At 63.4% G+C, this 46057-nt stretch carries 42 protein-coding genes and 4 pseudogenes; 21 read left to right on the top strand and 25 right to left on the bottom strand.

Annotated elements, in window-relative coordinates; genetic code table 11:
* The 10 genes and pseudogenes from APH30_RS28645 to APH30_RS07280 form a co-directional block, all read right to left on the bottom strand.
* Positions 1-155: pseudogene (locus APH30_RS28645) on the bottom strand (efflux transporter periplasmic adaptor subunit); the annotation flags it as partial.
* 315 nt (positions 156-470) lie between these two features.
* The gene (locus tag APH30_RS07320; protein WP_054912089.1) at positions 471-1568 is read right to left on the bottom strand and encodes a DUF1513 domain-containing protein; all 1098 of its coding nucleotides are present in this window, start codon (positions 1566-1568) and stop codon (positions 471-473) included.
* 2 nt (positions 1569-1570) lie between these two features.
* Positions 1571-2635, bottom strand: a complete 1065-nt coding sequence (locus tag APH30_RS07315) for an imelysin family protein (protein ID WP_009686819.1) — start codon at positions 2633-2635, stop codon at positions 1571-1573.
* An 18-nt stretch (positions 2636-2653) separates the two neighbouring features.
* The gene (locus APH30_RS07310; RefSeq protein ID WP_054912088.1) at positions 2654-4081 is read right to left on the bottom strand and encodes a di-heme oxidoredictase family protein; all 1428 of its coding nucleotides are present in this window, start codon (positions 4079-4081) and stop codon (positions 2654-2656) included.
* Positions 4082-4191: 110 nt separating this feature from the next.
* Complete coding sequence (locus tag APH30_RS07305) at positions 4192-4578, bottom strand: hypothetical protein (protein WP_054912087.1); 387 nt, start codon at positions 4576-4578, stop codon at positions 4192-4194.
* Between the two features lie 12 nt (positions 4579-4590).
* Positions 4591-5073, bottom strand: coding sequence for a hypothetical protein (locus APH30_RS07300; protein WP_054912086.1), 483 nt, complete (start codon positions 5071-5073; stop codon positions 4591-4593).
* A gap of 145 nt (positions 5074-5218) precedes the next feature.
* Positions 5219-6553 carry an imelysin family protein gene (locus tag APH30_RS07295; protein ID WP_009686823.1) on the bottom strand — a complete coding sequence of 445 codons (1335 nt, stop codon included), beginning with the start codon at positions 6551-6553 and terminating at the stop codon, positions 5219-5221.
* Between the two features lie 144 nt (positions 6554-6697).
* Positions 6698-8749, bottom strand: coding sequence for a bifunctional diguanylate cyclase/phosphodiesterase (locus APH30_RS07290; protein ID WP_029887117.1), 2052 nt, complete (start codon positions 8747-8749; stop codon positions 6698-6700).
* Positions 8750-9009: 260 nt separating this feature from the next.
* Entirely contained in the window at positions 9010-9606 is a 597-nt protein-coding gene (locus APH30_RS07285) for a superoxide dismutase (protein ID WP_009686825.1), read from the bottom strand.
* 219 nt (positions 9607-9825) lie between these two features.
* Entirely contained in the window at positions 9826-10425 is a 600-nt protein-coding gene (locus APH30_RS07280; RefSeq protein WP_054912090.1) for a LysE/ArgO family amino acid transporter, read from the bottom strand.
* Positions 10426-10525: 100 nt separating this feature from the next.
* Between APH30_RS07280 and APH30_RS07275 the strand changes: the two genes are divergently transcribed.
* The 3 genes from APH30_RS07275 (at position 10526) to APH30_RS07265 (ending at position 13373) form a co-directional block, all read left to right on the top strand.
* Complete coding sequence (locus tag APH30_RS07275; protein WP_054912085.1) at positions 10526-11416, top strand: LysR family transcriptional regulator ArgP; 891 nt, start codon at positions 10526-10528, stop codon at positions 11414-11416.
* A 49-nt stretch (positions 11417-11465) separates the two neighbouring features.
* Complete coding sequence (locus tag APH30_RS07270; RefSeq protein ID WP_054912084.1) at positions 11466-12461, top strand: NAD(P)-dependent oxidoreductase; 996 nt, start codon at positions 11466-11468, stop codon at positions 12459-12461.
* A gap of 87 nt (positions 12462-12548) precedes the next feature.
* The gene (locus tag APH30_RS07265; RefSeq protein ID WP_054912083.1) at positions 12549-13373 is read left to right on the top strand and encodes a hypothetical protein; all 825 of its coding nucleotides are present in this window, start codon (positions 12549-12551) and stop codon (positions 13371-13373) included.
* A gap of 52 nt (positions 13374-13425) precedes the next feature.
* On the opposite strand, the gene APH30_RS07260 is transcribed toward APH30_RS07265, so the two are convergent.
* Together APH30_RS07260 and APH30_RS07255 are read right to left on the bottom strand one after the other, a co-directional pair.
* On the bottom strand, positions 13426-14475 hold the full coding sequence (locus tag APH30_RS07260) for an alkene reductase (RefSeq protein ID WP_009686830.1): 1050 nt from the start codon (positions 14473-14475) through the stop codon (positions 13426-13428).
* Positions 14476-14491: 16 nt separating this feature from the next.
* Positions 14492-14794, bottom strand: coding sequence for a helix-turn-helix transcriptional regulator (locus APH30_RS07255; RefSeq protein WP_054906130.1), 303 nt, complete (start codon positions 14792-14794; stop codon positions 14492-14494).
* A gap of 150 nt (positions 14795-14944) precedes the next feature.
* Between APH30_RS07255 and APH30_RS07250 the strand changes: the two genes are divergently transcribed.
* Positions 14945-15529, top strand: coding sequence for an ACP phosphodiesterase (locus APH30_RS07250; protein ID WP_054912082.1), 585 nt, complete (start codon positions 14945-14947; stop codon positions 15527-15529).
* A gap of 241 nt (positions 15530-15770) precedes the next feature.
* Here APH30_RS07250 and APH30_RS07245 read toward each other — a convergent pair whose 3' ends face one another.
* The gene (locus APH30_RS07245; protein ID WP_054912081.1) at positions 15771-16559 is read right to left on the bottom strand and encodes a lysophospholipid acyltransferase family protein; all 789 of its coding nucleotides are present in this window, start codon (positions 16557-16559) and stop codon (positions 15771-15773) included.
* A complete protein-coding gene (gene olsB, locus APH30_RS07240; RefSeq protein WP_029887338.1) occupies positions 16559-17314 on the bottom strand; it encodes an L-ornithine N(alpha)-acyltransferase in 756 nt (251 codons plus the stop codon). Before olsB ends, APH30_RS07245 begins: the two co-directional genes overlap by 1 nt.
* A 125-nt stretch (positions 17315-17439) precedes the next feature.
* On the opposite strand from olsB, the pseudogene APH30_RS27615 reads away from it, so the two are divergent.
* From APH30_RS27615 to APH30_RS07225, 4 genes and pseudogenes are all read left to right on the top strand, one after another.
* A pseudogene (locus APH30_RS27615) lies at positions 17440-17610 on the top strand (acyl-CoA dehydrogenase); the annotation flags it as partial.
* Between the two features lie 84 nt (positions 17611-17694).
* Positions 17695-18276 (top strand): YceI family protein, encoded by a 582-nt coding sequence (locus tag APH30_RS07235; protein WP_009685647.1) that lies wholly within the window; start codon positions 17695-17697, stop codon positions 18274-18276.
* Between the two features lies 1 nt (position 18277).
* Entirely contained in the window at positions 18278-19435 is a 1158-nt protein-coding gene (locus tag APH30_RS07230; protein WP_054912080.1) for a phosphatidylserine/phosphatidylglycerophosphate/cardiolipin synthase family protein, read from the top strand.
* A gap of 51 nt (positions 19436-19486) precedes the next feature.
* Positions 19487-20065, top strand: a complete 579-nt coding sequence (locus APH30_RS07225) for a DJ-1/PfpI family protein (RefSeq protein WP_029887341.1) — start codon at positions 19487-19489, stop codon at positions 20063-20065.
* A 43-nt stretch (positions 20066-20108) separates the two neighbouring features.
* Here the strand turns inward: APH30_RS07225 and APH30_RS07220 are convergent, their stop codons facing one another.
* A complete protein-coding gene (locus APH30_RS07220; RefSeq protein ID WP_029887342.1) occupies positions 20109-20507 on the bottom strand; it encodes a nuclear transport factor 2 family protein in 399 nt (132 codons plus the stop codon).
* A gap of 115 nt (positions 20508-20622) precedes the next feature.
* Here APH30_RS07220 and APH30_RS07215 point away from each other — a divergent pair, with 115 nt between their 5' ends.
* Together APH30_RS07215 and APH30_RS07210 are read left to right on the top strand one after the other, a co-directional pair.
* A complete protein-coding gene (locus APH30_RS07215; RefSeq protein ID WP_054912079.1) occupies positions 20623-21213 on the top strand; it encodes a GNAT family N-acetyltransferase in 591 nt (196 codons plus the stop codon).
* A complete protein-coding gene (locus APH30_RS07210) occupies positions 21210-22082 on the top strand; it encodes a carbon-nitrogen hydrolase family protein (RefSeq protein ID WP_054912078.1) in 873 nt (290 codons plus the stop codon). The genes APH30_RS07215 and APH30_RS07210 overlap by 4 nt, the downstream gene beginning before the upstream one ends.
* 104 nt (positions 22083-22186) lie before the next feature.
* Here APH30_RS07210 and APH30_RS07205 read toward each other — a convergent pair whose 3' ends face one another.
* Entirely contained in the window at positions 22187-23710 is a 1524-nt protein-coding gene (locus tag APH30_RS07205) for a fumarate hydratase (protein WP_009685641.1), read from the bottom strand.
* 278 nt (positions 23711-23988) lie between these two features.
* Between APH30_RS07205 and APH30_RS07200 the strand changes: the two genes are divergently transcribed.
* Both APH30_RS07200 and APH30_RS07195 read left to right on the top strand, forming a co-directional pair.
* Entirely contained in the window at positions 23989-24909 is a 921-nt protein-coding gene (locus APH30_RS07200) for an iron-sulfur-binding ferredoxin reductase (RefSeq protein WP_054912077.1), read from the top strand.
* A 364-nt stretch (positions 24910-25273) separates the two neighbouring features.
* Positions 25274-25534: pseudogene (locus APH30_RS07195) on the top strand (iron-sulfur-binding ferredoxin reductase); the annotation flags it as partial.
* A gap of 140 nt (positions 25535-25674) precedes the next feature.
* Here APH30_RS07195 and pyk read toward each other — a convergent pair.
* Complete coding sequence (gene pyk, locus APH30_RS07190) at positions 25675-27129, bottom strand: pyruvate kinase (RefSeq protein WP_009685639.1); 1455 nt, start codon at positions 27127-27129, stop codon at positions 25675-25677.
* Between the two features lie 234 nt (positions 27130-27363).
* On the opposite strand from pyk, the gene APH30_RS07185 reads away from it, so the two are divergent.
* From APH30_RS07185 to sbcB, 3 genes are all read left to right on the top strand, one after another.
* Positions 27364-27750, top strand: coding sequence for a tol-pal system YbgF family protein (locus APH30_RS07185; protein WP_009685638.1), 387 nt, complete (start codon positions 27364-27366; stop codon positions 27748-27750).
* 123 nt (positions 27751-27873) lie between these two features.
* A complete protein-coding gene (locus tag APH30_RS07180; protein WP_009685637.1) occupies positions 27874-28233 on the top strand; it encodes a PilZ domain-containing protein in 360 nt (119 codons plus the stop codon).
* 59 nt (positions 28234-28292) lie between these two features.
* Positions 28293-29726 carry an exodeoxyribonuclease I gene (sbcB, locus tag APH30_RS07175; RefSeq protein ID WP_054912075.1) on the top strand — a complete coding sequence of 478 codons (1434 nt, stop codon included), beginning with the start codon at positions 28293-28295 and terminating at the stop codon, positions 29724-29726.
* A gap of 73 nt (positions 29727-29799) precedes the next feature.
* Here sbcB and mvaT read toward each other — a convergent pair whose 3' ends face one another.
* Positions 29800-30177 carry a histone-like nucleoid-structuring protein MvaT gene (gene mvaT, locus APH30_RS07170; protein ID WP_009685634.1) on the bottom strand — a complete coding sequence of 126 codons (378 nt, stop codon included), beginning with the start codon at positions 30175-30177 and terminating at the stop codon, positions 29800-29802.
* Positions 30178-30461: 284 nt separating this feature from the next.
* Here mvaT and purU point away from each other — a divergent pair, with 284 nt between their 5' ends.
* Complete coding sequence (gene purU / locus APH30_RS07165; protein WP_047149623.1) at positions 30462-31313, top strand: formyltetrahydrofolate deformylase; 852 nt, start codon at positions 30462-30464, stop codon at positions 31311-31313.
* Positions 31314-31522: 209 nt separating this feature from the next.
* On the opposite strand, the gene APH30_RS07160 is transcribed toward purU, so the two are convergent.
* From APH30_RS07160 to APH30_RS29855, 5 genes and pseudogenes are all read right to left on the bottom strand, one after another.
* Positions 31523-32515 carry a lysylphosphatidylglycerol synthase transmembrane domain-containing protein gene (locus APH30_RS07160; protein ID WP_054912074.1) on the bottom strand — a complete coding sequence of 331 codons (993 nt, stop codon included), beginning with the start codon at positions 32513-32515 and terminating at the stop codon, positions 31523-31525.
* Positions 32512-33276, bottom strand: coding sequence for a DUF2334 domain-containing protein (locus tag APH30_RS07155; protein ID WP_054912073.1), 765 nt, complete (start codon positions 33274-33276; stop codon positions 32512-32514). Before APH30_RS07155 ends, APH30_RS07160 begins: the two co-directional genes overlap by 4 nt.
* Positions 33269-34390, bottom strand: a complete 1122-nt coding sequence (locus APH30_RS07150) for a glycosyltransferase family 1 protein (RefSeq protein ID WP_029887350.1) — start codon at positions 34388-34390, stop codon at positions 33269-33271. Before APH30_RS07150 ends, APH30_RS07155 begins: the two co-directional genes overlap by 8 nt.
* 159 nt (positions 34391-34549) lie before the next feature.
* Complete coding sequence (locus APH30_RS29860; protein WP_371262796.1) at positions 34550-35314, bottom strand: methyl-accepting chemotaxis protein; 765 nt, start codon at positions 35312-35314, stop codon at positions 34550-34552.
* Positions 35315-35407: 93 nt separating this feature from the next.
* Positions 35408-36424, bottom strand: a pseudogene (locus tag APH30_RS29855) (cache domain-containing protein); the annotation flags it as partial.
* 169 nt (positions 36425-36593) lie between these two features.
* Between APH30_RS29855 and APH30_RS07140 the strand changes: the two are divergent.
* The gene (locus APH30_RS07140; RefSeq protein ID WP_054912071.1) at positions 36594-38069 is read left to right on the top strand and encodes a helicase HerA-like domain-containing protein; all 1476 of its coding nucleotides are present in this window, start codon (positions 36594-36596) and stop codon (positions 38067-38069) included.
* A 287-nt stretch (positions 38070-38356) separates the two neighbouring features.
* On the opposite strand, the gene APH30_RS07135 is transcribed toward APH30_RS07140, so the two are convergent.
* Positions 38357-39829: an inorganic phosphate transporter gene (locus APH30_RS07135; RefSeq protein WP_009685626.1), complete on the bottom strand. Its 1473-nt coding sequence runs from the start codon at positions 39827-39829 to the stop codon at positions 38357-38359.
* Positions 39830-40137: 308 nt separating this feature from the next.
* Positions 40138-40338 carry a hypothetical protein gene (locus APH30_RS07130; RefSeq protein ID WP_009685625.1) on the bottom strand — a complete coding sequence of 67 codons (201 nt, stop codon included), beginning with the start codon at positions 40336-40338 and terminating at the stop codon, positions 40138-40140.
* Positions 40339-40812: 474 nt separating this feature from the next.
* On the opposite strand from APH30_RS07130, the gene pcaR reads away from it, so the two are divergent.
* The 4 genes from pcaR to APH30_RS07110 form a co-directional block, all read left to right on the top strand.
* On the top strand, positions 40813-41688 hold the full coding sequence (gene pcaR / locus APH30_RS07125) for a pca regulon transcriptional regulator PcaR (RefSeq protein WP_009685624.1): 876 nt from the start codon (positions 40813-40815) through the stop codon (positions 41686-41688).
* 340 nt (positions 41689-42028) lie between these two features.
* Positions 42029-43375 carry an MFS transporter gene (locus APH30_RS07120; RefSeq protein ID WP_054912070.1) on the top strand — a complete coding sequence of 449 codons (1347 nt, stop codon included), beginning with the start codon at positions 42029-42031 and terminating at the stop codon, positions 43373-43375.
* A gap of 261 nt (positions 43376-43636) precedes the next feature.
* A complete protein-coding gene (pcaF, locus tag APH30_RS07115) occupies positions 43637-44842 on the top strand; it encodes a 3-oxoadipyl-CoA thiolase (protein WP_175442624.1) in 1206 nt (401 codons plus the stop codon).
* Positions 44843-45043: 201 nt separating this feature from the next.
* Positions 45044-46057, top strand: a 1014-nt coding sequence (locus APH30_RS07110) for an MFS family transporter (RefSeq protein WP_054912069.1), incomplete at its 3' end; no start/stop codon positions are given.

The following is a 46057-nucleotide window of genomic DNA, read 5'->3' as shown; positions in this document are numbered from 1 at the left end:
CGTTGTTCGGCCAAGGCTGCCGCCACGGTGATAGGCGGCTTGGGGGCAGTGAACATCTGGATCTGCTGGTAGATCGAGAAAGCCTTGTAGCCCCCCAGGGCCAGCACGATCAGCAGAACCACGGCCAACATGATGAGCATGCGGCGGCGCAGCATAGGTCCGGTTCCTTGGATACGGTTGTTATTCGTTCTGGCACGACAACGGGCGATCCTGCCCACGTGTGGATGGGGGAAGTATTGACTGTTTTTTGTCTGAAGGGGAGTAAATTGTCTGCACCGGCCCTATCGCCGGCAAGCCGGCGCCCACAGGGATCGCCGCAGCACCTTCAGCGCCTGTGAGATCGAGCGCCGCCCGCGCGGCGCTCGGTCTCACAGGCGCTGCATATCTTGTGACAAACACCTATCAGCCCTGATGCGACCCCTGTGGGAGCTGGCTTGCCGGCGATAGGGCCGGTGAAGGCCACGGATCAATCAGACCAGATGCAGGTGGTTGTCCCAGAACCCGGACGGCAGGCTCATCGGTTGCCCGACCAGTTGTGCCTTGGTGCAATCGTAGAAGCGGCAGCGGCCCTGCCCGGAGGTCACGACAAACCCGTCCTTGACTGCACCGACCCCGGCACAGTCGGGCATAGGGGCGTCGAGCCGCACAGCGCCGCTGTCCAGGTCCCAGACGAACAGGCGGTTGGCCCGTGGCGCGGTCAGCGCCACCAGCCGCAGCTCGCTGTGGATAGCCACACTGGCGGTGTACTGGGCCATGGCCTGCAGTTGCTGCTCGGGCACCGGAAAGGCCTTGAACGGCTCGCCCGGGCGCTTGATGGCCAGCAACTCGGCCGTTTCATCGGCGTCGCCCATGAACTGCTGGCAGGCGGCAATGGTGCCATCGCTGCCCACTGCCAGGTGGCGCACGCTGTTCATCTGCTGGGCGAGGGTTTCCTTGCTCAACAAGGTGCCGTCACGCTGCATCAGCACCAGGCTCGGCTCCATGGCATCGAGGTTCATCTCGACCCGGCTTTCGGCCTCGGTGCGGATCCCGCCGTTGGCCACCACCAGGGTTTCGCCGTCGGGTAGCCAGGCCACCTCGTGCGGGCCAATGCCGTGGGTGGGGAGCTCGCCGGTGTGTACCAGGCGCGCACCTTCGAAGCGGTACACGCCAAGCACGCCCCGCCCCGGGTCACGGGTGTCGTTCTCGGTGGCGTACAGCCATTCGCCGCTTTTGTGCACCACCGCATGGCCGTAGAAGTGCCGGTCCGCTTGCGAAACCACCGTTTGCAGCAAGCGCCCGTCGCGCAAGTCGACCAGGTAGCTTTCGGTACCGGGGCGGCGAGCGACGAACAGGGCGATCGGCTGTGCAGGGTGATGGATGATGGCATGGCAACGCTGGGCAACCTGGGTGCTGAACACCTGGGTGCCGTCCAGGCGGAACCCCACGGCATAGTGCTTGCCGTCGCCGTCGTCACGCGCCGAGAGCAGCAAGGGTTCGCTGCCTTTGTTGCGGAACAGGCTCCAGCCACCCAGGGTAAGGGCGCTGAGCAGTACGCTACCGAGTTTGATTGCCTGGCGTCGCAGCATGATCAGTCACCGTCGTTGGCATTGAAGCCCAGCTGGATGTTCAACGCCTTGGCCAGGTCGCCTTCGTGCAGGCGGTGGACCACGTTGAGGCTGTCATAGAGCTGGTTGAGGGTTTGTTGGCCGGCGTCGTCGGCCAGCAACTCGCCCAGGGTCTTCTGGTTGTCGGCCAGCAGTTTGAGCGAGGTAGCGTAGGCGGCGTCGATCTTGTCTGCCAGCGCTTTCTGATCGCTGGGCAGCAGGCCGCGCAAACCCTGGTTGTCGACCCCAACCCACACGGTCTGGGCAGCCTTGAGGGTGGCTTCCAGGCTTTTCAGTGAGCTGTGGCTGCGCCAGGCCTCGGCCTGCAGCGGCTGCGCGATGCCCTTGCTCTGGCGGCCCATGGGGGCGCCGAGTTTTTTCTTCAGCGTATCCAGTGCGGTCACCTGTGAGCGCAGCAGGTCGGCAATGGCCTCGTGGGAATCGGCGTAGCGCTGGTTGGGGAACTTGGTCATCTGCGAGAGCATGCCGTCGGTGCTGTTCCAGCTCTTGAGGATGTCCTCGGCCAACAGCTTCTGGTGCTCGCTGATGGCGACCAGCAGTGGGCAATAACGGGCCTTCTGCTCGGCTGTGGCGATGTCCGGCTTGCTGTCGAACAGAATGTATTCATAGGCCGACAGCCCACGCACCACCACGCTGGCCTTGCCCAGGGCGGCCACATCGACTGGCTTGTCGCCGTTGACCAATTGCTCTACCTGGCGGCCGACCAGGTTTTTCTTGTCGGGCCAGAACTGCACCTGCCAGGCGCGGTTGCCTTCGGCCAGAGGGCCCACCAGCAGCGGTTGCAGTTCAGCCCAGGCTTTTTGTGCGTTGAGGAAGTCGGCACGCGCCTTTTCCAGGTCTTCCTTGCCTTCGCAGTAGGCCAAGGCGCTGGCGGCCAGGGTACGGTCGGCTTCGACCCAGCGGCTGTAGGTGGGCAGGATCACCTGTTTGGCGATGGCGGCGGAGGTCACTGCTTGCGGGTCCTGCGGCGAGCAGGCGCCGAGGGCGAGTGCGGCGAGGCTGGTGAACAACAATTTGGGTCGGAACATGCCGGCTCCTTTGCGCGTTTAAAGGGAATTCAGGAACGCCAGCAGCGCGGCGCGCTGCTCGGCATTGAACGTGAGAACGAAATTGCGTGCTGCTTCGGCTTCGCCACCATGCCAAAGCACGGCTTCGAGCAGGTTGCGCGCACGGCCATCGTGCAGGAACTGGCTGTGGCCACTGACCGTTTCGCTCAGGCCGATGCCCCACAGCGGCGCGGTACGCCAGTCCTGGCCGTTGGCGGCGAATTCGGTACGCTCGTCGGCCAGGCCCGGCCCCATGTCGTGCAGCAGCAGGTCGCTGTAGGGGCGGATGACCTGGTTGGCCAGCTCTGGTTCGGTTGCATCGGCGGCGGTGGTGAACTGCGGTGTATGGCAACCCTGGCAGCCGGCCTGGTAGAACAGGTTCTTGCCCGCCAGCACCTGTGGCGCGCCCACGTCGCGGCGTGCCGGCACGGCCAGGTTGCGGGTATAGAAGGTGACCAGGCGCAGAATGTTGTCGCTGACTTCCTTCTCGCCATCGGCGCCATCGCCATTGGGCGCAGCCAGGCACGCGGCTTGTGCCGCCGTGCAGTCGTCCTTGGGTTGCAGGGTACTGGTCAGGCCCATGTCGCCGGCGAAGGCATGCACGTTCTGCTGGTTGACGTTGGGTTGGCCGGCCTTCCAGCCGAAGCGCCCGACCACGGTCTTGCCCTGGGCGTCATCCCATACCCGGTTGGCCCGCCCGCGAATGCCGTCGTGGTTACGGTCGTCGGGGTCTTCGTTGGCCAGCAGGGCGGCTTCGGGGATGGCTTCGAGCAGGCCCAGGCCGATCATCGGCGGGGCCACCCGTGCGGAAAACCGGGTGTCGGGGTGCATCACGCCGTAGCCCAACTGAGTGATTTGCAGGCTTGGCTTGCGCAGTTGCACCTGATGGCCATCCTCGAACGTCACCGTGTGCTGGGCATAGCTCACCCGCACCTTGCCTTCCGGGGCCACGCCGGGGATGGCCATGTCTTGCAACTGGGTGCCATAGACCGGTTCCGGCACCACGCCGACGCGCTCGATCACCTTGGCCAGGTAGGGTTGGTCGGGGATAGACAGGCGCACCAGCATGCCGACGGCGTTGCTGTCATTGGCGGCTGGGGGGTGACCACGGCCGTCGCGCACATGGCAGTTCTGGCAGGCATTGGTGTTGAACAGCGGGCCCAGGCCATCGCGTGCAGTCGTGGTGGAGGGGGCGATCACCCAGGGGCTGCGGAAGAAGCTGTTGCCTACGGCGAAGTCCAGCCGCCGTTCCGGCGAAAGGTTGGCTGAGGGCTGGGCGTAGGCGTTGCGGTCACTGCGCTGTACGGTGGCCAGGCCAGCCGACAAGGCTTCGCCGGGCTCGGCCTGGGTGAAGCGCGGGGCGTCGTCACAGGCAGCGAGGGCAAAGGCCAGCAGCAAGGGGCTGAGTCGAAACAGCGACAAGGACATCGAGAATCCTGGGCTTGAGCAAAAAACCGGCGTGCAAGCTTAGCAGGCCCAGGATCATTGAATAAGAGCAATTTGCGTTTGCTCGATGAAATCGTCGTTGCTTGTGGCCCTCAGGCGACATGCAGCTTGAACTGGCGGTTCACCAGGCTGACGATCAGGTTCTTGTGGCCACCATTGCGATTGTTGCCGGCCACTTCGATGACCTCGTCGCTGTCATAGTCCATGGTGTGGGCAGCGAGCTGTTTGATGGCATTCTCGTGGGCCGGTTTCCAGTAATCCTGGAAGACCCAGATGCTGGCTTCGGCAGCGGGGCCGAGAATGAGGCGCAAGGCTTTGTGGTTTTCATTGGTATTGCCGATCCACGGTACGGCCAGTTCGCCGTTCCAGGCGTGCTGGGCGCCGACTGCAACGCTTTTGCTGCGGTTCTCACCGTCGACCACGGTCAGGGTGTAGGGGGTGTTGTTGGCGATGGAGCACAGGTAGGTGACGCTGGCCATGTGAAGGTCCTTTTACGGTCGGGTTTCAGGGCGGGGTAGCGGGCTGCTCGGGCTGCGGTAGACGTACACGCCAAGCAAGGTGATCTCGTTGAAAGGCGGGTCCAGTTCGGCGGGGTCAAAGCGCCCCAGCAGTTGCAGGCCCTGGGCAAAGGCGACAGCCTCGAACATCTTGCGGTCGGGTTCGTTGGGGTCGTACAGGTAGATCTTGCCGGAGTGGGCAAGCACCCTGCACATCTCCAGGGCCACGTGGTAAGTGATGGGGGCGCCCATCAGGGTTACGTGGGGTATGGCGCGGGTGTCCAGCGGGAAACGGGGCGCATCGTATTCATCGACCTGATACAGGTGGGGGATGCGCTCGCCTGTGCGCGGCCCGTTGGAAATGCGCTGGCCGACTTTATTCAGGTTATAGGCGTGGGTGAAGCCGGTAATGATGTCCTTGCCCCCCACGCGCTGAACGATTCGGCCTTCCCCCCAAACATCAAGAATCTGTAGCACTGCGCCCTCCGGCCTGGTGATCCCGTGAATGGGGCCAGCATGAAGGGCGAAAGGTAGGACAGGCATCTGGAACCACAGCACCTGCAGCACAAACGCAAACGCCCGGCACAAGGCCGGGCGTTCGGGGTGAGGCGCCGTTACCGAATCAGAACTCGTGGTCCGCGGTATCCGGGTTCAGGTTGGCAATACCGAGCTTGCCCGCAGCCTGTTCGATCGCACCGGTCTGCTTGACCAGGGCGGCGATGGCATCGCGAACGATCTGGTTGCCGGCAGCGTTGTCGGGGGCGATCAACTGGTCGTAGTGCTCGCCTTTCTGCGCATGGTCGACCATGACCTGGATCTTGGCCTCGGTGGCCTCCAGGTCGGCCTTGAGGGTGGCGTCGGCCGCCGGGTCAACCTTGGCTACCAGCGACGACAGGCTCGGGCCGCTGACCTTGGTGCCGTCCGGGCGGGTGTACTCGCCCAGGTAGACATTGCGGATACCCTTGGCATCGTAGAAGTGCGAGTAGTGGGTGTTGTCGCTGAAGCAGTCCTGCTCGTCTTCCGGCGAGTTGGCTTCCAGGGAAACCTTCATGCGTTCACCGGCCAGTTCGCCCAGCGACAGGCTGCCCATGCCGAACAGCATCTTGCGCAGGCCATCGTTGACCGGCTCGGCTTCGAGCTTGGCGCGGTAGTTGTCGGCGACGTTCGGAGCCCAGTTGCCGACCATCTCTTCAAGGTCGGTGACCAGCAACTGGGTCACGGCTTTGAGGTAGGCGCGGCGGCGCTCGTTGTGGCCGCCGGTAGCACCCTGGCCTTCCAGGTAGTCCGACGCCGGGCGGGCGCCGGCGCCTGGGCCGGTACCGTTGAGGTCCTGGCCCCACAGCAGGAATTCGATGGCGTGGTAGCCCGTGGCGACGTTGGCTTCGGACCCTGCCAGTTCGTTCAGGCTGGCCAGCTTCTCGGGGGTGATGTCCTTGACGTCGATCTTTTCTTCGCCGACCTGGATCTCGGTGTTGGCGATGATGTTGGCGCTGGCGGCGGGGTTGCCCAGGGCATGCTCGTAGCTCTTGTCGACATAGTCGATCAGGCCTTCGTCCAACGGCCACGCGTTCACCTGGCCTTCCCAGTCGTCGATGATGGTGTTGCCGAAGCGGAAGGCTTCGCTCTGCAGGTAAGGCACGCGTGCAGCAACCCAGGCTTGCTTGGCAGCCTTCAGGGTTTCATCGTCTGGCTTGGCAAGGAAGGCGTCGACAGCGGTCTGCAGGGTTTTTGCGGTGCTCAGCGAGTCGCTGTACACGGCATAGACCATTTCTGCGTAATGCTTGACCACGGCTTTGCCAGCGGCTTCGTCGACAGCCCCTGGCGCTGCAGCGGTGGTGCTGGCGGCAGCGGGTGCCTGCGCTTGCGCAGCGGCAGCCTTGTCGTCTTTTTCGCCGCAACCGGCGAGGGCGATGGCCATGGCCAGCAGACTGGCGGAGGCCAGAGGCATTCGAATCATTATGGGTTTCCTGCGTCGTGTGGTTGGACAGTGCGCCTAGGCATGCGAAACGGCAACATCATGCGAAAGATTTGCATTTGCTGTAAAGGGGCGGGGGCGTATTTCATGCAAATCCAGGTCGCTGGCTTGGCCGGCCGAGCAGGTTCAGAGCATCGAGACCTGATTGCGTTGGGCTTGCTTGAGGAAGTGGGTCAGTTCACGCGCCGACAACGGCTTGCTGTAGTGATAGCCCTGGCCCTCGTGGCAGCCCTGGGCAATGATGTAGGTTTCCTGCTCGGCGGTTTCCACGCCTTCGGCGATGACCTGCATGCCCAGGCTCTTGCCCAGCTGGATGATGGCGCGAACGATGGTAGCGTCGTCATCGTCGTCAAGCAGGTCCTGGACGAAGCTCTTGTCGATCTTGATCTTGTCCAGCGGCAATGACTTCAGGTAGCTCAGCGACGAGTAACCGGTGCCGAAGTCGTCGATCGCAATCAGCGCCCCTGAACGGCGCAGGCTCAGCAGGTGCTGGGCGGCGGTGCTGATGTCTTCCATCAGGCCGGTTTCGGTGACCTCCAGCTCCAGGCTGCGCGGTGGCAGGCGGTAGGCCTGCAACAGGTTGTTGACCACCCGCGGCAGCTCGCTGTGGTGCAACTGCACGGTAGACAGGTTGACCGCCATGCGCAGGTCGCTGAAGCCCAGGTCGTGCCATTCGCGCAATTGCCGGCAGGCCTGGTCGAGTACCCACTCGCCGATGCTGATGATGCTGCCGTTCTGTTCGGCCAGCGGGATGAACTGGTCGGGCGGCACCATGCCCAGTTCCGGGTGCTGCCAGCGCAGCAGGGCCTCCACGCCGACCACGCGGTGGTCGCGGTAGCTGATCTGTGGCTGGTACACCAGGTACAGCTGGTTACGCGGCAGGGCTTCGCGCAGGTCCTTCTCCAACTCGCGGCGGCGGCGCATTTCACTGTCGACGCTGGCAATGTAGAACTGGTAACGGTTGCGCGAGCGGGCCTTGGCCAGGGTCATGGTCTGCTCGGCTTTCTGCAGGAGCTTTTCCGTGCTGTCGCCGTCTTCTGGGAACAGGGTGATGCCGATGGTGGCGCGCAGGCGGATCTGCTGGTGATCGAGGTCGAACGGCACCTCTAGGTCATCCAGGATACTTTGCGCCAGTTCGGCAGCTTCGTAGGGCTGCTCGATGTTGGCTTGCACCAGGGCAAACTGGTCGCCGCCCAGCCGCGCCAGGGCACCCAGGCGGCCGCTATGCGCCCGCAGGCGGTCGGCCAGGGCCAGTAACAGTTGGTCACCCACCTGGTAACTGAATTGTTCGTTGATACCCTTAAAGTCGTCCAGGCCCACGCACAGTACCGCCACCCGGTGTTGCAGGCGGCCACCGTCGACCAGGATCTTGTCCAGTTGCTGTTGCAGCTGCTGGCGGTTGGGCAGGCCGGTCAGGAAGTCGTATTGGGCCATGCGCTGCAGGCTGTTTTCCGCTTCGTGACGCAAGTGGGTGTTGCGCTCGATCGAAGCCAGCAACTGGTTGGCCGTGTTGACCCAAAGGCCCAGTTCGTTCTTTTCGTGCCCCTTTAGCAGCGGGATCTGGTGCTGGCTGGGGCGGTCGGGGTTGATCTGCGTGAGGTGCTCGATGATCTTCGACAGCGGCTTGGTCAACAGCCAGTGGTAGACCAGGTACAGCACCAGGCCCATGGCCAGGGCGCGCAATACGCCGGAGATGAAGATGATGACCGCGTTGATCAGGAAATCTTCACCATACGAAGAGGTGTCGAGGGTGATGCTGAGGTCGCCGTAATATTCGCTGTAGGGGCCGCGGCCGACCAGTTGCGTGGTGTAGGTACGTTCCTGGCCGAGAATCAGGTCGGTCAGCCAGCGCATGGAGGTGTCCCGCAGCGGCCTGGACTTTTCTGCCAGCATGGTTTCATTCGGGTGGCCGATGGACGCCATGCGTACCGACTCGTCCTGGAACAGGCCTTCCATCACCTGCATGCCCATTTCACGGTCGAGGCTGTACACCGCCTGGGTCGACGGGTCGCGGAACATGTCGAGGATGCGCTGGGCATCGTTGTTAACGGTCTGGCGGGTCTTGTAGGTGTCGTAGACAATTTGCGCACAGCTGAGCAGTACGCCGACCGCCAGCGCCGACAGCAGCACGACCCTGAGCAACTTGACCGACAAGCTGTTCCGCAATTCCAGCTTCAATGGGGTTTCCTTAATCCATGCGCATGGCATCATTTTGCCATCAACGATGACGATACACTATCGGCCTACCATGAGCAGTGTATCGGTTGCCTGCCCCTGCAACTTGAGTGCGCTGTCTCAATCTTCCAAAGATTTGATGTTAGCGCGCTCTGCCGCCTGAGCAAGCAAAACCGTGCGGCTCGGTGTACCGGCGCGGCGGCCCCTGGCAGGCACAAAAAAACCCGGCACATGGCCGGGTTTTCTGTTCAAGGCTGGGTGACTCAGGCCTTGAAGGTCTTGCCTTCGAACTGCTCGGCAACGAAGGCCCAGTTGACCAGGTTCCAGAACGCCTCGACGTACTTCGGACGCAGGTTGCGGTAGTCGATGTAGTAGGCGTGTTCCCAGACGTCGCAGGTCAGCAGCGGGGTGTCGCCGCTGGTCAGCGGGCAGCCGGCGCCAATGGTGCTGGCCAGGGCCAGGGAGCCGTCGGCTTTCTTCACCAGCCAGCCCCAGCCGGAACCGAAGGTGCCGACCGAAGTCTTGGTGAACTCTTCCTTGAACTTGTCGAAGGAACCGAAGGCCGCGTTGATGGCATCGGCCAGGGCGCCGGTTGGCTGGCCGCCGCCGTTTGGCGACAGGCAGTTCCAGTAGAAGGTGTGGTTCCAGACTTGAGCGGCGTTGTTGAAGATGCCGCCCGAAGAGGCCTTGACGATTTCTTCGAGGGACTTGCCTTCGAATTCGGTGCCTGGGACCAGGTTGTTCAGGTTCACGACATAGGTGTTGTGGTGCTTGTCGTGGTGATACTCCAGGGTTTCCTTGGAGATGTGCGGCTGCAGGGCATCGTGGGCGTACGGCAGCGGCGGCAATTCAAAAGCCATGGTGGATCTCCTGATTCAGGTCTGTTTGCGGTTTGCGCAAGGCCGATCACGGGCGGCCCGATCAGCGTCGGCGAGTTTTTACTCTTTGCGACGCAAGGGCTGGATCATAGCACCGGGTCCGGCGCATAACCACGCAACAAACATAGGGAATAGAGGTTCCGGGGCGGTCGAGCCATGCCGACCGGTGGTCTCGGGCTCTGCCTGCCAGGGCCCTTGGGATCAGTTGAAGATCAACTGCGCCGCCACCGCAAACATCATGACCGCCACCATCAGGTCGAGCATGCGCCAGGTTGCCGGCCGCGCCAGCCACGGGGCCAGCCAGGCCGCGCCGAGCGCCAGGGTCGAGAACCACAGCAGTGAAGCGCTGGCGGCACCGGCCACATAAGCCCCGGGCTCGGTCTGCTGGGCGCCCAGCGAGCCGATCAGCAACACCGTGTCGAGGTACACGTGCGGGTTCAGCAACGTCACCGCCAAGGCACTGAGCAGTACCGCACGACGTGAACGTGTGCCTTGGCCCTGCTGGTGCTGCAGGCTCTGTTTCGAACAGGCACTGCGCAAAGCCTTGGCCCCGTACCAGATGAGGAACACCGCACCGCCCCAGCGGGCGATCGCCAGCAAGGTCGGGTTGTGCGCCAGTACGGTGGCCAGGCCAAACACACCGGCCGCTACCAGGATGGCATCGCAGACGATGCACAGCGCTGCCACCGGCAGGTGATGCTCGCGGCGCAGGCTTTGAGCAAGTACGAAGGCGTTCTGGGCGCCGATGGCCATGATCAGGCCGAAGGCCACCAGCATGCCGTTGAGATAGCTTTGCCACATGGCCGGGCTCTCCGAAAAGGTCATAAAAGATGCTGGTCATTGTGTGGGTTGGGGCGGTATAAGAAAAACAAATAAAGCTGATCCCTCATTAGGAAAATCGATGCTCGACTACAAGCTGCTTGCCGCCCTGGCGGCCGTGATCGAACAGGGTGGTTTCGAGCGTGCCGCGCAAGTGCTGGGCCTGTCGCAATCGGCCATTTCCCAGCGCATCAAACTGCTCGAGGCGCGGGTCGGCCAGCCCGTGCTGGTGCGCGCTACCCCGCCCAGCCCGACAGAGGTCGGCCGCCAGTTGCTCAACCATGTGCAGCAGGTACGCCTGCTTGAACGTGACCTGCAGCGCCAGGTGCCGGCGCTGGACGAAGAAGGCATGCCAGAGCGCCTGCGCATCGCCCTCAACGCCGACAGCCTGGCCACTTGGTGGGCTGGCGCGGTGGGCAACTTCTGTGCGCAGCAGAACGTGCTGACCGACCTGGTGGTAGAGGACCAGGAAGTGGGCCTGAAGCGCATGCGTGCGGGTGAGGTGGCGGCCTGCCTGTGTGGCAGTGAACGGCCTGTGGCCGGGGCACGCAGCCTACCGTTGGGGGCAATGCGTTATCGGGCGTTGGCCAGCCCCGGGTTCATGGCGCGCCATTTTCCCCAAGGCTTTGTCGCCAGCCGCCTGGCCCGCACCCCGGCCATCGTGTACGGCCCGGACGACTTCCTGCAGCACCGCTACCTGGCGTCGCTGGGCATGGAGGATGGTTTCCTGCACCACTTGTGCCCGTCATCCGAAGGCTTCCTGCGCATGACCGAGGCGGGCCTGGGCTGGGGGCTGGTGCCCGAATTGCAGGCCCGCGAGCAACTGGCCGGTGGGCAGTTGGTGGAAATTTGCAGCGATACCCCCATCGATGTGCCGCTGTACTGGCATCATTGGCGCAATGGCGGGCAATTGCTCGCGCAACTGACCGAGCATCTGCGGCATACGGCAGGGCAATGGCTGGTGCCGTTGTAGCCGCGGCTGGCGTCAGTTGCATCTGAAATCTGGCAAGACGGAGTGTTACATGCGAATTCTGGTCACCGGCGCGAGTGGCTTCATTGGCGGGCGCTTTGCGCGTTTCGCCCTGGAGCAGGGCCTGGACGTGCGGGTCAGCGGTCGCCGTGCGGAGGGGGTGGAGCACCTGGTCAAGCGCGGTGCCCAGTTCATCCCCGGCGACCTGAACGATGCCGAGCTGGCCCGGCGCCTTTGCCAGGGCGTCGAAGCGGTGGTGCACTGTGCCGGCGCTGTGGGGCACTGGGGGCGTTATCAGGATTTCCACCAAGCCAACGTGGTGGTCACCGAGAACGTGGTCGAAGGGTGCCTCAAGGAGCACGTGCGGCGCCTGGTACACCTGTCGTCGCCGTCCATGTACTTCAACGGCCGCTCGCGCCTCGACATCCGGGAAGACCAGCTGCCGCGCCGGTTCCATGACCATTATGGGAAAACCAAGTACCTGGCCGAGCAGAAAGTGTTCGGTGCGCAGGAGTTCGGCCTCGAGGTGTTGGCACTGCGCCCCCGCTTCGTCACCGGGGCCGGCGATGCCAGCATCTTCCCGCGGCTGATGCAGATGCAGCGCAAGGGCCGGGTCGCGATCATCGGCAATGGCCTGAACAAGGTTGATTTCACCAGTGTGCACAACCTCAACGAGGCACTGCTCAGCGCCCTGTTCGTCGATGACCGGGCATTGGGCCAGGCCTACAACATCAGCAACGGCCAGCCGCTGCCGTTGTGGGACGTGGTCAACTACGTAATGCGCCAGATGCAGTTGCCGCAGGTGACCCGCTACCGTTCCTACGGCCTGGCCTACAGCCTGGCTGCGCTCAACGAAGCCGCGTGCATGCTATGGCCGGGGCGCCCGCAACCGACCTTGTCGCGGTTGGGAATGCAGGTCATGAGCCGTGATTTCACCCTCGACATCAGCCGCGCCAGGCAGTACCTGGACTATCAGCCGAAGGTCAGCCTGTGGACGGCGCTGGATGAATTCTGCGCCTGGTGGAAACATCAGCCCCCGGGGCAGTGAACGCGGCGCGCCGATTAGGGTCAGCAGTGCGCCGCGCGAGCGGTTTATACTCCTGTTTCTTTGCTATTACCGCGGTTGAACTCACCCATGCGCAACGATGCTCACGACGATTTCGATGATGTGCCAACCCTGCGGGCCGGCACCCCTGATGATGACGAACTGTTGCCGGCGCACGTGGCCCGTAGCCGCCAGAAGGCGGCCAGGCCGGCCAGCACCGGGCCTTTGTGGGTGCTGCTGGGGGCCTCGTTCATAGCCCTGGCCGGGCTGGGCTGGTGGAGCTTCCAGCAGATCTCGCTGATGGAGCAGCAACTGGTGGCCACCCAGGAAAGCTTTGCCCGCATCAGCGAGGATGCAGCGGGGCGCTTGCAGGCAATCAGTGGCAAGGTCGCTGCCAGCGAATCGTCGGTCAACACCGGCAGCGAGGCGCTCAAGCTGCAGATCCGCCAGTTGCAGGCCAGCCTGGCCGAGCAGAGCAAGCAGCAGCAAGGCGTGGCTGGCCAGGCCGGCGACCTGGGCAAGCGCCTGGAGCAGGTGCTGGCCGATACCCGTGAGCAGCAGAAAGCCGTGACCGAATTGCAGGGCCAGCTGCAGGCGCAGTTGAAGGCGGTGAATGCCGAGCTGGCGGCGTTGAAGTCGGGCCAGGTAGACGGTGGCAAGCTTGATGGGCAGCTCAAAAGCCTGAGCGAAGAGGTGGCTGCGCTGAAGAAGCAGGGCAACCCGAGTGCGGCGATCGAAAGCCTGGAGCAGGACGTGCTGGTGCTCAAGACGCAAATGGAAAACCGCGGCTCGTCGGGCTCAAGTGGCGCATCGGTACAGGAGTTCGATGCGTTCCGCGGGCAGACCACGCGCAACCTCAACACCCTTCAGAGCCAGATCCAGAACCTGCAGCAGCAAATCAACGCTCGGCCCTGAAAATGGCCTGAACCCGCTGCTACAGGTGCACGGTAGCAGCGGGTTCGCTGGGTTACAGGCGCGGGTAATCGATATACCCCACCGGCCCCTTGCTATAGAACGTTTCGGGGTGCGCCTCGTTCAACGGTGCATCTGCTGCCAGGCGTGCCGGCAGGTCCGGGTTGGCAATGAACGGCACCCCGAACGCCACTGCATCGGCCTTGCCATCGGCCAGCGCTGCATTGGCACTTGCCTTGTCGAAACGCTCGTTGACGATGTATGGCCCACCAAACGCCGCCTTGATCAACGGCCCGATGCTATCGTCGGCTTCACGCTCCCGCGAGCAGATGAAGGCGATGCCGCGCTTGCCCAGTTCGCGGGCAACGTACGTGAACGTCTCGGCACGGTCGGCGTCACCCATGTCGTGGGCGTCGGCACGTGGTGCCAGGTGCACGCCGACCCGGTTGGCCCCCCACACCTCGATGGCGGCATCGGTCACTTCCAGCAGCAGGCGTGCGCGGTTTTCCAGCGAGCCGCCGTAGCGGTCGGTGCGCTGGTTGGTACTGCTTTGCAGGAACTGGTCGAGCAGGTAGCCATTGGCGCCGTGAATTTCCACACCATCGAAGCCGGCGGCCTTGGCGTTTTCTGCACCGCTGCGGTAGGCCTCGACGATGTCGCTGATTTCTTCGGTTTCCAGTGCGCGCGGGGTGGGGTAGTCACTCAGCGGGCGTACCAGGCTGACATGCCCCTTGGCCTGGATCGCGCTGGGGGCCACCGGCAGTTCGCCGTTCAGGTAGCTGGGGTGCGAGATACGCCCCACGTGCCACAGCTGCAGGAATATGCGCCCGCCAGCGCCATGCACGGCCTTGGTGACATTGGTCCAGCCGCGGACTTGCTCATCGTTCCAGATACCGGGCGTATCAGGGTAGCCGACGCCCATGGCGGTGACCGAGGTTGCCTCGCTGAGAATCAGCCCGGCGCTGGCGCGTTGGACGTAGTACTCGGCCATCAAGGCATTGGGCACGCGGCCCTCGTCTGCACGGCAGCGGGTGAGTGGGGCCATGATGATGCGGTTGGGCAACTGCAGGTCGCCCAGGGTGATCGGATCGAAAAGCGTGGTCATGTCGGTTACCTGCTGGTCAAAGCGCTTGGCGCAGTTGTTCCAGGAACGCCTGGATGGTGGCTTCGTTGCGTTTGAAGAAATGCCATTGGCCGATCTTCTGGCTGCTGATCAGCCCGGCACGCTGCAAGGTGGCCAGGTGGGCGGAGACGGTCGACTGCGAAAGGCCGCAGCGTTGGTCGATCTGCCCGGCACACACACCGTTTTCGGTGCTGTGGTACTGGTCCGGGAACTGGTTTGCCGGGTCTTTCAGCCAGCTGAGAATTTCTCGCCTGACCGGGTGGGCCAGCGCTTTTATGATTTCGTCGAGATCGAGTGGCATGGCGTTAGGCTCGTTGTAGCGGTATATCGCGATAGGGCGAAATATAAATCGCTGAATGCCGATATCCAAATATCCAGTGGTGCTTAGCTGAGTTCAAATCGCTATATCGCGTTATAACGATATTGGGCGCCGCGGTGTTAGACTGCGCTCATGAACTACCTTGCACATTTGCACCTGGGCGGGCCGGCCCCGCAACAACTGCTGGGCAGCCTGTACGGCGATTTCGTCAAAGGCTCGCTGGACGGGCGCTTCCCGCCTGCCTTGGAGGCGGCTATCCGGTTGCACCGGCATATCGACAGCTATACCGACCGGCACCCCTTGGTACTGGCGGCGCTGGCGCGGTTCCCACGTGAGCGGCGGCGCTTCGCCGGCATCGTGCTGGACGTGTTCTTCGACCACTGCCTGGCGCGGCATTGGCACGACTATGCCGAGCAGCCTTTGGCGCAGTTCACTGGCAAGTTTTATCGGGTATTGCTGGCGGAGCCTGAGCTGCCGGGGCGGCTGGCGCGCATTGCGCCGTTCATGGCTGCCGATGACTGGTTGGGGGCTTATGGCGACTTCGCCACGCTGGAGCAGGTGTTCAACGGTATCGGCCGGCGGCTGTCGCGGCCAGACGCGATGGCGGGGGTGATGGTGGAGCTGGAGCGGCTGTACGAGCCGCTGCTGGCGGACTTTCGCGCGTTCTACCCGCAATTGCAGGCGTTTGCAGCGGCGGGGCGTGTGTCAGGCAACTGATGTTGGTTGCCTGTGGTGGCCCTATCGCCGGCAAGCCAGCTCCCACAGGGATCGCGTCAGGGCTGTCGGTGTTTGCCTCAAGTTATGCAGCGCCTGTTAGATGCTACGGCGAGCATCTGGCAACCCTGATGCCATTGCCAGAAACCATAGAATCTCCCACAAGTTCACTGCAGGTTTGCAGGCCAACGCAGTACCTGTAAAGCCGGCTTGCCGGCGATAGGGCCGCAACATGAGATAGAGATCAGGCAGCCCGCGCCTGCCGCCGTGGCGCCGCCTCGACGTTTTCGAACCCATACAACGCCAGGTGAATCGCCTGCTGTGCCTGCATTGCCAGCAGCGCACGTTCCTTGCCCACAGTCCCGATGGGCGGCAACAGGTGAATGCATACCTGCGCACGTGGCTGGGCGAACAGGCGCAGCAGGTGCGCCACCAGGTCGTCGTCACCAACAAAAGGCGCAACCGGGTCGATCTGGCCGTCGCGCAGGTATTGGATGGCCACTGGCTGCACCGCTACGCCACGGTCGATGGCCGGTGCCAGCAGGCGGCCATGGAAAGTGCGCAAGGCGTGACCGCTGGTGGTGGTGCCTTCAGGAAAGATCAGCAGCGGTCGGGCCAGGCCCAGTTGCCTGGCAATCTGCTCGCGCAGCCGTTCGCTGTCGCCGCCCCCACGACGAATGAACAGCGTGCCGGCCTGGTCCGCCAGCCAGCCGGCCAGCGGCCACTGGCGCACTTCGGCCTTGGACAGGAATGACAGGGGCATCAGCATGGCCAGCAGGGGGATGTCGGTCCACGACACATGGTTGCTGACCCACAACATCGGCCGCTGCGGCAGCGCCCCGCGCACCTGCACGTCGAAGGGCAGGGCTGCGACCAGGCGTTTCATGAACAGGCAGGTCCAGCGCTGGCGCCGTTCGAGCGAGGCCTTCAGGCCCAGCCGCTGCCCCACGGCGATCACGCTGGCCATCAGCACGCCGAGCAGCACGACCAGCAGCAGCCTGCAGACGCGGGCCAGCACCCGCAGCCTGGGCATCAGACTGCCGCCTTGAAGTGGCGGGCGTAGCGCGGGCACAGGTCGTCGCGCTTGAGCAGGATGAACACGTCGGCGACCTGGAAGTCTTCGTCCCAGCACGGCTCGCCGCAGATCTTTGCACCCAGGCGCATGTAGGCTTTGAGCAGCGGTGGCAGTTCAGCGATGACGTTGTTGGGCAGCGCCAGGTTCGGCAGCGGCTTCTTCGGTTCGGCGCGCAGGTGTTCGGTGCACAGGTAGCGCTCGCGCAGGCGCTGCATCACGGCCTGGGCCTGTACGCCACCGTCCTGCATGGGGATGCTGGCGCAGCCCATCAGGTAACGGTAGCGGCCTTCATTGAGGACCTCGGCCAGCTCGCCCCAGAGCACGGCAATGGTGCCGCCATTGCGGTAGGCGGGGGCTACGCAGGTACGCCCCAGTTCAAGGATCGGCCCTTGCAGCTGCAACAGGCCGTGCAGGCGGAATTCTTCTTCGCTGTAGAACCGCCCCAGGCTGCTGGCGGCCTGGTGGTCAAGCAGCCGGGTAGTGGCCACCAGCTTGCCGGTACTCAGGTCGCGTACACCAATGTGGCGGCAGTGCACGTCGTAGTCGTCCATGTCCAGGCCGTGCTCGGCACCTTTGAGTTTGGCCTTGAATTCTGCGCTGAACACTTGGTAACGCAAGGCTTGGGCTTCTTGCAGCGCCTTGGCGCCAACCAGGCGTTCGGCTTGCAGACGGCGTTCAGTGCTGTTGTCGCCAGCGTGAGCGATCCGAGTCATTGCGAGTCTCCATAAGCCAGCCATGAAGGGTTGCGGCCGGTCGGCTTTGTTGTGCAAAGTCAGCCTAGGCAGACGCGGTGTCACCCCGGTGAAGCTTTGGTGATGCTTGCGTGACAACACCCAGGGGCTTGTACGTGCCATTCCAGGCTCTGCGGCCGCAGGTAGACGCGGCGTTGGCGGCGGGGCCGGCGCATTGGGCCGAGCTGTGGCAGCGGGATCAGGGGGTGATGGCGCTGGCTGCGGCGGCGCGGGAGAAACGGCTGCACAAGGCCTGGGCTGCTGTGGGCTCTGCATGAGTGCGCAAGCCCCAGCAGGGCACGCCGCTTGCTGCCGCTAAAGCGGGCGGGTAAGGTTGGCGGCTTGGTTTTCTGAGATTTGTCATGTTCAAGTTGCCCTCCGCGCTCTTCGCCCTGTTGCTGGCTGTTTGCCTGCCCGCCCATGCCAACTGGCACCTCGATGGCGAGTCTTCGCGCTTGTCGTTCATTACCGGCAAGAACGGCGATACCGCCGAAGTGCATCGCTTCCTGGTGCTGCATGGTTCGGTCGACAACAAGGGCGTGGCGGGCTTGCGCATCGAGATGGATTCGGTCAGCAGTGGCATCCCCCTGCGTGATGAGCAGATGCGTGACCAGCTGTTCGAGGTCGGCCGCTTTGCCGAGGCCACGGTGAAGGCGCAAATCGACCTGCGCCCGATCAATGACCTGGCCGATGGTGCCCAGATCGAGCTGCGCCTGCCGCTGACGGTCACCTTGCACGGGCAGTCGCACCGCTACAACGCCTTGTTGCTGGCAACCCGCCTGGATGCGCGACGGTTCCAGGTGGTCACCCTCGAGCCACTGCTGCTGCGTGCCGAGGACTTTGGCCTGCTGCCGGGGCTGGAAAACCTGCGCAAGTTTGCCAAGCTCAAATCCATCAACCCGTCGGTGCCGGTCAATGCGGTGCTGATTTTCACCGCGCGCTGACATGCCGGGGCCGGTATTTCCCTGGCGGGAGGGTAACCAGTTCGAGCTGCTGATCGACGGCCCCGAGTTCTTTCCGCGCATGCTTGGGGCGATCGAGCGCGCCGAGTCGCAGGTAGACCTGGAGCTCTACCTGGTCGAGGCAGGGGCCTGTGCCGAGGCGGTGGTCGAAGCGCTGGAGCACACGGCCCGGCGGGGAGTGCGAGTGCGCTGCCTGTTCGACGACTACGGTTCGCTGGCCTTCAACAGCAAGCTACGCCAGCGCTTGCTGGCGGCGGGCGTGGACCTGCGCTGGTACAACCGCCTGCGCTGGAAGCGTGGCCTGCGCAACTTGTACCGCGACCACCGCAAACTGCTGTTGGTGGACGAGCGCTGGGCCGTGGTCGGCGGCACGGGCGTAACCGATGAGTTCTGGACACCCGGCCAGGCGCGCAGTGACTGGCACGAGGTGATGGTGCAGATGCAAGGCCCGGTGGTGGCCGACTGGCAATTGCTGTTCGACCGCCAGTGGCATGCCAACAACCGCCGCACCGCATGGCGCCCCGCCGAGGGCTTTGGCTTGCCGCGCCTGCCCAAGGTGCCGGCGCAGGGGCAGGGCATGGGCCGGGTGGCCTACGCCGACGCCCGTCAGCACCAGGATATCCTGCACGCGCTGGTGCGCGCCCTAAACAGCGGCAAGCAACGGGTATGGCTGGCCACGCCCTACTTCTTGCCAACCTGGAGTGTACGCCGTTCCTTGCGCCGGGCCGCCAGCAAGGGCCTGGACGTGCGGCTGCTGCTGACCGGGCCGCGCACCGACCACCCCTCGGTCCGGTATGCCGGGCACCGCTACTACCCGCGCCTGCTGCGCGCTGGTGTACGCATTTTCGAGTACCAGCCGTGCTTCCTGCACCTGAAGATGGCCGTGGTGGACGACTGGGTCAGCGTTGGCTCCTGCAACTTCGACCATTGGAACCTGCGCTTCAACCTGGAAGCCAACATCGAGGCACTGGACCCACCGCTGACGGCGGCCGTGGTCGCCAGCTTCGAGCGCGATTTTGCCCTGAGCGAGGAAGTCGACCTGGCCCATTGGCACGCCCGGCCGCTGTGGCGGCGGGTCAAGCAGCGCATCTGGGGCTGGCTCGACCGGCTGGTGGTGAACCTGCTCGACCGCCGCGACTGATAGCGGCTATCGTGCAATGACTGTTCACGGGCGAGCGAAGGAGTGTGTGCGATGACGGCGAAAAAAATTCTGATGCTGGTCGGCGATTACGTCGAGGATTACGAAGCAATGGTGCCGTTCCAGGCACTGAGCATGGTCGGCCACACGGTGCACGCGGTCTGCCCGGAAAAGCTGGCGGGGCAGACCGTGCGTACCGCGATTCATGATTTCGAGGGTGAGCAGACCTACAGCGAAAAACCCGGGCACAACTTTGCCCTGAACTTCGATTTCGTGCGGGTGCGGCCCGAGCGCTACGACGCGCTGCTGATCCCGGGTGGCCGGGCGCCGGAGTACCTGCGCCTGGATGAGAAGGTGCTGGAGTTGGTGCGGGCGTTCGACCAGGCCGGCAAGCCGATTGCAGCAGTGTGCCATGGTGCGCAGTTGCTGGCAGCGGCCGGGGTGCTGAAAGGGCGCGAATGCAGCGCCTACCCGGCGTGTGCGCCGGAGGTGCGGCTGGCGGGTGGGACGTTCATCGACATCGCCGTGGACCAGGCCCATGTGGATGGCAACCTGGTAACCGCCCCGGCCTGGCCGGCGCACCCGGCGTGGCTGGCGGCCTTCCTCAAGGTGCTGGGCACCCGCATCGCCTGACAGGCGTGTTCGCAGGTGAACCCGCGAACAGGCCCGTACAGGCTCAACCTACCTGTTCAACCCAGTCATTGAGGTTGTAGTAGTTGGTCACGCGGGCAATCTTGCCGCAATGGATGTAGAAGAAGGCCCCGGCCGGCAGCACGTAGGTCTGCCCGTTCGCCGGCGGCAACCCATCGTCATTGGCCAGGTACTGGCCATGCACGGTGAACTCCGCCGCCGCACGGCTGCCGTCGGCGTTCTGCATGACCACGATGTCGGCCAGGCGCTCGCGGTAGCAGCGGTTCATCTTGTCCATGAACGCTGCAAACCTGGCCTTGCCCATCTGCCGCTCGCCCTGGTTGATGTCGTGGATCACGTCTTCGCTGAGCAGTGCCAGAAAGCCCGGCATGTCGCCGGCGTTGAAGGCGGCGTAGTACGCATTTACCAGTTCGGTAGCGGTCATGGAACAATACCTGTCGTGTAGGGAAAAGGCGGGTCGTTGCCCCGGATGATACGGTTCCCCCTCAAGCCCGGCTTAGCCGAGCGCGTCATCCACATCGACAAAACGACCGCCAAGCATGGAAATACGCCTGTTGCACGGCGCCGCTATCGCGCCCTACATCGATGACCTCGCTCGCTTGCGCCTCACCGTATTCCGCGAGTTCCCGTACCTGTACGACGGCACCCCGGAGTACGAAGCCGACTACCTGGCCAACTATGCCCTTTCCGGGCGCAGCCTGGTGGTGCTGGCGCTGGACCAAGGCCAGGTGGTGGGTGCATCTACCGGCCTGCCGCTGGTGGACGTGGCCCCGGAGTTCCAGCAGCCGTTCCTGGCCCAGGGGCGGGACCCGGCCAGCGTTTATTACTTTGGTGAGTCGCTGGTATTGCCGGAGTACCGCGGCCAAGGTTTGGGCGTGCGTTTCTTCATCGAACGCGAGTCTTATGCCCACAAACTGGTCGAGTTCGACTACTGCGCGTTCTGTGCGGTCGAGCGGCCCGGTGTGCACCCGCGCCGGCCTGCAGACTACAAGCCGTTGCATGGTTTCTGGCGTAACCGCGGTTTCCTGCACGACCCGTCGCTGCGCACCCGCTATGCCTGGCGTGACCTGGACGAGCAGGAAAGCTCCGACAAGCTGATGTCGTTCTGGCTGAAGGAGCTGCCGGTATGATCCGCCTGGCGGCCTGCCAGTACGCCATCGAACTGCATGAAACCTGGGACGCCTATGCCGACCACCTGCAGGGCCTGTGCGCCGAAGCGGTGGCGGCGGGCGCCCGTTTGCTGTTGCTGCCCGAGTACGCCGGGCTGGTACTCAGCGGCCAGTTGAAGGGTGAACAGCGGGGCGACCTGCTGGGTTCGATTGCCGGGATCCAACCGCTGATCGGCGCCTGGGCAGCCTTGTGTGAACGCATGGCCAGGCGCTGGGGCATCTACCTGCAGCCGGGGAGCGTGCCGGTGCTGGACAATGACGGTGTCTACCGCAACCGCGCCTGGCTGTTCGGTCCCGAGGGGCCGCTGGGCTACCAGGACAAACTGATGATGACCCGCTTCGAGCGAGAGCAGTGGGGCATCAGCGCAGGCCAGGGGCTGCGGGTGTTCGATACTGCACTGGGGCGTGTAGGCATTCTGATCTGCTACGACAATGAGTTCCCGATGCTGGCCCGGCAGTTGGCCGAGTTGGGTGCCGACCTGATCCTGGCACCGAGCTGCACCGACACCGAGGCGGGCTATCACCGGGTGCGCATCGGTGCCCAGGCACGGGCGCTGGAGAACCAGATAGCGGTGTTGCAGAGCCCGACGGTAGGGCTGGCGGCCTGGTCGCCGGCGCTGGATGAGAATATTGGCCGGGCAGGGTTGTTCGTACCGCCGGACCATGGCATGCCGGGGGACGGTGTGGTTGCCTTGAGCGCAGCGCTTGACCCGGGCAGAAGCCAGTGGCTGGTGTGTGACGTGGACCTTGAGGAAGTACGGCGAGTGCGGCGGGAAGGGCAGGTGTTTACCCGCAGGGACTGGCCAGAGCAGTTTGACAGAGTGCGTTGAAAGCAGAGGCGCCTGCTTCGCGGGTGAACCCGCTCCCACCGGGGACATGAGGTCCCTGTAGGAGCGGGTTCACCCGCGAAGCAGGCGCCGCTGTTACATCAGGTTTACTTGACTTCGACTGCCAGGCTCTGGGCAATCTTGCTCTGCCACAGGGCCGGGCCAGTGATGTGCACCGACTCACCGTTGCTGTCTACGGCAACAGTAACTGGCATGTCCTTGACCTCGAACTCGTAGATCGCTTCCATGCCCAGTTCGGCGAAGGCCAGTACCTTGGACTTGCGGATAGCCTGGGCTACCAGGTAGGCAGCGCCGCCCACGGCCATCAGGTATACGGCCTTGTTGTCCTTGATCGCTTCGATCGCGGTGGGGCCACGTTCGGACTTGCCGATCATGCCCAGCAGGCCCGTCTGCTCGAGGATCTGGCGGGTGAACTTGTCCATGCGGGTCGCGGTGGTCGGGCCGGCAGGGCCAACCACTTCGTCACCGACCGGGTCGACCGGGCCAACGTAGTAGATGAAGCGGCCTTTGAGGTCCACTGGCAGCGCTTCGCCACGGTTGAGCATTTCCACCATGCGCTTGTGCGCGGCGTCGCGGCCGGTCAGCATCTTGCCGTTGAGCAGGATGGTTTCGCCCGGCTTCCAGCTGGCGACTTCTTCCGGGGTGATATCGTCGAGGTTGACGCGACGTGCGCTTGGGCCGGCTTCCCAGACGATTTCCGGGTAGGCGTCCAGCGATGGCGCTTCCAGCTCGGCCGGGCCGGAGCCATCGAGCACGAAGTGCGCGTGGCGGGTGGCGGCGCAGTTGGGGATCATGCACACCGGCAGCGAAGCGGCGTGGGTCGGGTAGTCCATGATCTTCACGTCGAGCACGGTGGTCAGGCCACCCAGGCCCTGGGCACCGATGCCCAGTTGGTTGACCTTCTCGAACAGCTCCAGGCGGATTTCTTCCAGGCGGTTCTGCGGGCCACGGGCTTTGAGCTCATGAATGTCGATGGACTCCATCAACACTTCCTTGGCCATGACCGCGGCCTTCTCGGCGGTACCGCCAATGCCGATGCCGAGCATGCCAGGCGGGCACCAGCCAGCACCCATGGTCGGTACGGTCTTGAGCACCCAGTCGACGATCGAGTCGGACGGGTTGAGCATGGCCATCTTCGACTTGTTCTCCGAGCCGCCGCCCTTGGCGGCGACATCGACCTCGACCTTGTCGCCAGGCACGATGGAATAGTGGATCACGGCTGGGGTGTTGTCCTTGGTGTTCTTGCGGGCACCGGCCGGGTCGGCCAGGATCGAGGCACGCAGGACGTTTTCAGGCAGGTTGTAGGCGCGACGCACACCTTCGTTGATCATGTCGTCGACGCTCAGGGTGGCACCGTCCCAGCGCACATCCATACCCACACGCACGAACACGGTGACGATACCGGTGTCCTGGCAGATCGGGCGGTGGCCGGTGGCGCACATGCGCGAGTTGATCAGGATCTGGGCGATGGAGTCGCGGGCAGCAGGCGACTCTTCGCGCAGATAGGCCTCGTGCATGGCCTGGATGAAATCGACGGGGTGGTAGTACGAGATGAATTGCAGGGCGTCGGCGACGCTCTGAATCAGGTCGTCTTGCTTGATCACGGTCATGCAGCGCGCTCCTCTTAAAGACGGGAACATTCATAGAGACGCTCGACGGTGCCGACCAGCATGTCGAGACGCCTTGCAAAGGCGCGCCGGCAGCATGGCCGACGCAAAAGGGCGCGGCAGTATAGCGTGCCTCACCGCGTGACACACCTGCGAGTGGTCTGGACCTTGGTCGGTTGGGGCTGGGCATCCTTTTTGCTGCTGACGCCTGTGGTTGGCCTTACTATCGACGGGCGCGCAGAGCGCCCCCCACAACCTGAAGCGGGAAGAGATACCTGAAGATGCCCGAACTTTGCGTAGGCGAGCACCGCTGGGCGGTGCCGACCGGCAGCAACCTGCTCGATGCCCTGAACGAGGCCGGGCTCAACGTGCCCTACAGCTGCCGCGCCGGAAGCTGCCACGCCTGCCTGGTGCACTGCCAGGCCGGGCAGCCGCTGGACGCCATGCCTGAGGCCCTGGCCCTGGACCAGCACGCCCTGGGCTGGCGCCTGGCTTGCCAGTGCAGGGTGATCGAGGACTTGCAGGTTGCGTTGTTCGACCCGCAGCGCGATGGTGTGCCGGCGCACGTCTGTGCGCTGGACTGGTACGGTGACGTGTTGCGTGTACGGCTACGGCCCGAGCGGGCGGTGCGTTACCAGGCGGGGCAGCATGTGGTGCTGTGGAATGGTTCGGTAGCGCGGCCTTATTCACTGGCCAGCCTGCCGGGGGAAGATGACTTCCTGGAGTTGCACATCGATTGCCGGCGCCCCGGCGCCTTTTGCGACAAGGCTCGTGGTTTGCAGGTAGCAGATGTGCTGCGCCTGGGGGAATTCAGGGGTGGTGCGTTGCACTACGACCCGGATTGGCAGGATCGGCCGCTCTGGCTGCTGGCAGCCGGAACCGGGCTTGCGCCGTTGTGGGGTATCTTGCGTGAGGCTGTGCGGCAGGGGCATCGCGGCGAGATTCGGGTGCTGCATGTGGCGCGCAACAGCGCCGGGCACTATCTGGCTGAACCCCTGATGCAGCTGCAAGGCGTGCAGGTCGAGCTGGTCCTGGAAGAGCAGATGGATGAAGCGCTGGCGCGGTTGCGCCCGCCTTCGCGGCAGACGGTGGCGCTGGTGTGTGGGGCAGCGGGGAGTGTGGACCGGTTTGCGCGGCGGCTGTTCATTGCCGGCGTGCCGCGGGGGCAAGTATTTACTGACGTTTTCGTTGAACATGCCTGAGGCAGCCGGGTTGATTGTGCCGGCCTATTCGCGGGCTCGCCCGCTCCCACAGAGGTAACGACAGGCCTGAGGCTGGCGCTGTACCTGTAGGAGCGGGCATGCCCGCGAAGGGCCGCAGAGCGGCCCCCTTTCAGGCAGGGCGACCTATATCCGGGTGCTGCACGTGGCGCGCAACAGCGCCGGGCACTGTCTGGCTGAACCCCTAGTGTTGCGCCCGCCTTCGCGGTTGACTGTGCCGGCCTATTCGCGGGCTCGCCCGCTCCCACAGAGGTAACGACAGGCCTGAGGCTAGCGCTGTACCTGTGGGAGCGGGCATGCCCGCGAAGGGCCGCAGAGCGGCCCCCTTTCAGGCAGGGCGACCTGGATTCGGGTGCTGCACGTGGCGCGCAACAGCGCCGGGCACTGTCTGGCTGAACCCCTGATGCAGCTGGAGGGTGTGCAGGTCGACCTAGTGCTGGAAGAACAGATGGATGAAGCGCTGGCGCGGTTGCGGCCGCCTTCGCGGCAGACGGTGGCGCTGGTGTGTGGGGCAGCGGGGAGTGTGGAACGGTTTGCGCGGCGGCTGTTCATTGCCGGGGTGCCGCGTGGGCAGGTGTTCACTGATGTCTTCGTTGAACATGCCTGAGGCAGTTGTGTTGATTGTGCCGGCCTATTCGCGGGCGAGCCCGCTCCCACAGAGGTAACGACAGGCCTGAGGCTGGCGCTGTACCTGTAGGAGCGGGCACGCCCGCGAAGGGCCGCAGAGCGGCCCCCTCTGAGGCAGGCTCAGCCGACCAGCGGATCACCCACATGCAGGATCTTCATACCATTGGTGCCACCGATGGTGTGGTAGCTGTCACCTTTGGTCAGGATCACCCAGTCGCCTTGTTCTACCAAGCCGCGCTTGAGCAGTTCGTCGACAGCTGCCTGGCTGACTTTGTCGGCCGGCAGCGAAGCGGGGTCGAAGGCAATCGGGTAGACGCCACGGAACATGTTGGCCCGTGCCTGGGTCGCGCGGTGCGGCGAGAGCGCGAAGATCGGCACGTGCGAGCGCAGGCGCGACATGATCAGCGGGGTGTAGCCGCTTTCAGTCAAGGCGATGATCGCCTTCACGCCCGGGAAGTGGTTGGCCGTGTACATCGCCGCCAGGGCGATGCTTTCGTCGCAGCGCTCGAAGGTGGTGTGCAGGCGGTGGCTGGAGCGCTGGCTGGTCGGGTGCTTCTCGGCACCGGAGCAGATGCGGGCCATGGCCTGTACGGCTTCGATCGGGTACGAACCGGCAGCACTTTCCGCCGACAGCATGACCGCGTCGGTGTTGTCGAGCACGGCGTTGGCCACGTCGGACACTTCGGCACGGGTCGGCATCGGGTTCTGGATCATCGACTCCATCATCTGGGTCGCCACGATCACTGCCTTGTTGTTGCGGCGAGCGTGCTGGATGATCTTCTTCTGAATAGCGATCAGCTCGGCGTCGCCGATTTCCACGCCCAAGTCACCGCGGGCGACCATGACGGCGTCGGAAGCGAGAATCAGCTTGTCCAGGGTCTCGTCGTCGGCAACGGCTTCGGCGCGCTCGATCTTGGCCACCAGCCAGGCGCTGCCACCGGACTCGTCACGCAGCTTGCGCGCGTATTCCATGTCGCTGGCGTCCCGCGGGAACGACACGGCCAGGTAGTCCAGGTCCATTTCCGCAGCCAGCTTGATGTCGGCCTTGTCCTTTTCGGTCAGGGCCGGTGCGGTCAGGCCGCCACCTTTACGGTTGATGCCCTTGTGGTCCGACAGCGGGCCACCGATGATCACCACGCAGTGCAGGGCATCGGCGGTGGCGGTTTCGACGCGCATGACCACGCGGCCATCGTCGAGCAGCAGTTCGTCACCGACACCGCAGTCCTTGACCAGGTCCGGGTAGTCGATGCCGACGATATCCTGGTTGCCTTCGGTCAGCGGGTGGGCGGTGGAGAAGGTGAACTTGTCACCGATCTTCAGTTCGATGCGCTTGTTGGCGAACTTCGCGATGCGGATCTTCGGACCCTGCAGGTCGCCCAGCAGTGCAACATGGCGGCCGTTCTTGGCAGCGATGTCGCGGATCAGGCGCGCGCGGGCCTTGTGCTCGTCCGGCGTGCCGTGGGAGAAGTTCAGGCGTGCCACGTCGAGACCGGCGAGGATCAGCTGTTCGATCACTTCCGGCGAGTTGCTGGCGGGGCCAAGGGTGGCGACGATTTTGGTACGGCGGATGCTCATGCACAGACTCCTATAGTGAAGCGCAGCGAAAGGCTACTCCTGAATCTCGCTGTAGTCATTGTTCCGTTGCACTACCTGTGACTTCCGGGGTAGGGCAGCTGCAAGCTACAAGCAGTAAGCTACAAGGAAAAGCGCGCGCGGCATTCATGCCGCTCGTGGCGGCCTGGCACTTGTCGCGCGCCGCTGAAGAAAACCCGACAGCGGCCGATAGGTTTGCTATCAAAGGAGATTGCCATGCGAGCCCTGATCGTTTTCGCCCTCGCCGCCAGTGCTGTCGGCTGTACCCGCTGGTCCATGGACCACCACCTGAACAATGCCTATCGCGCCTATGACCGGGGTGATTGCGCGCGGGTGATGCTGGAGCTGTCACAAGTAGACCGTACCAGCCGCGCGCGCCCCTTCATCCACCCCGAAGTGTCGCTGCTGCGCGGCCAGTGCCTGGAGCGCCAGGCGTTGTACGTGGACGCAGCCCAGACCTACCAGTACCTGATCCAGCAATACCCGCGCAACGAGTACGCCTATCGCGCCCAGGCCCGCCTGCAGACGCTGGAGAAGCTCGGCCATTTGCGCGGTACCGAAGCGGCCGTGGCCCGGCCGGCGACTACTGCACCTTGGCGCTAATACAAAGGTGTGGTTTATTTCACGGGATTCGCGGCGCGTGCTGCGCTAATCTGTAACCCAGCTGTTACAACAACCGCCAGTACCTTGTATTCCTGGCATCAGGTACGGAATACACTCGCCATCATGTTCAACAAACGCCGCATCGAACGCCATCAGCTCCCTTGTGCCCTCAAGGTGTTCAACCGCTTTACCGACCAGGAAATCGGCCTGCTCGGCAACGCCTCGGAAGACGGCCTGATGGTCATCAGCCAACTGCCCGTGCTGGTAGGGCCCGATTATGAACTGCAACTTCGCATGCCCCTGGCCGGCGGCGGGTTCCAGTTCGTCAACCTGACCGCCAGTTGCCTGTGGTGCAGTGAGGACCAGACCCCTGGGCATTACGATTCGGGCTTCATGCTGCTGCAGGCCCCGCGCGAGTACGACGATTTCGTGCGCTCGCTGCGCGACTATTTCAGCTTCCGCCCGGCCAACGCCTCTGCCTGAGCCTTGGCGCCCTGGAATCGCGTTAGAATCAGGTCGACCTCGCAAGACAGGACGACCCCGTGACCTCCAGCATTTTCTGGCACGACTACGAAACCACCGGCATCAACCCGCGCTGTGACCGGCCGCTGCAGGTCGCCGGCCTGCGCACCGACTTCGACCTCAACGAGATCGACGAGCCGATCAGCCTTTACTGCCGCCCCGCCGACGATATTCTGCCGCACCCGGCTGCGTGCCTGGTGACTGGCATCACCCCGCAGTTACTGGCCGAGCAGGGCCTGTGCGAAGCCGAATTCATGACCCGCGTGCATGCGCAGCTGGCCCAGCCAGGCACCTGTGGGGCGGGCTACAACACCCTGCGTTTCGATGACGAAGTGACCCGCTACAGCCTGTACCGGAATTTTTTCGACCCCTATGCCCGTGAATGGCAGGGCGGCAACAGCCGCTGGGACCTGATCGACATCGTGCGCACGGCCTACGCCCTGCGCCCGGAGGGCATCGAGTGGCCGCAGCAGGACGGGCGCACCAGCCTGCGTCTGGAGCTGTTGAGCAAGGCCAACGGCATTGATCACGGGCATGCGCATGAAGCGCTTTCCGACGTGCGGGCAACCATTGCCCTGGCGCGACTGATCCGGCAAAAACAGCCCAAGTTGTATGACTGGCTGTTCCAGTTGCGCAGCAAGCATAAAGTCATGGAACAGATCCGCTTGCTACAACCGCTGGTGCATGTATCCGGGCGTTTTTCAGCAGCGCGTAATTACCTGGGGGTGGTCTTGCCATTGGCCTGGCACCCGCACAATCGCAATGCACTGATTGTCTGCGACCTGCATCAGGAAACCCTGCCATTACTCAGGGAAAGTGCTGAAGTATTGCGTCAGCGCTTGTACACCCGGCACGAGGATTTGGCCGAGGGCGAACTACCGGTGCCGCTTAAACTGGTACAGATCAATCGCTGCCCGGTACTTGCGCCACTGTCGGTATTACGCCCTGCCGATCAACAGCGGCTGGGCATCGACTTGACGTTGTTACAATCGCGCGGTGAACAGTTGGCCGATCAACAGGCGCAATGGCAGGACAAGCTGGAGCACATTTACGGCAAGGACGATTTCGCGCCGAGTGAGGACCCGGAGCAGCAGTTGTATAACGGTTTTATTGGTGACCGTGACCGGCGTCTATGCGAGCAAGTTCGTGCGCTGGAACCGGCGCAATTGGGCCGGGGGCAGTGGCTGTTCGATGACCCGCGCTTGCCTGAGCTGTTGTTCCGTTACCGGGCGCGCAACTTTCCGGACACCTTGACCCCCGAGGAGCGCCAGCGGTGGTATGCGTTCTGCCAGCAGCGCCTTAGCCAGCCGCAGTGGGGGGCGCCGAACACATTAGGTGATTTCGAGCAGGCGCGCCTGCAAGCCTGGGAGCGCGCCGACGAGGCCGGGCGGCGCGTGCTGGAGGCATGGCAAGTACATGCCCGGAACTTGCAACAACAGTTTGCAATTGACTGAAGGCAGACAAACAAAAACGCCGGCAATGTGCCGGCGTTTTTGATTGCGATAAGCAAAGGCCCGGGCTGAACAATCAGTCCAGCAGGGTAGCCCAGCTCTCGACCACGTCACCGCCCCACTTGGCTTTCCACTCTTTCAGGGTCTTGTGGTTGCCGCCTTTGGTTTCGATCACTTCACCGTTGTGCGGGTTCTTGTATTGCTTGACCTTGCGGGCACGCTTGGTAGCAACAGCCTTGACGGTGCCACGCGGTGCTTTGCTCAGTTTCGACTCTGGGTCGAGCAGGGCAATCACGTCGCGCAGGGACTTGGAGTACTCGCCCATCAGGTTGCGCAGTTTGCCTTCGAACTCCAGCTCTTTCTTCAGCTTGTCGTCCTGCGACAGGTTGGCCAGGCGAGCCTGAAGTTCTTTGATGGCTTCTTCGGTGGCGCGGTACTCGTTGATCAGGGACATGGAGTGTTCCTTAATGCGTGTTCGGAAATGTGTGGGGCAATAATAGACAGCCGATACTCGCAAGTAAACATAATGTTGGGCAATTAACTGTTGATTAAGCTGTGACAATATTTCTCCGGTGAACAAAAATTTACATTAGCGTGTGCCATTTCGCCGGCTGTGTCAGATAGTGTCCACATTGCCAGCGTGGTTGCTACAGTGGCCGCGGCCGCTGCAATCAATACTGCGCTTTTCCTTGCGTGCCGCTAGAATAAGCGCCTTTGCGAAGTTCTGGAGTCTCATTCATGCGCACCTATCGTCTGGTGATCGCCTGCCCCGACCGTGTAGGGATCGTGGCGAAAGTCAGTAATTTCCTGGCCTTGTACAATGGCTGGATCAACGAAGCCAGCCATCACTCCGATGAGCAGAGCGGCTGGTTCTTCATGCGTCATGAAATCCGCGCCGAATCATTGCCCTTCGGTATCGAAGCCTTCCGTGAGGCGTTTGCGCCGATTGCCGAAGAGTTCTCCATGACCTGGCGGATAACCGACTCGGCGCAGAAAAAGCGCGTGGTGCTGATGGCCAGCCGCGAGTCGCATTGCCTGGCTGACCTGTTGCACCGCTGGCATACCGATGAACTGGACTGCGAGATCCCGTGTGTCATTTCCAACCACGACGACCTGCGCAGCATGGTCGAGTGGCACGGCATACCGTTCTTCCATGTACCGGTCGACCCCAAGGACAAGGCCCCGGCCTTTGCCGAAGTGTCGCGCCTGGTCGAAGAACACGCGGCCGATGTCGTGGTGCTGGCCCGCTACATGCAAATCCTGCCGCCGCAACTGTGCCGGGACTACGCGGAGAAGGTCATCAACATTCACCACAGCTTCCTGCCATCGTTCGTGGGTGCCAAGCCTTACCACCAGGCCGCGCTGCGTGGGGTGAAGCTGATCGGTGCAACGTGCCACTACGTCACCGAAGAACTGGATGCCGGCCCGATCATCGAGCAGGACGTGGTGCGCGTGAGCCACGCCGACAGCATCGAAGACATGGTTCGCTTTGGCCGTGATGTGGAAAAGATGGTGCTGGCACGTGGCCTGCGTTATCACCTCGAAGACCGCGTGCTTGTGCATGGCAACAAGACGGTGGTCTTCGACTGATACCGTTGGGTTGCCTGCAAGCCTTTGGGGCTGCCCGGCAGCCCTATCGCTACGCTTGAGGAACATACCAATGGCCAAACGGCGCAACCAACCCACCGCCACGGCCCCGCCCACCGTGGGTGAAGGCTGCCTGGCGCGCTATGACCCGCAAGCGCTGGCCGACACCGACGGCACCGATTTCCCCGGCGCCGCCGAACTGTGGCAGCGGCTCAACCCGCCTGGCGCCGCCAGCGCGTCAGCAACGGACGCGCCAGCAGGCACACGAACACCGGCCCGCCTGCCAGCAGGTAAAAGTAATAAGTGACTGCCCGCCAGATGAGGATCGCCGCGGCGGCGGTGGAGCTGCCCACCAGCGGCGTCAGCAAGCTTGCAGACGTCAGCTCGGCCGCACCTGCCCCGCCCGGTAGCAGGCTGAATTGCCCGGCACTGAGCGACAGCATCTGCACCAGAAAGCTGGGGATCCATGCCAGCTCCCCGCCCAACCCGCGCAATACCAGGTACAACACGCTGTAGCGCAGCCCCCAGTGGATGCAGGTGAGGGTGAACACCAGCGCCAGCGTGCGCTTGGGCAACTGCCAGGTCTGCGCCAGTGCGGCGATGAAGTGCAGCAGTTTGCGGGCCCAGCGGCGCTTGCGCGGTGCGGCCACGCCCAGGCGTTGCAGCAGCCTGCCGTTGAGGCGCATGAGCGCGCGGCGGTAGCGCAGCAAGCCGATCACCCCAACCAGCGCACTGCACAGCAGCAACGCACTGCCCAGCAACATGCTCTGCTGGCTGTGGCCCAGGCTGTGAAACAATGCGTAGCCCGCAATCGCCAGCATCGCGCAGAAAAAGAACAGCAGGTCGTTCAATTGGTCCATGGCGAACACGGCGCCACTGCGCGCCGGGCCGATGCGCTCGCGTGCCAGCAGCGCCATCAGGGTCAACGGGCCACCACTGCCGCCGGGGGTGGTGCAGATGGCGAACTCGGTGGCCATCACCACGCCCAGGCTGCGCAGGTGCCCAAGCCTTGCGCCTTGCTGGCCCAGCAACAGGCGCAGGCGCATGGCGTTGATCACCCAGCACAGCAGGATCATGCCCAGCAGGGTCAGCAACAGGCCAGGATCGAACCCTTGCAACCGGGGCAGCAGGTCACTGCCGCCAAGCAGGGCTGGCACCAGCATTGCTGCGACAAGTGCCAGGCCTAGCCAGGCCAGACGGCTCATGCGCTGACCTGGCGGTCCAGCCAGGCGGACTTGGTGAGGGGTTCGCGACCTTGGGCCATCAAGGTGCGCAGGGTATTGAGCCAGTACTCGCGGGAGCTACGATGGCGCATGTCCACCGGGTGCAGGCCCAGGCGCAGGGTTTCGGCGTTCTGCCACCGTCTGCACTGCCAGTCGCACAGGGCCCGCGAAAGCCCCCGGCGCCAGGCACTGCGGGCGCTCCACACCAGCCCTGGCGCCTTGATCGGGGTGAACTCGGGCAAGCGGTACAGGTGCTGCGGTGTGCTGGTGTAGCGCAAAGGCAGCTGGCGCAGCGCCTGGCGGGTGCCTTCGCTCATCAACCAGGCTGGCGCCACGAAACCTGCCACTGGCCATTGCTGTTGGGCGAACACGGCCAGGCCCTGTTCCAGGCGCTGCAGGGCCTGCTGTTGATCAAGGCCATAGAACTCGCCTTCGTGGGTATAGATACGGCGCATGAAGAAGTCGCCTGGCGTGCGCGGCGGCGGGCCGCTGTCGGCATGGTAGTAGCCATGCAGCGCCAGTTCGTCGCCCTCGGCCAGGCGCCGTTCAAGCAGGCGGCAGAACGCCGGTGAGCGCAACAGCGGGTTGCGCTGGTGAAAGTCCGGAACCACCAGCCAAGTCATGGGCACACCGCCGATAGCATCCACAGCCTCCACGAAAGGTTGGTAGTCGGGCCATGTTTCAGGCGCGACATCATGCAGTACCAGCATCAGGCTGCGCGGTGCGGGGCGTGACTCAAGCATGGGCGCGCACCAGCGGCTGATGGCCGAGCACGGCCTGGTAGTGCTGCAGCAGGCCCGCGACCACGTTGTCCCATGAGTAGTGTTGCTCGACGTGGCGGCGCGCCTGCGCGCCCAGCTTGCGCACACCTGCCTCGAATGCCTCGCGCACGGCTGTGGCCATGGCCTGGGCATCGTTGGCTGTACACAGGCGGCCGCACTGGTCATTGACGATTTCGCCGAAGGCACCCGCGCGCACGGCGACCACCGGCGTTGCACTGGCCATGGCTTCGAGAATGACCAGGCCGAAGGTTTCCTGGTCGCCGGCATGCACCAGCAGGTCGGCGCTGGCCATCAGCCGGGCGACCTCCTCTGGCGGGCAGAACTGGCCGATGACACTGACGTTGTCCGGCACATTGGCGGGCATGCCGGAGCCCACCAACAGCAGGTGGTAGGGGTGGCCCAGCTGCTGCATGCAGGCCAGCAACACCGGCAGGTTCTTTTCCCGGGAGCCACGCCCGGCGTAGATCAGCAGGCGGGTGGTATCGGCGATACCCAGCTCGGCACGCACATTGGCGTCGCGTTTGGACGGGTGGAACGTGGCCAAGTCCACGCCCAGCGGCTGTACGTGTACATCGCGCACGCCCAGGCGGCGCAGTTTGTCGGCCATGACCCGGCTGGGGGCCAGCACCCGGTCGAAATTCCCATATAGCTTGCTGACATAGGCCTCGACATTGGGCGTGAACCAGTTGCCCATGCGGTTGCTGACCAGCAGCGGCAGGTCGGAGTGGTAGAAGCCGATTACCGGCACGTCCAGCTGGCGCCGGGCCTCCAGCGCCGCCCAGGCAGTCAGGTACGGGTCGCCGACCTCGATCAGGTCCGGCTTGAGCGAACGCAGGGTCTTGCACCACGGGGCCAGGCGTACCGGGAAGCGGTAGCCTTTGCCAAAAGGCAGCGGCAGTGCCGGTACTTGGTAGATGCCGTCGGCATTGTGGGCGCTGGCACCAGGAATCAACAGGCTATGGCGTACGCCCTGGATGGCGTCGAGGCGGTGATGTTTGGCATCAAGATAAGTTCGTACGCCACCGCTGGCGGGGGCGTAGAACATGGTGATGTCGGCGATGTGCACGATCAGCATCCCTCCGGGATCGTCTTTCGGGTCTGTCATCTGGCGCTTGGTTGGCGGCGATGACACGCCTAAAGGTTGACCTTTCAGAAGGATAGTTTGTTCGATCGGGGTTGCGCGGCAAGCTGCCCCAGGGGAGGGGGTGTACCTGCTCCCCTGGGGCGCGTGGGACTAGATCCGGAAACTGCCCACCAGGTGCTTCAGGCGCCCGGCCTGCTGCTCCAGGTCGGAGCACGCACGCAGGGTCGCCTGCAGGTTCTCCACACCTTCCTGGTTGAGCATGTTGATCTCGTTGATATCCATGTTGATGGCTTCGACCACGGCAGTCTGCTCCTCGGTGGCGGTGGCCACCGACTGGTTCATGCCATCGATTTCGCCAATGCGCACGGTCACGCTGTCCAGCCGTTCGCCGGCCTGGTTGGCGATCTGCATGCTGTCGTTGCTGTGGCGCTGGCTCTGATCCATGGTTTCGACCGATGCGCGGGCACCCACCTGCAGTTCTTCGATCATGGCCTGCACCTGTTGCGCCGATTCCTGGGTGCGGTGGGCCAGGTTGCGTACCTCATCGGCCACCACGGCGAAACCACGCCCGGCTTCACCGGCGCGGGCCGCTTCGATGGCGGCGTTCAAGGCCAGCAGGTTGGTCTGCTGGGAGATACTGGTAATCACTTCCAGAATCTGGCCGATGTTCACGGTTTTGCTGTTGAGGGTCTCGATGTGTTCGCTGGAGGTGACGATCAGGTCCGAGAGCCGGTTCATCGCCGCAATGTTGCGCTCGACCACCTGTTGGCCTTCTTCGGCCAGCAGCCTTGCGGAGCTGGCGTGCTGCGAGGCCTGGGCAGCGTTGCCGGCGATTTCCTGGGCCGCGGCACCCAGTTCGTTGATGGCCGCGGCCACGCTGTTGGTGCGGTTGGCCTGCTCATCGGAGTTGGTCATTGATGAGTTCGAGGCGCTGATCACCCGCAGCGCCACTTCGTTGACTTGCTCGGTGGCCGAGGACACTTCGCGGATGCTGCTGTGAATACGCTCGACGAAGCGGTTGAAGGCGTTGCCGAGAATGCCAAATTCATCGTGGTTATGGATGCGCAGGCGCTTGGTCAGGTCGCCCTCACCTTCGGCGATGTCTTCCATGGCGCGGGTCATGGTGTGCAACGGCTGCATCAGTACGCGAATCAGCAAGCCGAGCAAGGCGATGATGATGACCACGGCGACGACCGTGGCAACCACCGCCGAGGTGCGGAAGGTGCTCAGCATCGAGAAGGCCTTGGCCTTGTCCACCGACAGGCCGATGTACCAATTGGCCGAGGGCAGGCCGGTGATCGGGGTGAAGGTCAGCAAACGTGCCTGGCCGTCGCTTTGCACTTCGGTCAGTTCGTTGCTCAGTTTGGGTGTGTGTTGCGGGAACAGGTCTGACAGCGACTTCATCACCAGGGCCTGGTCCGGGTGTACCAGGATCTTGCCCTGGTCATTGACCAGGAAGGCATAGCCCATACCACCAAAGTCCAGCGAGTTGATGATTTGCACCAGACCGTCCAGCGCCAGGTCGCCACCGACCACACCCACGCTGCTGGAGACCTTGCTGAGGATGCCGATGACCATCTTGTTGGTGGTCATGTCGATGTACGGTTCAGTCAACATGGCCCCGCTGGCATTCATGCCATCCTTGTACCAGGGCCGGGTGCGAGGATCGTAGCCGTCGGGCATCTTCGCGTCCGGACGAACACTGAAGCCGCCGTCGATCTTGCCCAGGTAAACGGTCAGGAAGCTGGAGAGCAGTGCGCGCTGGCCCATGAATGTTTCAGCGTTGGCCGGGTTCTGGGCAATGTTCTGCGCCAGGTTTTCCACCAGTTTGATACGCCCGTCGAACAGGTTGCGGATGTTGGTGGACGTGGAAGTACCCATTTCAGCCAGGTAGTTTTCCAGGTCCTCGCGGATGGCATTACGCTGCAGGTAATCGTTGTAAAGGGTGAAAAGGCTGAAGGCGAGTATGACGATCAGTGAGGCGGCCAACAGTATCTTGTGGCTGAAACGCAGGCTTTTATTCATGGCGTAATCGGTTCCGCTAAGGTTTTAATCAGGGCGTTCGCACGAGTGAGGCCGCAAGGCTGTGCAATATCCGGAAAAATCCCTTTTCGGTTGTTCCTCTCTTCTAAGGCGAATATCACCCGAAGGTATCGGCCGGTTTCAGTTAAAGCTTGAGCAGGGGATTAAAGAGATGTCGGAAACTTCGACCATAGTTGTGGGATCGGGCCCGGATGGCCAGCCGCTCGGGCAAGCCATGCGCCTGGCCAACCGCCACGGCCTGGTGGCAGGCGCTACCGGTACAGGCAAGACCGTCACCTTGCAACGCCTGGCGGAAGTGTTCAGTGACGCCGGGGTCGCGGTGTTTGCCGCCGACGTGAAAGGTGACTTGTGTGGCCTGGGCGCCGCCGGTGCACCGCAGGGCAAGGTGGCCGAGCGCATCGCCGGCATGCCGTGGCTTGGGCATACGCCACGGGCCTACCCGGTGACGTTGTGGGACATCGCGGGGCAGTCCGGTCACCCGCTGCGCACGACCCTCAGTGAAATGGGGCCGCTGCTGCTGGGCAACTTGCTGGAACTGACCGACAGCCAGCAGGCGGCGTTGTACGCAGCGTTCAAGGTGGCCGACCGTGAAGGCCTGTTGCTGCTCGACCTGAAAGACCTCAAGGCGCTGCTTGCCCACCTGAAAGACAACCCGCAATTGCTGGGTGAAGATAGCGCGCTGATGACCACCGCCTCGACCCAGGCCTTGTTACGCCGGCTGGCAACCCTCGAGCAACAGGGGGCCGAGGCGCTGTTCGGCGAGCCGGCGTTGCAACTGGAAGACTTGCTGCGCCCGGACCCCGATGGCCGCGGCCGGATCCACCTGCTTGATGCCAGCCGCTTGGTGCATGAAGCCCCCAAGGTCTACGCCACCTTCCTGTTGTGGCTGCTGGCCGAATTGTTCGAGCAACTGCCCGAGCGCGGCGATGCCGAAAAACCGCTGCTGGCGTTGTTCTTCGACGAGGCGCATCTGTTGTTCAACGGCACGCCCAAGGCGCTGCAGGAGCGCCTGGAGCAGGTGGTACGGCTGATCCGGTCCAAAGGTGTGGGCGTGTTCTTCGTCACCCAGTCGCCGGGTGACTTGCCGGATGCGGTGCTGGCCCAGTTGGGCTTGCGCATTCAGCATGGCTTGCGGGCATTCACGGCGAAGGAGCAGAAGGCATTGCGGGCGGTAGCCGATGGCTTCCGCCCCAACCCGGCGTTCGACACCTTGAGCGTGCTCACCGAACTGGGCATTGGCGAAGCGCTACTGGGGGCGCTTGAAGAGAAGGGCACCCCGGCCATGGTCCAGCGCGTGTTGGTGGCACCGCCGCAATCGCGGATCGGGCCGTTGAGTGCTGCGGAGCGCGGTGCGCTGATTGCTGCTTCGCCGCTGGCTGGGCGCTATGACAAGCCGGTGGACCGTGAGTCGGCCTATGAAATGCTGACCCAGCGCAAAGGTGAAGCCGTGGAGCCGGCGCCGCAACCGAAGGCGGATGAACAGAGCTTTGCCGACAAGGCCGGTGAGTTCTTGCAGAGTGCGGCGGGGCAGGCGATCAAATCGGCGGTGCGCCAGGCAGCCAACCAGTTGGGGCGGCAGCTGGTGCGGGGGTTGATGGGGTCGTTGTTGGGGGGCAAGAAAAAATAGTTGGCTGCCACCTGGGCCGTATCGAGCCTGGGCCTTGCGCACTGCCTGTGGGCCCAGCTGCCGATATGAAAAAGGCGCCCCGGGGTTGATGCCAGTCAGTTGAGTAGTTGGGGTCGCTTTGCGACCCTTCGCGGGCACGCCCGCTCCCACAGGGGATAGCGCATTTCTTGAGTTCAGCGCCAAGCGTGTAGGAGCGGGCGTGCCCGCGAAGGGCTGCATAGCAGCCCCAGTAACCCTTAACTGACAGGCATTAGCCCCGTGGGCGCCTTTGTCTATTGCGGTGTCACTCAGCCAATGGCCTTGGACGCCAGCCAGAACAAGCCGGCCGCCAGGCCCATCGAGGCTGGCAGGGTCAGAACCCAAGCCATCAGGATGGTTTTGACGGTGCCACCTTGCAGGCCGCTTTTGTTGGCGACCATGGTGCCGGCCACGCCGGACGACAGCACATGCGTGGTCGACACCGGCAAGGCGAACACGTTGGCCATGCCGATGGCACAGGCCGCGGTGATCTGTGCCGACATGCCCTGGGCATAGGTCATGCCCTGCTTGCCGATCTTCTCGCCAACGGTCAGCACCACACGCTTCCAGCCCACCATGGTGCCCAGGCCCAAGGCCAGGGCAACGGCCACGATCACCCAGAACGGGGCGTATTCAGTGGTGGCGGTAAGGTCTTTGCGCAGTTTTTCCAGGTCGGCCTTTTCGCGGGCTTCCAGGCCAGGCAGCTTGCCAACCTTCTTCGCGGTGTCGTCCAGGCACAGCAGGTAGCGGCGTACTTCAACGCGCTTCTCGGCAGCCAGGCTGTGATAGTCGGTCACGCCTTGCAACGAGGTCTGCAGTGCGGCGATGGTCGGCTCGGTCTGCTGCGGGTTGCAACTGAACTGTTCCGGCAGGTCGCTGGCCTTGGCCTTGCCCAGGGCCAGGAACTCGCCCAGGGTGGCGGCGTTGCGCTCGTAGAACTGGCTCATGTGCAGGGTGGCGTCGCGGGTACGCTCGATCTGATAGGTGGTGCTGTTCAGGTCGAGCACGAACTTGGCCGGAACGATACCGATCAGCACCAGCATGATCAGGCCAATGCCTTTCTGGCCGTCGTTGGAACCGTGCACGAAGCTCACGCCCATGGCAGAAACCACCAGGACCAGGCGGTTCCAGAAGGGCGGGTGCTTCTTGTCGTCGAGTTTACGGCGCTGTTCGGGGGTCTTGTGCATCTTCGACAGCGGGCGCCACCACTTCAGGCCGAGCAGCACCAGGGCAGCCACGGCGAAGCCGGCCATTGGCGAGACCACCAGCGACATGGCTATGTCGATGGCTTTCTGCCAGTTAACGCCGTCTCCCAGCGGGATGTCGTTGATCAGGGCATTGGCCAGACCTACACCCAGAATAGAGCCGATCAGCGTGTGCGAGCTGGAAGCGGGAATACCGAAGTACCAGGTGCCGAGGTTCCAGGTGATGGCCGCGGCCAGCAGGGAGAAGACCATGGCTAGGCCGTGCCCGGTGTTCACATTGATCAGCAACTCTACCGGCAGCAGGTGCACGATGGCGTAGGCCACCCCGACACCGCCCAGCAGTACGCCGAAGAAGTTGAACACGCCGGAGAAGAACACGGCGAGGTGGGGAGGCATGGCTTTGGTATAGATGACGGTAGCTACCGCGTTTGCGGTGTCATGAAAGCCATTGATGAACTCGAAGGCGAGTACGAAGGTCAAGGCGAGCAGCAGGCTCACCAATACCCAGGCATCCAGTCCGCTGAATAAATCGATCATGAAGGTTGTCTGGCGGTCATAGGGGGGCGGGATTATGCCAGAAAACATTGGCAATCGATGCACCTCCAGCAGGCCGTTGGCACGGCCAAAAGCGCCAAAGCTGCCCTGCGAGCGGCCCTTGATTACAGGGCAAGTTCAGCTTAAATCGGCTAATTGCTGCGAAAAGCAGGTCAAAAACGTAAAGGTCCAGCTTTGGCGCTAATTAAAACGGTCGTTTGAAATTTGTGAAAATCCATTTCACTTAGCTTGGGTAATAAGACCAACACGCCCGGCCGAGCCGGGCGAACACAGCGCTGCATTGACCCGGGTCAGGGGTTCTCGCTGCGTAGTTCCTTTTCCATGCGTTCCAGTTCCTGGCTGAAAGCCTGGTCGCGCAGGCTGGCGCGTTTGCGCCAGGGTTTGCGCTCCGGTTCCGTTTGTGCGGCATAGGTGGTGACTTCGCCGCCGTAGACATCCTTGTAACGTTCAGCCTGGCGCTCGAGTTCTGCGCGCAGTTCATCTTTCGTCACATGCAGTACCTGAATTAAGTGTAATCACGGGGGTAACGCGTTATGGGCTTGTGCGCCCTGTTCCGGCCGCAACGGCTTGGTTCCACGGAAGGTTCCGTGGGCACAATTGCGTCACGACTGTGGTGCCGATTATAGCAACCGATAATTTGTCGGACATCGTTATTTAACCTGCACCGCCATCATCCGACGCAAGTTATGGCATGTGCGGATAAACAAGTTGGGCCTTTCTTACAAGTTTGAAAGGCATGCCGGATAAAAGTTCGGGCAACAAGCTGACGAGGCGGGAATGAAAAACGGCCCCGCCGAAAGGCGAGGCCGTTGCCTGGGGACTTCTACGGTGGGTACCTGACCAGTCTCTCCAAAGAAGCCACATGTGGCAGGAGAAAGGTATAAGCAAAAGTGTCAGCGGTCAATTGCGATTATCGGCCGTTTGTTCGATAATCGCACGAACCGGCGTTTTTTTTGAGGTGTGTGATGAGTGACGAAACGGTGGACAACGCTTCTGCCAGCCCAGAGGCGGCACGGCCTGTGTTGGCGGCCATGGCGCCGCCGATCGTGGCCTCGCCGGCCAAGCGCATCCAGGCTTTCACCGGCGACCCGGACTTCATGACATCCCTGGCCCGTGGCCTGGCGGTGATCCAGGCTTTCCAGGAGCGCAAGCGCCACCTCACCATCGCCCAGATCAGCCACCGTACCGAAATACCCCGGGCCGCCGTGCGCCGTTGCCTGCACACGCTGATCAAGCTGGGCTATGCCACCACCGACGGGCGCACCTACTCGCTGCTACCCAAAGTGCTGACCCTGGGGCATGCCTACCTGTCATCCACGCCATTGGCGATTTCGGCCCAGCCGTACCTGGACCGCATCAGCGACCAGTTGCACGAGGCGGCCAACATGGCCACCCTCGAAGGTGACGACATCCTTTATATAGCCCGTTCGGCCACGGTCGAGCGCCTGATTTCGGTCGATTTGTCGGTGGGCGGGCGCCTGCCCGCCTACTGCACGTCGATGGGGCGCATTCTGCTGGCGGCGCTGGATGACACCAGCCTGCGCGAATACCTGGAGCGGGCCGACCTCAAGGCGCGCACCAGCCGTACCTTGCATGATGCCGAATCGTTGTTCGCCTGTATTCAGCAGGTCCGCGCCCAAGGCTGGTGTGTGGTGGACCAGGAACTGGAGCAGGGGCTGCGCTCGATTGCCGTGCCGGTGTACGACGCTTCCGGGCAGGTGCTGGCAGCCTTGAACGTAAGTACCCACGTCGGGCGGGTCACGCGCAGCGAACTGGAGCAGCGCTTCTTGCCGATCCTGCTGGCTGCCAGCCGGGACCTGTGCCACCAGCTGTTTGGTTGAGCGCGCAAGGGGGGGCGCTCAGCAACCTGCGGGGCGGGCGCCAGCGGTTTTTTGAACAGGCAAAACGGTTTCCTGTGCGATAAACGCACAGTGTCGCTCGCGGCGAATTGCGTCACCTGCGCCCGCTGATTAATGTCTCTCGCAACGGTCGGCTGTGCCGACCGAACAAGAAAAACATGAGGCACATACCATGCATACTGTCCCTAGGCTGCTGCGCTCGCACCCGCATGCAGTTTCGTTGTATCCAGGCTGACCCAGGCCATTTTCCCTAGCGTTGCCCACCTGTACCGGCTAGCCGAGTGCAATGGCCTGGCTGTGCCCCCTATTCTGGATAACAACAATGAACCAAGCGCAAACCAACGTCGGCGCAAGCCTTGACGTCCAGTCGTTCATCAATCAGCAACCGTTGTCCCGCTATCAGTGGCGGGTCGTGCTGCTGTGTTTTCTGATCGTCTTCCTCGATGGCCTGGACACGGCCGCCATGGGCTTCATCGCCCCGGCCCTGTCGCAGGAATGGGGCATTGACCGTGCCAGCCTGGGCCCGGTGATGAGTGCCGCGTTGATCGGCATGGTCTTCGGCGCCCTGGGCTCGGGGCCGCTGGCCGACCGCTTTGGCCGCAAGGGCGTGCTGGTGGGTGCGGTACTGGTATTCGGTGGCTTCAGCCTGGCCTCGGCCTATGCCACCAACGTCGACCAGCTGCTGGTGCTGCGCTTCCTGACCGGCCTTGGCCTGGGGGCGGGTATGCCCAACGCCACCACGCTGCTGTCGGAGTACACCCCAGAGCGGCTCAAGTCGCTGCTGGTCACCAGCATGTTCTGCGGCTTCAACCTGGGTATGGCCGGCGGTGGCTTCATTTCCGCGAAAATGATCCCGGCCTATGGCTGGCACAGCCTGCTCGTAGTCGGTGGCGTGCTGCCGTTGCTGCTGGCCGTGGTGCTGATGGTCTGGCTGCCGGAGTCGGCGCGCTTCCTGGTGGTGCGTAACCGTGGCACTGACAGGGTGCGCAAGACCTTGTCGCCGATCGCCCCACAGGTGGTGGCCGAGGCGGCGAGCTTCAGCGTGCCGGAACAGAAGGCAGTGGCCGCCCGCAACGTGTTCTCGGTGATTTTCTCTGGCACCTACGGCCTGGGTACCGTACTGCTGTGGCTGACTTATTTCATGGGCCTGGTGATCGTCTATCTGCTGACCAGCTGGCTGCCGACCCTGATGCGTGACAGTGGCGCGAGCATGGAGCAGGCGGCCTTTATCGGTGCCTTGTTCCAGTTTGGTGGCGTGCTGAGTGCGGTCGGTGTGGGTTGGGCCATGGACCGCTTCAACCCGCACAAGGTGATTGGCATTTTCTACTTGCTGGCCGGGGTATTCGCCTACGCCGTAGGGCAGAGCCTGGGCAATATCACCTTGCTGGCTACGCTGGTGCTGGTGGCTGGTATGTGCGTGAACGGCGCCCAGTCGGCCATGCCGTCGCTGGCGGCGCGCTTCTACCCGACCCAAGGCCGGGCGACCGGGGTATCGTGGATGCTGGGCATCGGCCGCTTCGGCGCGATTCTCGGGGCCTGGAGCGGCGCGACCCTGTTGGGCCTGGGCTGGAGCTTCGAGCAGGTGCTCACGGCGCTGCTGGTGCCGGCGGCGCTGGCTACCGTCGGGGTGGTGGTGAAAGGGCTGGTGAGCCACGCCGACGCCACCTGATAGCGAGGCCGCCCTTGCCGGCCAGGCGCTGTACGAAGGTGGGTAGTAAGGCAACAAATAGTTCGATAATCGCACGAATAGTCGATTATCGGATTGTAAGCTACCCACCGGCCTCCTTAATCTGAGCTTACTGAAGCACCCTGACCAGGAGCCTCCAATGCCACGTGCAGACCACCACCGAACCCACCGAAATCAAGCTGCCACCCCGCGTGACCTTGATGCCCGTACCGCCGCGGCCCATGGCCAGCCGGCAGGAGAAGCCTGATGCGAGACGTATTCATCTGTGACGCCATCCGTACCCCGATTGGCCGCTTTGGCGGCGCCCTGGCCGGTGTGCGTGCCGACGACCTGGCCGCCGTGCCACTGAAGGCGCTGATCGAGCGCAACCCCGGTGTGCAATGGGACCAGGTTGACGAGGTGTTTTTCGGGTGCGCTAACCAGGCAGGTGAAGACAACCGCAACGTGGCGCGCATGGCGCTGCTGCTGGCCGGCCTGCCCGAAAGCATTCCGGGCGTCACCCTTAACCGCCTGTGTGCCTCGGGCATGGATGCCATTGGCACTGCTTTCCGCGCCATTGCCAGCGGGGAAATGGAGCTGGCCATCGCCGGGGGTGTGGAATCGATGTCGCGGGCCCCGTTCGTCATGGGCAAGGCCGAAAGCGGCTATTCGCGCAACATGAAGCTGGAAGACACGACCATCGGCTGGCGCTTCATCAACCCGCTGATGAAGAGCCAGTACGGCGTGGACTCCATGCCGGAAACCGCCGACAACGTGGCCGACGATTATCAGGTGTCGCGCGCCGACCAGGATGCTTTCGCCTTGCGCAGCCAGCAAAAGGCCGCTGCAGCGCAGGCAGCCGGCTTTTTTGCCGAAGAAATCGTGCCGGTGCGCATCGCCCACAAGAAGGGTGAAGTGATCGTCGAGCGTGATGAACACCTGCGCCCGGAGACCACCCTGGAAGCGTTGACCAAGCTCAAGCCGGTCAACGGCCCGGACAAGACCGTCACCGCCGGCAACGCTTCGGGCGTCAACGATGGTGCGGCAGCACTGATCCTGGCCTCCGCTGAAGCGGTGAAGAAGCATGGCCTTACCCCGCGTGCCCGCGTTCTGGGCATGGCCAGCGGTGGCGTTGCGCCACGGGTGATGGGCATTGGCCCGGTCCCGGCAGTGCGTAAGCTGACCGAGCGCCTGGGTGTGGCGGTGAATGATTTCGATGTGATCGAGCTCAATGAAGCGTTCGCCAGCCAAGGCCTGGCAGTGCTGCGTGAGCTGGGCGTGGCCGATGATGCGCCGCAGGTGAACCCCAATGGCGGCGCGATCGCGCTGGGCCACCCGCTGGGCATGAGCGGTGCTCGCCTGGTGCTGACGGCGCTGCATCAACTGGAGAAAAGCGGTGGCCGTAAAGGCCTGGCGACCATGTGCGTGGGCGTCGGCCAAGGCTTGGCGCTGGCCATCGAACGGGTTTGACCTGTCCTGGCCCCTTCGTGGGGCAAGCGGGGTGTTACAGCATGGTCGTTGCCCACTGCACAACGGCAAACTGTGGCAGCAGGCTTGCCCCGCGAAGGGGCCGGCACCTTCGACTCAAGGCCAATTGCCAGCCTCAAGGCGGAACGAGGTGTTACCAGGTATGTCTAGAATAACCTGGGACCCTTCAGGAGTAATCTCACCATGACCTCAACCTATTACACCGGTGAAGAGCGCAGCAAGCGCATCTTCGCTATCGTTGGTGCCTCTTCGGGCAACCTGGTGGAATGGTTCGACTTTTACGTCTATGCCTTCTGCGCGATCTACTTCGCCCCGGCGTTCTTCCCCTCCGACGACCCCACGGTGCAGTTGCTGAACACCGCGGGGGTATTCGCCGCAGGCTTCTTGATGCGCCCGATTGGTGGCTGGATCTTCGGCCGCCTCGCTGACCGCCATGGCCGCAAGAACTCGCTGATGATCTCGGTGCTGATGATGTGCTTCGGCTCGCTGATGATCGCCTGCCTGCCCACCTATGCCAGCATTGGCACCTGGGCCCCGGCGCTGCTGTTGCTGGCGCGCCTGATCCAGGGCCTGTCGGTGGGTGGCGAGTACGGCACCACCGCCACGTACATGAGTGAGGTGGCCCTGCGCGGCCAGCGCGGCTTCTTTGCCTCGTTCCAGTACGTGACGCTGATCGGCGGCCAGCTTTTGGCCGTGCTGGTGGTAGTGATCCTGCAGCAGCTGCTGACCGAGGATGAGCTGCGTGCCTGGGGCTGGCGCATTCCGTTCGTGGTCGGGGCCATTGCAGCACTGATCTCGTTGATGCTGCGCCGCTCGCTGCACGAAACCAGCAGCGCCGAGACCCGTCAGGACAAGGATGCCGGCACCATCAAAGGCTTGTTCAGCAACCACGCTGCAGCCTTCATCACCGTGCTGGGCTACACCGCAGGTGGGTCGCTGATTTTCTACACCTTCACCACCTACATGCAGAAGTACCTGGTGAATACCGCTGGCATGACGGCGAAGAACGCCAGTTATGTGATGACGGCTGCGCTGTTCCTGTTCATGGTGCTGCAGCCGTTCTTCGGCATGCTGTCCGACCGTATTGGGCGACGCAATTCCATGCTGCTGTTCGGCGCGTTGGGAACGCTGTTCACCGTGCCGCTGCTGATGGCGTTGAAAACCGTGACCAGCCCGTTCATGGCCTTCGTGCTGATC

Source organism: Pseudomonas sp. NBRC 111127 (genome assembly GCF_001320345.1).
In the GTDB taxonomy this organism is placed as follows: Bacteria; Pseudomonadota; Gammaproteobacteria; order Pseudomonadales; family Pseudomonadaceae; genus Aquipseudomonas; species Aquipseudomonas juntendi.
Note: the sequence above shows the minus strand (reverse complement) of the source record. Positions and strands in the feature narration are given on the sequence as shown.

Bases quoted from the DNA above. Each gene is read 5' to 3' on its own strand.
- APH30_RS07320 (WP_054912089.1), bottom strand. From the start codon at position 1,568: ATGCTGCGACGCCAGGCAATCAAACTCGGTAGCGTACTGCTCAGCGCC.
- APH30_RS07315 (WP_009686819.1), bottom strand. From the start codon at position 2,635: ATGTTCCGACCCAAATTGTTGTTCACCAGCCTCGCCGCACTCGCCCTC.
- APH30_RS07310 (WP_054912088.1), bottom strand. From the start codon at position 4,081: ATGTCCTTGTCGCTGTTTCGACTCAGCCCCTTGCTGCTGGCCTTTGCC.
- APH30_RS07305 (WP_054912087.1), bottom strand. From the start codon at position 4,578: ATGGCCAGCGTCACCTACCTGTGCTCCATCGCCAACAACACCCCCTAC.
- APH30_RS07295 (WP_009686823.1), bottom strand. From the start codon at position 6,553: ATGATTCGAATGCCTCTGGCCTCCGCCAGTCTGCTGGCCATGGCCATC.
- APH30_RS07285 (WP_009686825.1), bottom strand. From the start codon at position 9,606: ATGGCTTTTGAATTGCCGCCGCTGCCGTACGCCCACGATGCCCTGCAG.
- APH30_RS07280 (WP_054912090.1), bottom strand. From the start codon at position 10,425: ATGTGGCAAAGCTATCTCAACGGCATGCTGGTGGCCTTCGGCCTGATC.
- APH30_RS07275 (WP_054912085.1), top strand. From the start codon at position 10,526: ATGCTCGACTACAAGCTGCTTGCCGCCCTGGCGGCCGTGATCGAACAG.
- APH30_RS07270 (WP_054912084.1), top strand. From the start codon at position 11,466: ATGCGAATTCTGGTCACCGGCGCGAGTGGCTTCATTGGCGGGCGCTTT.
- APH30_RS07265 (WP_054912083.1), top strand. From the start codon at position 12,549: ATGCGCAACGATGCTCACGACGATTTCGATGATGTGCCAACCCTGCGG.
- APH30_RS07260 (WP_009686830.1), bottom strand. From the start codon at position 14,475: ATGACCACGCTTTTCGATCCGATCACCCTGGGCGACCTGCAGTTGCCC.
- APH30_RS07255 (WP_054906130.1), bottom strand. From the start codon at position 14,794: ATGCCACTCGATCTCGACGAAATCATAAAAGCGCTGGCCCACCCGGTC.
- APH30_RS07250 (WP_054912082.1), top strand. From the start codon at position 14,945: ATGAACTACCTTGCACATTTGCACCTGGGCGGGCCGGCCCCGCAACAA.
- APH30_RS07245 (WP_054912081.1), bottom strand. From the start codon at position 16,559: ATGCCCAGGCTGCGGGTGCTGGCCCGCGTCTGCAGGCTGCTGCTGGTC.
- olsB (WP_029887338.1), bottom strand. From the start codon at position 17,314: ATGACTCGGATCGCTCACGCTGGCGACAACAGCACTGAACGCCGTCTG.
- APH30_RS07235 (WP_009685647.1), top strand. From the start codon at position 17,695: ATGTTCAAGTTGCCCTCCGCGCTCTTCGCCCTGTTGCTGGCTGTTTGC.
- APH30_RS07230 (WP_054912080.1), top strand. From the start codon at position 18,278: ATGCCGGGGCCGGTATTTCCCTGGCGGGAGGGTAACCAGTTCGAGCTG.
- APH30_RS07225 (WP_029887341.1), top strand. From the start codon at position 19,487: ATGACGGCGAAAAAAATTCTGATGCTGGTCGGCGATTACGTCGAGGAT.
- APH30_RS07220 (WP_029887342.1), bottom strand. From the start codon at position 20,507: ATGACCGCTACCGAACTGGTAAATGCGTACTACGCCGCCTTCAACGCC.
- APH30_RS07215 (WP_054912079.1), top strand. From the start codon at position 20,623: ATGGAAATACGCCTGTTGCACGGCGCCGCTATCGCGCCCTACATCGAT.
- APH30_RS07210 (WP_054912078.1), top strand. From the start codon at position 21,210: ATGATCCGCCTGGCGGCCTGCCAGTACGCCATCGAACTGCATGAAACC.
- APH30_RS07205 (WP_009685641.1), bottom strand. From the start codon at position 23,710: ATGACCGTGATCAAGCAAGACGACCTGATTCAGAGCGTCGCCGACGCC.
- APH30_RS07200 (WP_054912077.1), top strand. From the start codon at position 23,989: ATGCCCGAACTTTGCGTAGGCGAGCACCGCTGGGCGGTGCCGACCGGC.
- pyk (WP_009685639.1), bottom strand. From the start codon at position 27,129: ATGAGCATCCGCCGTACCAAAATCGTCGCCACCCTTGGCCCCGCCAGC.
- APH30_RS07185 (WP_009685638.1), top strand. From the start codon at position 27,364: ATGCGAGCCCTGATCGTTTTCGCCCTCGCCGCCAGTGCTGTCGGCTGT.
- APH30_RS07180 (WP_009685637.1), top strand. From the start codon at position 27,874: ATGTTCAACAAACGCCGCATCGAACGCCATCAGCTCCCTTGTGCCCTC.
- mvaT (WP_009685634.1), bottom strand. From the start codon at position 30,177: ATGTCCCTGATCAACGAGTACCGCGCCACCGAAGAAGCCATCAAAGAA.
- purU (WP_047149623.1), top strand. From the start codon at position 30,462: ATGCGCACCTATCGTCTGGTGATCGCCTGCCCCGACCGTGTAGGGATC.
- APH30_RS07160 (WP_054912074.1), bottom strand. From the start codon at position 32,515: ATGAGCCGTCTGGCCTGGCTAGGCCTGGCACTTGTCGCAGCAATGCTG.
- APH30_RS07155 (WP_054912073.1), bottom strand. From the start codon at position 33,276: ATGCTTGAGTCACGCCCCGCACCGCGCAGCCTGATGCTGGTACTGCAT.
- APH30_RS07150 (WP_029887350.1), bottom strand. From the start codon at position 34,390: ATGCTGATCGTGCACATCGCCGACATCACCATGTTCTACGCCCCCGCC.
- APH30_RS29860 (WP_371262796.1), bottom strand. From the start codon at position 35,314: ATGACCAACTCCGATGAGCAGGCCAACCGCACCAACAGCGTGGCCGCG.
- APH30_RS07140 (WP_054912071.1), top strand. From the start codon at position 36,594: ATGTCGGAAACTTCGACCATAGTTGTGGGATCGGGCCCGGATGGCCAG.
- APH30_RS07135 (WP_009685626.1), bottom strand. From the start codon at position 39,829: ATGATCGATTTATTCAGCGGACTGGATGCCTGGGTATTGGTGAGCCTG.
- pcaR (WP_009685624.1), top strand. From the start codon at position 40,813: ATGAGTGACGAAACGGTGGACAACGCTTCTGCCAGCCCAGAGGCGGCA.
- APH30_RS07120 (WP_054912070.1), top strand. From the start codon at position 42,029: ATGAACCAAGCGCAAACCAACGTCGGCGCAAGCCTTGACGTCCAGTCG.